A 57671-nucleotide genomic window follows, 5' to 3' on the forward strand; every position below is an offset into this window, starting at 1 on the left:
ATATCGTCGGGAATTGTGGTAAGCGCTGCGTAAAGCACCAATATCGCCATGGGAGTTAAGTGCCAGGCATTGGTGAGCGCGGTGGCAAACAGGGCAGTTGAGCTATCGGTTAGCCAGTAGGGGCCGGTAATGCCGAAAAAGCCTAACAGTTGATTAATCACCCCAAAGTCCGGTTCCCACATAAATAGCCGCCAGGTGATCCCGACAATTACCGGGGTCATTACAAAGGGCAGCAGAAATAACGCCATCCAACCGGCTTTAAAGCGAATGCGCTTGCCGCTTAATAAAAAGGCAACCAGTAAACCGACGATTAAGCAACCGAGAGTATTGGCGAGGGTAAAGAGTAGCGTCACCTTGACGGAGTTAATAAAGAGGGGATCTGTCCAGGCGCGCGTGTAGTTTTCCAGCCCGACAAACCATTGGTTACTGAAATCATAAAGAAATACGTCGTGTAAACTGAAGCGTGCGGCGATGCCAAGGGGAAACGCCACAATCAGCAACATAACGATTAAGCCGGGCAATACAAAATACCAGCCCCGGGTATAGCGATTAAGGAGATTGTTTTGCATAGCGCAAACCTCGTTAAAGCATCAATTCAAAAGCAGTGGCGGCTTAGCCGGGTGTAGGCCAAGCCGCCACCGCCAAAGAGGTTAGGGTACGAGGTCGCCTAGCGTTCGAGGTAGCCTGCGCGCTGGAAGGTACGGGTCATATTGTCTACCCAGCGATCCTGCGCTTGCTCTGGGGTTAGGTCGCCGCTGAGTACTTCGGTGGCGAAGTCAACGGTGCCCTGCCACATAACGGTGCCGTATTCAGGAATGCCCTGACGAACAAATACGTGTTCAAGGGTCTGCTCGTAGGCGGGCAAGAAGTCAGCATAATGAGGCTCTAGGCTGCGCAGTTCTTCGCTGTTGAAGTGGGCTACGCGTGAAAATTGCTTGGTGCGTTTGCCCCACTCGATTTCGTTATCCTGCAGCATCCATTTCAGAAATTTAAACGCTTCTTCGGAATTCTCAGTATCCATAACGAAGACCCCGCCGCCGCCTAAGAAGGGCACGCCTTGGGGGTAATCCTGCAGGTTGCCTTCAAAGGCGGGGAGCGGCTGATAGCCCACGTTACCGGCGGCTTCACCTTGAGGATCTTCAACCGTGGAAAGCCCCTGGGGCCACATAGTGGCCATGGCTAAACGGCCATCGCGGAAGTAGCTTAGCCCTTCAAGAAAATCCCAGTTCCGGGCAGCGCGAGGCGCCACGTCATTGGCAAGATCGACAAACAGGTTGGCGGCCTCGACTAAGATGGGGTGATCAAGGTCGGGTTGATAGTTTTCGTCCCAGCCTTCAAGGCCCGTGGAGTAGAGCATGACGATAAAACTACGTGCCACGCCGCTGCCCGCACCTAAGGCGTCGGTCCAGCCGTATAGATCCTCTTCGAGAGTTTCACCGGCCACCGTTTCACCCGCTTCACGCGTGAAAAATTCCCCCACTTCGTAAAGCTCTTGCCAGGTGCGCGGGACTTCAAGCTCGCGCCCGTACTCTTCCTCGAAAGCTGCCTGCTCGTCCGGGTGTGAGAAGAAATCTTCGCGGACAATTAACATCGGCGCTGCGGGGGTGGTGGGCAGGGCGATAATTTCACCAGGGCGAGCGCTGCTCTCCATATGCGATTCGCGAATTCGCTCAGGGTAAGCGTCGATATCAAAATCATATTTTTCGATGTAAGGCGTTAAGTCGACCACATGGTCTTTGAAACTGCCAAACCAGCCGGGGCTGTGGTAGCCCATGTCCCAACGCCCGGTGCCGCCAATGGCTTCGATCGACATACGGTCACGTAACTGATCGGGTGGCAGTATTTCACCAACCACTTTAACGCCGGTTTGGCGCTCATATTCGGGGGCGAAGTAGTTCACTACGGCATCGGCTTCTTCACCCGGGTGAAGCGCCCAGCGGATGGTAACGTCTTCCGCCATTGCTGTAGCGCTGGCCGTGGCTATGGCCAGGCCTAATCCGGTGGCGGTGAGCATGCGTGTTGTTGTCATGTGTCAATCTCCTAAAGCTCTTTATTGTTATGCCCTTTCTCTCGAAAGTAAGCATCGCCGCTACAAGGGTGAATCGCTAGAACCAATTGTGATTATTGGTGAGGAATTTTTTTCCAGACACTTTATTGATTCGAATTCCAATCTAATCGACGTCCAACATAAAGGATTTGCAGAATCGTGTCACCTAGCGTAATTAATAACTACAGGCTGAGCCGAGAATAAGTAACGCTAGTATTTTTTGATCGGCAACACTATAGCTGTAGATGAATATAAAAATCATTAAAAACATGTAGTTATGTTTTTTATGGGGCTAAGAGTTGAGGCGATAATGATCCTTTTAAACGTTGAGTGTTTAAGTTTAAATAGATAATTATTTGGACTAATGTCTAATGCTAAACATTGGATGCCGATACTTTTAGCCGCTTTACTGCTCTTATTAGACCAAAGAAGGATATAACAACGATGGCTAACATTACGCTGGAAAATGTACAAAAACGCTTCGGGGAAGAGCGAGTGATCCACGGTGTGGATATCGAAATTAACGATGGTGAATTTGTCATTCTGGTGGGGCCTTCCGGCTGCGGTAAGTCCACGTTGCTGCGCATGATTGCCGGACTTGAGTCGATCAGCGACGGTAATGTGAAGATTGGCGGGACGGTGGTGAACGATATGTCACCCAAAGCGCGCGACATCGCCATGGTGTTTCAGAGCTACGCGCTTTATCCGCACATGACGGTCGCTGACAATATGGGCTTCTCACTCAAGCTCTCCAAAGTGTCGAAAAGTGAGATAAATGACAAGGTGAATGCTGCCGCTGAGATTCTCAATTTAGAGCCCCTGCTAAAACGTTTTCCCCGTGAACTTTCCGGTGGCCAGCGCCAGCGGGTGGCGATGGGTCGAGCGATTGTGCGCGACCCGCAGGTGTTCCTGTTTGATGAACCGCTCTCCAATCTGGATGCCAAACTGCGTGTTTCCATGCGCACAGAAATTAAAGAGCTACATCAGCGGCTTAAAACCACTACCGTGTATGTTACCCACGACCAAATTGAAGCCATGACCATGGCTGACCGAATTGTTGTTTTACACCAAGGCTACGTTCAACAAATGGGCACGCCGCTGGAGCTTTACGACCATCCCGCCAATTTATTCGTGGCCAGTTTTATCGGCTCGCCGGGCATGAACTTGATTCATGGCCAAGTGGGCGACGATGGGCAGTTCCAGGTGCGGGGCGGTGGCCAATTGCCGTTGGGGGATATTGATATCTCCAACTCGGCGGGCGACGCGGTCTACGGTATTCGCCCTGAGGATATGACGCTGGCAGATCAAGGCGTTCCGGTAGAGGTGATCACGGTGGAGCCCACCGGCGCTGAGATTCATGTAGTCGCTAAGTTAGGCGATCAACATATCACCATTGTGTTTCGTGAACGCCATCAGGTTAAGCCCGGCGATACCATCCACCTGGCCATCAACGTGAATAAAAACCATCTGTTTGATGCGGCGAGTGGCGAACGCATTGCCTGGCACGCCTCCTCCCGGGCAGCCTAACCACAAGGCGGAAGGCTCCAATGAGTACGCAGACGTATTTAGGCTTGGATATTGGCACTTCAGCGGTAAAAGGCGTGCTGGTCGATACCCATCAGCTGTGTTTGGCCACTGCAAGTTCGGCTTACAGCGTTACCCACCCCCGCGCTGGCTGGGCGGAACAAGACCCTGAGCTGTGGTGGCAAGCCGTTGAGGAGGTGGTCGCGCAATTAATGCAGCAGGCTGGCGCTGCCATGGCCAAAGTAGCCGGGATAGGTCTATCCGGCCAAATGCATGGGCTGGTGGTTCAGAACCAACACGGTGAGGTTATTCGCCCGGCTATTTTGTGGAATGACAGCCGAGCCAGCCAGCAGTGTCAGCAACTTAAAGAGCTCCTACCTTCCCTGGCAACGATAACCAGTGTTGAGCCCATGCCGGCCTTTTGGGCTGCCAAACTGTTGTGGTTAAAAGCCCACGAGCCGGAAACGCTAGCCAATGCCCACCACTTCCTTTTGCCAAAGGATTACGTGCGTTGGCGGATGAGTGGGGAGCGTATCACCGATATGTGTGATGCGGCGGGCACCCAACTGCTTGATCAAGCCAGACGAGCGTGGAGCCCAGAAATATTGGCAGTGTGTGGGGTCGCAGAGCGCCAGTTGCCGCACTTGGCGGAGGGCAGTACCGCTTTGGCCATTCTCAAACCGAATATCGCGGCACGCTGGGATATTGAAAACCAGGTTCCGATTGCCGCCGGCGCGGGAGATGTAGCAGCAGGGGCGATAGGGTTGGGAGCCATTAACGAAGGGGATGCCTTCTTTACCCTGGGAACGTCGAGTCAGTTGTTTATCGCCACCTCTGGCTATCGCCCTGCGCCTGAGCATGCGTTACACGCCTTTGCACATGCGCTTCCGGAACGATGGTTTCAAATGGCGGCCATGCTCAATGGGGCAAGCGTTCTGGCCTGGGCAGCGAAGTTGATGGGAGTCTCAATTGACGAGGCGCTGACTGCCGCTAAGGAGCAACAGGGGAGTGCGTCGTCGCTACTGTTTTTGCCGTATTTAAACGGCGAGCGAACCCCGCATAACAACCCTGATGCCCGCGGTGTGCTGTTTGGCTTACACCCTTCCAGTGGCGTCGGCGAAGTGACTCAGGCGGTGTTGGAAGGGGTGGGCTTTTCGTTGCGGGAAGCGCGGGATGTCATTGAGCAGGCCGGTACGCCGATCACGCGGTTAACCGTGATTGGCGGGGGCAGCCGAAGTGATTATTGGCTGCAGCTGCTGGCGGATATTTTAGAGCGGCCTATTGCGCGCTGCGAAGACAGTGAGTCGGGCCCTGCCTTTGGCGCCGCGCGTCTAGCGCGCTTGGCGTTCACCCAGGAAAATCCCGAGGTGGTCTGTCAGACGCCGCGAATTGAAAAGGTGTTTCAGCCGAAACTGGGAAATCACCGGCATAGCCATAATTTCGAGTGTTACAAGCGGCTATACCGTGCTCTAGCACCTGAATTTGCCATAGCATCCAAACTTGATAATTAACCAGCCGCTAGCCAACGCCACCCGAATTAGGTGGCGTTTTAGATTAAGGGCTTTCAACAAGCCTTGGTCGCTTGATCTGATATATCAACCTGCACGCAACGCTTCAATATCCGCGTGAGTGGGGAGTGAGGCGTAAGCGCCTGGGCGGGTAACCGCATGGGCGCCGCAGCGGCAGGCGGTATCTACTGCCCGATGAAGAAAATCGGCATCGCTCTGCCAGTTTTCATTGATGCCGTGGGCTGAAAGTTCGGCCAGTAGCCCGCCAATAAAAGCGTCGCCGCCAGCGGTGGTATCGACTGCCTCCACTTTAGGTGGCGCAATGCGCTGGTCGATGCCGACGCCTTTGAGCAGGACGTCGTTGGGTCCATCGGTAATCAAGATAACTTTAACCCCAGCTGCCAGCCGTTCTGAAAGCCATGACTCTGCGGGGTGATCGGCGCGCAAATAGTCGAGCTCTTCCTGGGAGAGCTTGAGCAGCTCGGCGCCGTCCAGCAGCTGTGTGACTAAGCTGGCATCCGCTTCACCGCCGGGCCACAGGTTATGGCGTAAGTTGGCGTCTACGCTGACCAGGCAGCCTGCGCGCTTGGCCATGGTGGCCATCGCCAGGGTGACGTCGGCGATCTCAGGGTCAGTCAGGCTGTTACTGCACAAGTGCAGAATGGCCGGGTTCTCGAAGACACCATGGGGTAGATGCTCAAGGCGATAGAGCAGATCAGCGGCGGGTGGGCGATAAAAATCAAAGGTGCGTTCGCCAACGTCATCCCGGGAAACGAACGCCAGCGCCGTGCGTGACTGTTTTGTGAGCATAACGCCGCTGGTGTCGACGCCATGACTTTTAAGTTCACGCAGCAAAAAATGCCCAAAGGTATCGTCACCCACCATACCTAGAAACTGGCTAGGTACGCCCAAGCGGGCGCAGGCGACTGCCACGTTAGCGGGAGCGCCACCGGCGTAGGGCGTAAAGGTTTCCTGAGTATCAGTCGCGGCTCCCAAACGACTGGAGAGCATATCGACCAGCGCTTCCCCAAAGGCAATAACGGGTGTCATTTGTGGCTCCTTATTGTGATTAATGTATTTGTTTTAAAACAGGCAGTTTTGCACCGGGCTGTTTTTTACCTGACAGTGTTGCACTGGACAACTTTATGCCACGCAGTGGCCGCGTGCGGCTTCAAGCAGTTCGTACCACGCTTCCCGTGGGAGCGTTGCGGGGCCATTAAGCATATCGCTAATTCGCTCAGCTTTAACGCTGCCAATCACCGGGACTGGCGAGTTGGGCAGGCTGCGCAGCCATGCCAGCGCTAAAGCGCTGGGAGCGCACTCAAGCTTGGTTGCCCACTTATCCAAACAGTCGCTAACGGCGCCTTGCATTAATTGCCCGCTTGCCAGAGGTGACCACGCCATGGGAGCGTGGCCGTCGGCACATAGATCGTCAAAGCTACCGTCAAATAGCGGGGCTGTGTGAGCAATCGAGAGCTCAATCTGGTTGGCGGATAAGCGATGATGCATGGTGCCTTGCAAGCGCCGCCACTGGCTGGGCAGGTGGTTGGAAATGCCTGCAGCGCCAATTTTGCCTGCTTCAATGGCATCGTCCAGTGCGCGACCAGTGGCGTCAGCGTTCATGAGCAGATCGGGGCGGTGGATCAGGAAATGATCGAGGCGTTCGACGTTTAAACGCCCAAGCGATGCGTCGATGGCACTATTGAGATAAGCAGGGCTAGCGTTGTAGTGCTTTACCTTACCCGACCCGGGGGCTGGGTTATCGTTAGCGATGCTCGCTTTAGTGACGATATGAACCCGCCGAGCCAGGCCAGGGCGGGCTTTTAGCGCGGCGCCAAACAGCGTTTCACCCTGGTTGCCGCCGTAGATATCGGCATGGTCAAACCAGTTTAGGCCCTGTTCCAGGCGTGCTTCGATCCAATCGGCCAACTGTTTAGGGTCATGCATGTCAGACGCTTCGTGCAAACGCATCATGCCGAGTACAAACGGCACATCAAAGGTGTCGGCGGGCATGGCAGGTTCCCTGTTGATTTTATTAGAAATGCTGTTAGAAAACTTCTTCGTTATGCAGCGCTTCGGCGGCGCCTAGCAGCCCCGTCCAGGGCGCGGACACCACCCATACGGGAATATCGGCATTATAGGCGCCCATACGGCCTTTATTGACAAAAGCATCGCGCAGTTCGCTTTTTGGCAGCCACTCCAGCAAGCGTGGAAGAATACCGCCGCATAGATAAACCCCACCCCTGGCGCCCATGGTCAGCGTGGCATCGCCGCACACATCGCCGAGGATTTTTAGAAAGCGCAGTAGGGCAGCAGTGGCCAGGCTATCGCCCTCGTTGGCCGCTGTGGTCACATCTGCCGGGCTGGTAAGGCGAGGTTCAATTCCCTCAAGGCTGCAGTGCGCTTGGTAAAGCTCCAGTAAACCCTGGCCGCATAGGATGCGCTCTACGCTCACCCGTTTGTGACGCTGGAGAAATACCTCCAACAGCGCCCGCTCGGTGCTATCTGTGGGCGCGAAAGTGACGTGGCCGCCTTCGGTGGGCAGCGGAATCCAGGCGTGCTGCCCAGGAAATACCCCGGCAACGCCCAACCCGGTGCCAGGGCCGATCACCAAGCGCGTCGAGTGGGCTTGGGTCTGACCTGGCTGGATTTCCACTAAATCACTTTCAGCCACATGAGGTACGCCCAATGCCTGTGCGGTGAAGTCGTTGATGACTTTAAAAAGGGACAGATTCAGCGTCTGTCGAACGTCACTCTTTAAAAAGTCCCAGTGGTTGTTGGTCATTTTGACCCGCTCGTTATGTACGGGGCAGGCAAAAGCTAAGCACGCCTCTTGAGGCGCGTTGTCACCGGTGGCGCCCACGCGACTCAAGTAATCTTTAACGGCTTCTACAACGCCAGGGTAGTCGGCGCAGGGTAAGTTCAAAATATCACGCGGGGTTATTTCACCTGGCGACACCAACGCCAGACGTGCGTTGGTGCCGCCGATATCGCCGATTAAAGCCGGTCTCATCAGGCATCCTCTTGTGAGATTTGCCCCTGCTGGCGGGCGAGATCATCGGCTTCAAAACCACCAAATACGCCAGCGCCTTCTTCACCGCGCATGGCCAGGTGGCGAAAGCCTGAAAACAGCTCACGGCCCAGGCCGACGTGGTAGTGATCTAGGTTGCCAATTGCCAGTTCACGTTCTGCCCAGGTGGAAGGGGCAACTTTGGCCTCGAGCGTGCCGGCGTTGGCATCCAGACGCACGATGTCGCCATCGCGGAGTTTGGCCAGCGGGCCGCCGTCCAGGGCCTCCGGGCTCATGTGAATGGAGGCAGGCACCTTGCCCGACGCGCCCGACATGCGGCCGTCAGTCACTAGCGCTACTTTATAACCACGATCTTGTAACACGCCCAGGAACGGCGTCAGTTTGTGCAGTTCTGGCATGCCGTTGGCTTTGGGGCCTTGGAAACGGACGACCACGATCACGTCACGATCCAAATCGCCGGACTCGAAGGCCGCTTTCATTTCGTTCTGGTCTTCGAAAATCTTCACCGGTGCTTCGACAATGCGATGCTCCTCGGCCACCGCGGAGACTTTGATCACACCACGGCCCAGGTTGCCTTTCATAACGGTTAAGCCACCCGTCGGCGCAAAAGGCGTGGCGACGGGGCGCAGCACGTTCTCATCAAGGCTGTTTTCGGGGCCTTCGTGCCAGACGACTTTGCCATCTTCCAGGAAGGGCTCCTGGGTGTAGGCGGTCAGATCGGTGCCAAACACGGTGGGGATATCGCCGTGAATCAGGCCCGCGCCCAGCAGTTCGCGGAACAGGTAGCTCATGCCGCCAGCGGCCTGGAAGTGGTTAATATCCGCTTGGCCGTTGGGGTAGACCTGCATCAGGCTGGGAGTGACCGCGGAAAGCGCGGTGAAGTCGTCCCAGTTCAGGGTGATGCCCGCGGCGGCGGCCATGGCTATCAGGTGGAGCGTATGGTTGGTCGAACCGCCTGAAGCGAGAAGCCCAACGACGGCATTGACGATGGCGCGCTCGTCAATCTGCTTGTAGAACGGACGGTAGTTGCCACCCGGCTCGGTGTTACGAATCGCCTGCTCTGTCGCGTAGCGAGTCAATGCTTCGCGCATCTCGGTGCCAGGGTTGACGAAGGAGGTGCCCGGCAGGTGCAAGCCCATTACTTCCATCATTAACTGGTTGGAATTGGCGGTGCCGTAGAAGGTGCAGGTACCAGGGCTGTGATAAGACTCGGATTCCGCTTCTAGCAGCGCATCGCGGCCTACTTTGCCCTCGGCGTACAGTTGACGAACGCGGGCTTTTTCCTTGTTGGGCAGGCCGCTGGGCATGGGGCCTGCGGGGACGAACATCGCGGGCAGGTGGCCAAAGCGCGCGGCGCTAATAAACAACCCGGGGATAATCTTATCGCACACGCCCAGGTAGAGTGCAGCGTCGAACATGTTGTGGGAAAGTCCCACGGCGGCGGCCATGGCAATCACATCCCGTGAGAATAGCGACAACTCCATGCCCGGCTGGCCCTGGGTCACGCCATCGCACATGGCCGGTACACCACCGGCAAACTGGGCCGTTGACCCCATCGCGTTGGCAGCGGCTTTGATAGTGGCCGGGAAAGTTTCGAACGGCTGGTGGGCCGAGAGCATATCGTTGTAGGCCGAAATGATCCCCAGGTTGGCACTGTTCATCAGCTTGAGGGAATCTTTGTCCTGCGGGTTGCAGGCAGCAAAGCCGTGGGCCAGATTACCGCAGCTTAACTCAGCACGGTGCACACCGCGTTTATGCTGGTCAGCCATGCGCTGTTCGTAGAGGGCGCGACGCTCTGCAGAACGCTCACGAATACGCTGGGTAACCTCAGCAACGGTAGGGTTTAAAGTGGCGGGTGTTGAGCTCGGCATAGGAACCTCTGCATGATAGAGACGGTGAGTAAATATTGTAGTTATTTTACATTTTTTAGCGTCGATTTAAGAGACTTTACGGTAATAAAAACCACATTTGTAGTTTTATTACCCGAATGTAGGGTGCCGGTCGCCTCACGTAAAGCACGCGATGGTATACATGGAACCCAAAGAGGGTGGAATGATGGCCAGTGAAATAGCAAGTATAGCATCCAGGCTTTTGCTACCATTTTGAGCTTTAACTTTGAATGTTTGATGACCCTTACTGGGCTGGAGCCTGCATGCACGCCATTGTTGACCAGATTCAGTCAGTTGATCCCAGGGCTGGAGAAGCGACGCGACGCTACTTGGATACGTTGACCAAACCGCAAGGTAGTTTGGGGGCCCTGGAAGAATTGGCTATTCAGCTGAGCGCCATCACCGGTGAGCTTAAGCCCATTGTGATGCCGCCTGCGGTAATCGTGTTTGCTGCGGATCATGGCGTTGCCATTGAGGGAGTATCCGCCTTTCCCCAGGCAGTGACTGCCCAGATGGTGGCCAACTTCGACAACGGTGGGGCGGCAATTAATGTGTTTGCCCGGCAAATAGGTGCGCAGGTCGAGATAGTAGACGTAGGCGTAGCTTCGTCCTTAACAATGTCTGGCGTGACTTCTGCCAAAGTGCGCGCGGGAACCGCCAATATGGTGGTGGAAGATGCCATGCAGGCTGATCAGGCATTGGCCGCTATAGAGGTAGGTGTCGCCGCCGTTGAACGGGCAAAAAAGGCGGCAGCAAAGTGCCTTATTGTCGGCGAGATGGGCATTGCCAATACCACCGCCAGCAGTGCCATGCTGGCGGTGCTAACAGGTGAATCGGTAGCCAGCGTCGTTGGTGCGGGTACCGGGATTAACCCACAGCAGCAGGCACACAAAGTAGCCGTGATTGAGCGCGCCATCGCGGCGCGTAACGCTGACCCCCAGGCCCCTCTAGAGGTGCTGGCCAAGCTAGGCGGCCTGGAGATTGCCGCGATGACCGGCGCTTATTTGGCAGCCGCGGCCAATCAGATGCCTGCGATTGTGGATGGCTTTATTGCCACCGTGGCCGCGCTCACCGCCTGCCGAATATGCCCCGCTGTGCGCGGTTATCTGATTTTTGGCCACCGTTCCCAGGAGCCAGGGCATGACGTAGCGCTAACGGCTCTAGAGGCTAGGCCGCTTCTCGATATGGGCATGCGGCTAGGGGAGGGCAGTGGTGCCGCGCTGGCGTATCCATTGCTGCAGGCGGCGACAGCGATGGTGGCGGAGATGGCGACCTTTAACGATGCCGGTGTTAGCGATAAGGCAGCGCCATGATGGTCGGCGATCCGATCGCTGGGTTGGCGCTGGTTGTTCTGGCGATAGTGATTGACTTAATGATTGGCGATCCGCGCTCATTGCCGCATCCAGTGGTATTGATAGGACGTTTTATCAGCGCCTTTGAGCGGCTATGGAACCGTGGCACGGCGCAGCAGCGCAGAGTTAGTGGCTTCCTGCTAACCACTATTGTCGTCGGTGGCGTATGGGGGATTAGCTGGTTAGCGCTAGCGCTGCTAGAACGATTGCACCCAGGATTGGCGTTAATCGCCGAGCTTTGGCTGCTGTCTACTACGCTGGCGATTAAAGGTCTAGGCGATGCGGCCCGCGCCGTGGTTGAACCGCTGACAAAAGGCGATCTGCCCTCCGCACGCAAGGCGCTGGGAATGATAGTAGGGCGCGATACGCATAGCTTGGATGAAGCAGAAATCACCCGAGGTACGGTGGAAACTGTGGCGGAAAACACCGTTGACGGCATTACCGCACCGCTATTTTTCGCCCTGATCGGCGGGGCGCCGCTAGCGCTGGCGTATAAGGCGGTGAATACCCTGGATTCGATGGTAGGCTACAAAAACCAGCGCTATGCCGATTTTGGTTTCGCCTCCGCGAAGCTGGACGACCTAGCCAATTGGATTCCCGCACGCTTAACCGCACTGTGTTTGTGGCTCGCTGGTTTGCTATTGGATGTTTCAGGTGTTTTGAATCTGCGCTGGAAAGGCGCACTGAGCGGCACCTGCCGTGATGCGCCGCGACATCCAAGCCCCAATGCGGGCTGGCCGGAGGCCATGGTGGCAAGGCTACTCGGCGTTCAGTTGGGTGGCACCAATTACTATCAAGGCGTGGTGTCTCAGCGCGCTACCCTAGGTGAGCCCCTGGAAGTGCTGCAGGTAACGCATATCACGGCTGCGGTGCGTTTAATGCACGGCGCTTGGCTACTGTTTATGGTGCTGTCGGTGGTGGTGATAGCAGCACTCATGTTGACTAGAGGGCTGTTATGAATATGTCCCCATGGCCCGCGCACGGCGGCCAAGCTGAGGCGCTACTCGCGCACTTCGGCTTGCCCGCCGACCACCGCCTGGAAGACTTTAGCGCTAACCTTAACCCTCTGGGGCCTCCGGCCTGGGTAAGCGATTGGTTAGTGAAGCAGTTGGCAGGTCTTGAACGGTACCCTGCGCCAGATTACGGCGCTGCGCGTCAGGCCATTGCTGTCCATCACCAGCTTCAGCCCGAGCAGGTACTCCTAACCAATGGCGGCGCAGAGGCAATTTTCCTTGCCGCTGCGCTGCATGCCGGTAAACGGGCGGTGGTTCTTACTCCCAGCTTTGGCGAATATGCACGCGCTTGCCGCGCCCATCGGCTCGCGGTCACAGAGATCGCGCTGTCCGCGCCGCACTTTGCGCTGGACGTTGATTCGCTATTGACAGAGGTTGACGGCATTGATGTGCTGTTTCTATGCCGGCCCAATAACCCGACGGCGACGCTTATCGATGCCCCGGCAATGGAAGCACTGCTGGATGTCACCGCTTCAATTGGCTGTCGCGTTGTTGTCGATGAAGCGTTCGTGGATATGGTGGGCGATACCCAACTCGAGTCGTCACTACTGCAGGCGTCACTGGCACCTTTGCTGGCCCGCTATTCACATCTGATTCTGCTGCACTCGATGACCAAGTTTTATACTCTTCCGGGCTTGAGGCTGGGCTATATGCTGGCGGATGGGGCGACTATCAATTCAGCAGAATCCCACCAGCCGCCCTGGAGCGTTAATCACTTGGCGGCAGAGCTGGTGGCGCCGCTGCTGGCAGACCGTGAGTTTGCTCAGCGCACCCTCCAATGGATTGCCAATGAACGCCCGCGTATGCAGCAGGCGCTGACAAAGCTGGGCTTGGAAGTCGTTCCCAGCCACGCCTGTTTTTTCCTTATCCGCCCCGGTGCTGAACATGCAATGACCAGCGATGCGCTGTTTGAAGGGCTGCTACGCCGAGGCATGCTGGTGCGTCATACCCATAGCTTTATTGGATTAGACGGCGACTGGCTGCGCATCGCACTGCGCGATGGGCCCGCCAACCAGCGGCTATTAGAGGTGATATATGATTGTCTTCGTTAGCGGCGGCGCACGCTCCGGTAAAAGTGAGGCTGCCGAGCAGCTGGCGCTCAGCGCGGCTGGTACGGATAGCTGTTACTACCTTGCCACCGCCAACGTGTATGACGATGAGATGGCCGAGCGAGTGGCACGACACCAGCAGGCGAGGAACGCGCAAGGGCAAAGCGTCAATTGGATAACGATTGAGGCGCCGCTAGCGATTGATCAAGCGTTGGCAGGCGTGCCTGATGGCAGTGCGGTGCTGCTGGATTGCCTAACCCTATGGGCCAGCCAAGTGCTATACGCCAGTTCCCTTAGCGCAGAGGAGGGCTTGGAGCTGCTGCAACGGGCCGTGCAAAGCGCTAAAGCTCGCCATATTCAGTTGGTGATTGTCTCCAACGACATTAACGAATCGCTACCGCCTAGCGATAATGAGACCTGGCGCTACCTGACGTTTCTTCAGCGTGCTCACCGCTGGGTAGCGGCAGAGGCGGACTCAGTGCTAGAAGTGGTCGCGGGCTGTGCCATTGAATGGAAAAATGACGGAAAGCTTCTTTGAAAGAGAGCACTGTGAAAAACGTTCTATTCGGTTTTGTGCTGGCCCTTCAGTTTTTGACGCGCATCCCGATTCCCATTGCCGCCCCCTGGACACCCGACACTCGTCGCTGGGCGGTACGCGCTTATCCCTTGGTGGGTCTGTTGATCGGCAGTTTGCTGGTGATGCTGGCATTTGCGATGCACAACGCTCCCACACCGATCACCGCGCTGGCGATATTAAGCGTGTGGGTGGCGCTCTCGGGTGGGCTGCATTTGGATGGCGTTATGGATATCGCCGATGCGCTGGGCAGCAATCAGCCCCTGGCGCGCCGCTGGGAGATTATGAAAGACCCACAAATCGGCAGCTTTGGTATCTTGGCGCTGGTGTTTCTACTCGCCTGGAAGGGGGTATTGCTATGGGCATTGCTTACCTATCAAGCGCCGCTCTGGTGGCTGCTGGTGGTGCCCGCGCTAGGGCGCTGGGGGGGCGTTGCCTTGCTAGTGCTGACGCCCTGCGCCCAGCCGAAAGGCCTGGCGAGGAGCTGGCAACAGTCGCTTAGCGGCCAGGATGTGGCACTGGCGCTGGTACCGCTGGCGGTTATCGCGCTATTAGCCCCCTCGCTGGTGCTGTGGGGACTAACGGTCATGGTTTTTGTGGTACTAATGCGCTGGTTTATGTTGCGACTGTTTAATGGCATTAACGGCGATATGGTCGGTGCCACCATTGAAGGAGGAGAGCTTTGGCTACTGATCTTAATGTGGAGCTGGTGGCAGTTCGCCACGGTATCACCGATTGGAATTTAGAACGCCGTTATCAAGGCCAGCAAGATATTCCGCTGCTGTTTCCCGATGCAGAAACAGGGTTGCTGGCGCTGCGTGATGCGCTGTTTGATGAGCGTTTTGATGCTATTTACTCTAGTGATCTGCAACGCTGCCAGCAAACCTTGGAATGGGCCCAGGCCGCAAAAGAGGGGCTTCCAGTAATGCTGGAGCCACGCCTGCGGGAGCTCGATTTTGGTGAATACGAAGGCAAGGTTTACGACGAGCTAAAGGATTTACCCCATTACCGCGCCTGGATTGATAGCGTCGGCGAGTTGCAGATTCCCGGCGGCGAATCGGCGGCTCAATTGCGTGAGCGTCTAGACGCTTGGCTGGATAACGTGGCAATAAATGCCCAAGAGGGTGGCCACAAAAAAATTCTAGTCGTTACCCACGGTGGCGTGATTCGTGAGCTGCGCCGCCGCTTTGAAACAATTCATTTTTGGGATGGCACGGTAGCTCAGGCCCAAGGCAGGCGCTGGCAACTGATTTATAAGCAAAACGAACAAGGCAAAGAGGAATGGCAATGCAGCTCTTCATCGGCGGTGCCTGCGCTGGAAAGCGCGACGCCGTAACGGCTCGCTTTCCCGACGCTTTATGGCATCGGCTAACGCCGGGTCAGCAACTGGCGGCGTGCCAGCAAACGCTGATTGCTGATAGACCGCTGGTGATAAGCGGTGTGCTTGCCTGGCTAGAAGCCGCGTTAGTAAACGCGGAAAACGACCCTTTGCGCCAGCAGTGGCAGGGCGATATGACACAGCTCTGCCAGCGTGCCAAACAGTTAAATGCGGCGTTAGTTATCATCACTACCGAAGTCGGCCGCGGCATTGTGCCCATGCAGCCCGAACAGCGCCGCCTGCGTGATTTAAACGGCTGGTTTAGTCAAGACGCCACCGCCCAGGCTGATCAGGTGTGGTATGTGCGGCATGGACTGGTGATGGGTGTTAAATATTTAGCAGCGAAATAAATGGATAAATAATGATCTAGGTAGTCAATCTATATCTATAGGTAGGCTGCAGGTAAACACTGCTAAGAGACAAAGCTACTGGAAAACATATTTCAAAAGCTGGGTGGTGAGACGGCGCCAACATCCGCCAACGGGAAAAATTCTTGTGTGATTTTATAGCTCCATTGATTTTAGCTGACGATGTTTTCAATGATTATCTGGTAACTAGCTGAGAACGGTTAAGTAAACAATGACATGGAAGTATGCTGTACTTATTGCTTGAATTCAGTAGTATCAGGAGGCACTAATAGGAAAGCCTGTTGGCGAGATCAGTGGCTTGGTTAGCCTGGGTAAGTCATTCTTCGCTCTTGATGGTTGGCACATTATCGTGCCTGTATAGGATCGGCTAAAGCATAGCTTTACCAATTATGACTGAAAGCTATACGCCAGAATTTTCCGTTGCAATATCCTTGGATAGAGGGGCGGTACGCTGCGAATTTAGTAATTATAAACTTGAGCCCTGCTAGAGGTGATAGGGCCTGGAGCGGGATTGAAAATGATTATTAAGTTGGATAGAATTAAATGATGATTCACTAAACTAATGATAGTAAGTATGCATAAGGAATTGCCCAATGTCGATGCATGAGTTTGAAGATCTTGTTGAAATGTCGATCAACTGTCTTGACCAGGCTGGTGAGCACAGCAGCCTTGATTTGCGCGCATTATTCTGGAATCTCTATCAATTTCAGGAAGCTTGGGACACTGGTTTTACTCACTTAAGGGTGATTGATACCTTGCTTAAGCATAAGTTTGTGTATCAATTTGAAATTTCTCACCATCCTGAATATTCAGATCATAAAGCGTTTTTTGATAGCATCCAAGATTTTACATTCGTGAGTCTATATCCGGAAGGTAAACGGGATAGTCAGAAAAATCCTACCGCAGGATATATCAAACCTCCCTATTTATTTTGTGATGCAGGCTCACTGCTCTGGCAGCGGTTTGTCGACTTAGGTGTGCTTATCGGTAACGATGCATTGCCGCCAGCAAAGATCAATATTGTAGATATGGTAAAAGAAGTGATGATTGCCGCCGCAGCTCAAAATGACCGTGAATTGGTCAGTATCTGGTACACAGCGTTGGGCGTGCATCTCTGGTCAACATCCTCAGAAGAAGAGCAAGAAGACGTTAAGAAAAATCCATCACTTGAGGTGATTAGAGCTATTGCACAAGAAAAGAAGGCGTTAGAGATCGACCCCGGCTACGGCTTCTTCGCACAACCGACACCTGACTTGATAGAAGAAGACCCCTTCTTGACCGGCTGGTTTCAAATAAGTGAATAGTGAATGGTTTTTAGCATTTGAACGGAGTATGGCATTGATTCTTTTCAATACTTTACCATGATGCCTTTGACATCGGAATGAGTTTTTCCTTAATGCCTTTACTGATGTTGGTGTTTGGTTATAGAGCTTTTAAAAAAGCCTATGGCGGCCTAGTGGAGGTTTATGATGAGGGTGATACCCTGATTTTCTACAAAAAGGCAAGCACGAACGTGTAAGGCTGGAAGATATTGCCAGCATTAGTTACGTGCACTTGAACAACCCAGAACGAGTTACTATACATGTAACGCATTCGGGGCCGCTAGGCAAAGAGCTGTTTTTTTGCCCTCGAAACAGATGGTTTCCATTTAAGAAAAGCTCGTTTGTTGTAGAGCATATTAAGCGGGTTGACCAGGCGCGATCAAAGCTCAGTCATCCTAAGATTAGTGGGGTATGATGGGCAAAGAAAGAGCTAAACTTTCTCTAACGCTGATTTGGGCGTTTACCAATACTTAAGGAATGAATGTTGTGGCAGACTATACAGACAAGGATCTGCAGTCCTGCGTAGATGCCGGTATTTTAACTGGCCAACAGTATTGGGACGTAAAAGCACATGTGCGCCGCCGCAATGAGTCTGTCACCATACGGCGAGAAGTTGAGTATTTTCGGTTAATTTCCGGCTTTAATGACGTTTTTGTAGTGGTGGGCTGCGCTCTGGTACTAGCCGCCATTGGTAGTCTGTTTAGCCATGTTACGAGTATAAATGCGAGTTTGGGTGTCGCTATCGGGGGCTGGGTTCTTGCGGAGTATTTTGTTCGCCAGCGACGTATGGCTTTACCCGCTTTTGCCCTGGCAATTACATTTTGTGGCGCTTGTTTGGTATTCCTCATCCAATCGTTGGGCGTGGAAAAACTGGCCTTAGTGAGTTTACTTGCCGCTGCTATTCAAGCACTTTTTTGGTGGCGTTTTCGTGTGCCTGTCACGATAGCTGTATCAGTGGGTTGCATTGTATTTACTGTGCAATTACTCATAGCAGGCCAGGTACACGGTGTTCTAGTTACTATTCCATTTTTACAATTGACGTTGGGATTTGCTGTTTTTGCCTTTGCCATGTGGTGGGATCTTAATGACCTGGAGCGTCAGGGCTATCGCGCTGATGTCGCTTTTTGGCTACATATTTTGGCTGCTCCCTTAATAGTTTCAGGGGTATTCTCTTTTGTGCTTATGTACGGCTACGACTCTCTTGCGTTCAGGCATGCGGTAGGTGTGACATTGATCTATGCAGTTCTCGCTCTAATTTCATTATGGGTCGACAGACGCGCTTTGATGTTGTCAGCGATGAGCGTGCTTGTATTCACTTATAATAAGGTGTTAAACGAGTTCGGCGTGATAAGTCTAGGTTTTGCAATTGCTGGATTGGTAGTGGGTGTTGGCTTACTGGTGCTTTCGGTATACTGGTCGCGTTGTCGCATAGCAGCTTTGAAGTTATTACCCGCGCGCCTACATAGGTGGGTGGGCGCCCAAAAAAGCTGACGGGGGTGCTACGCTTAATCAGGTAGTACCGTTAAAGCCATTTGCTGGTTGCGAATTGAATCATTTCAACATCGTTATTTGCCTTGTTGTTAAACGATCTATTGGGTGGGCTTGATTGACCGGGTTCGCTCCCGCACTTTTGGCGCCCCCAACAAAATTGACCGCCCCCCAACAAGTTGCTAGCTTACGCCCACTCTCAGGTGCTGGCGGTGTAAAAAGCCGCTAGTGAAACGGGAAGTTGGTGATTTACGTGATTCCAACGCTGCCCCCGCAACGGTGATCGAGATAACAACGGCTATGACGCCACTGTGCTTATGCACGGGAAGGTGGTCGTTCGGAAAGAATGGTTCTTTGCTAGAGACATCTTTCGCTCGTCAGCCCGGAGACCGGCCCGAGAGTAACGGTTCACACCTGAACCGATACATGCCGAGGCGCGGTGGGTGCTCTCAGGGCGATTACGGTGGCACAACGCAATCATGCAGTGCGACCGTGATTTCCTTGTTTTGTCCTGCGCTCGGTCAATAAAACGACGTTGTGCGGGTGAGCACGACGAGCAAGGGATCCTCCATGAACCACCGTTTCCACACCACCGCCAAACGGGCGGCGTTTAGTATGGCTGCTTTACCGCTAGCCTTTCACATCCAGACCGAGGCCCAATACGCCGAAGCGACGACCGAATTAGCCACGCTTGATCCTGTCGTAGTGACCGCTGTGTTAGCGCCGCGCACTGCCAACGATAGCCTTTCATCGGTTAGCGTGCTGGACGAAGCCACTTTTCGCCGCCAAGACCCCACCAGCTTGAGCGATCTTCTGCGCGGCCAGCCGGGTGTTGATATCACCAGCAACGGCAGCTTTGGTAAAAACAGCAGCGTTTACCTGCGTGGTACGCCCAGCGATGCCTCCGTGCTGATGATCGACGGTATTCGCCTGCGATCTGCCACGGCGGGCGGCGCCGCATTTCAGTATCTAGACCCACGCATGTTTGATCGCGCGGAAATCGTACGCGGCCCACGCGGTAGCCTTTACGGTGCGGATGCGGTCGGTGGTGTCATTCAGCTGTTTACCCCTGATGGCGACGAAGAGGGCCCGCGCCCCAGAATCTCAGTGGGCGGTGGTTCCTTTAATACCCAGCGGTTAAGCGCAGGCGTTTCTGGCCGTGAGGGGGGCACACGCTACAGCTTTGCCGCTAGCCATTTCAATACCGATGGCCAGCCCGTTCGTCGCGGCGGTGACGACAAAGGCTACGACAATACGTCGGCGCTGGCCCGCGTTGCACATACCTTTGAGAGTGGCGCTGAAGTCGGCATGCTGGCGCTGCGCGCGCGCGGTAACAACGAATATGACGGTGGAGAGAATGACTTCGTCCAGCAGGTGACTGGCATCTACGGCGAGGGGCCGGTAACCGATACCTGGCAGAGTCGCCTGACCCTTAGCGAAGCCCGCGACGAGCTGGACACGCTAGATAACTTTGGTGACTCGATCATTGATACCCGCACCCAAACAGCCCGCTGGCAGAACAACCTTCAGTTTGGCGCCCATGAATTGATCGCTGGCGCTGAAATCAGCGAAGACCGCGTTTCAAGCACCAACGATTTTGATGTCACCAGCCGCGATAACACCGCTGTGTTTACCCAGGGGCTGCTCGACTTCTCACCGTTTGCCATTCAAGCCAGCCTGCGTTACGACGACAACGAAGCCTATGGCGATGAAGTCACCGGCAGCTTGGCGCTAGGCTACGAGCTGGATAACGATCACACACTGCGTGCCAGTGTAGGCACTGCGTTCAAAGCGCCGAGCTTCAATGACCTCTATTGGCCGGAGTCGGGTAACCCCGATCTCAATCCGGAAACCTCTGAAACTGTGGAAGTGGGTGTTCGCGGCCAATACAGCCAGTGGTTCTGGGATTTGGCCGCCTTTCAAAACGATTACGATGATCTGATTGCCTGGGCACCAACGTCGAGTGGTTTATGGGCACCGCAAAACGTTAACCGTGCGCGTATACGGGGTGCCGAGCTAGCCAGCGGGGTCGAGGTCAACGATTGGACACTCCAGGCTGCCTTTACCTATCTGGATCCGGAAGATCGAGATACCGGAAATCGATTAGCTCGCCGTGCCAGTCAAAGTGTGCGCCTGGATGCAGACCGCGAGCTTGGCGATTGGTCGTTTGGGGGCTCGTTAGTCGCGCAGGGTTACCGCTACGATAACGTTGTCAATACCCAGCGTTTAGGTGGCTATGGGTTGGTTAACCTGCGTGCGGGATGGCGCTTTGCGCCACTCTGGAGCGCTCGTGTTACGCTAGAAAATGCCTTTGATAAAGAGTATTCGACGTCACGTGACTATATTAATGCTGGTCGAGCAGGGTTCTTGAGTGTTCACTTTGGCCAATAGAGCAAGGGGTGTTGCGCGTGGGGCCTTGGGCCTCGCGCTGTTGCTAATGTCGGCAGCGTCGTTGGGTCACGATCACTCGCGCTGCGTTGTGGATGATCGTGACCGTGAAGTGTGTCTTCATAACGCTGCCCAGCGCATCGCCACGCTCTCGCCCGGCGCCACTGAACTGACCTATGCGGCGGGCGCAGGGGATCAAGTGGTCGCCGTCGTCTCTTTTAGCGATTACCCGCCGGAAGCCCAACAAGTGGTCTCGGTGGGCAGCCATACCCGAATTGATCTAGAAACGCTGGTGAGGTTGGCGCCGGATTTAGTCATTGGTTGGTTGACCGGCAACCCCGCCGAACAGCTTGACACCCTTGAAGCCCTGGGCATGCCTGTGTTCTATATCGAACCCCGCGATGTAGCAGGCGTGGCCAGTGCCATTGAGCGCTTGGCGCGATTGGCAGGCACTGAGGTGGTCGGGCAGACGGTGGCCGATAATTTCCGCGACACCATGGCCGCGCTTGCGTCGCGCTACCGAGATCGCGACCCGGTAACCACGTTCTACCAAGTGTGGGATGAGCCGCTAATGAGCATTAACGACCAGCACCTGATCGGTCAGGTGATCGAGATTTGCGGTGGTCAAAATGTGTTTGGCGGGCTGTCGCGGCGGGTGCCGCGTATCGATGATGAGGCCGTGTTAGCCGCGAATCCAGAAGCGATTGTTGCCGGGGGTATGGGTGAAGAGAATCGCCACTGGTTGACCCACTGGGAGCAGTACTCCAACCTGACGGCGGTGGCCGAAGATAATCTCTTTTTTGTGCCGCCTTCGCTGATTCAACGGCCCACGCCGCGGCTGATGGAGGGCACTCAGATCCTCTGTGAGAAGCTCGATATTGCGCGCCAAAAACGTAGGCGCAGTTAATGCTAGCGCGCCTGGGTCTGCCGCTTAGCCTGCTATTACTAGCGGCGTTGGCGTCGCTGATTATCGCCCTTGGGGTTGGCAGTGCGCAGATTTCTCCGGCGCAAATTTGGGACGTTGCACTTGGTCATATAGGGCAGGGTGGAGATGACGCTCTGGCGCGCACCATGGTGATGGAGTTGCGCCTACCTAGGGCACTCTCGGCGTTTGCTGTCGGCGGTTTGTTGGCGGTCGCGGGCGCCTTGATGCAGGTACTACTGCGCAATCCTCTCGCTGACCCTTATGTGCTGGGGCTTTCCGGCGGTGCCTCGATTGGCGCGCTGGCGGCCATGCTGGGTGGTCTCGGCGGGCTGGCGATTTCAGGTTCGGCCTTTGGCGGTGCGCTTTTTTCTACTTTTTTAGTGTTTGGCTTGGCCCACGGCAGCGGAAGTTGGACGCCTTCGCGATTACTGCTTACCGGCGTAGTGGTCGCGGCGGGGTGGGGCGCGGTGATTACGCTAATGCTGGCGTTGAGCCCCACCGAACGCTTGCCGGGCATGCTCTACTGGCTGATGGGCGATCTCTCCTACGCGCGAACACCTTGGCCGCCGCTTCTACTATTATTGGCTACCTGCGTGGTACTGATTCCGCTGGGGCGTAGCCTGAATGTGCTGGCCCGTGGCCCGCAGCAAGCCGCCGCGCTGGGCGTAGCGGTTAGGCCGCTGGAGTGGGGTATTTACGTTGCCGCCAGCCTGCTCACCGCTGCGGCCGTGACCACCGCAGGCAGCATTGGTTTTGTCGGCTTGGTAGTACCACATATGCTGCGCCTGCTGTTAGGCAACGACCAGCGGTTGATACTGCCCGCCTGTGCGCTGTCGGGCGGTACGCTGTTAGTGCTGGCCGATACGCTAGCGCGCACCATGATTGCCCCGGAACAACTCCCCGTTGGAGTCATTACCGCGCTACTGGGCGTGCCCACCTTCCTGTTTCTGCTCTACAGGAGCCGCTGATGAGCGTACTCACTACCCACGATCTCATCATCGATGTGCCCGAACGCGCAGGAGGTACGCCGTTAAACCTAGTCATTGAACCTGGGCAGGTTTGGGGAGTGTTAGGCCCCAACGGAGCGGGTAAAACCACGCTGCTGCATACCTTGGCAGGGCTGCATGCCCCACGTTCAGGCAGCGTTCAACTCAACGACACAACGCTCGATCAGCTGCGTCGCCGCCACATCGCCCAGCGTTTAGGGGTGGTATTTCAAGATCGCCAGGATGGATTTCCGGCGACCGTGCTGGAAACGGCACTGATTGGTCGCCATCCCTACCTATCCCCATGGCAGATGGAGGGCGCCGATGACTACGCCCGCGCCGAAGCTGCTCTGGAACGCCTGGATTTGGCGCACCTGCGCGACCGCTTGGTTAGCACGCTTTCTGGCGGTGAGCGCCAGCGGGTGGCAATAGCTACTGTACTGACCCAGGCGCCCAACCTATGGTTGGCCGACGAGCCCACCAACCATCTTGATCTTCACCACCAGAGCGCTGTAATGGCGCTGATGGCGGAGCAGGCTGCCAAGGGACAAGCCGTGGTGATGTGTCTACACGACTTAAATCTGGCGGCCCGCTGGTGCGACCATATTTTACTGATCTATCCCAATGGCGAGGCGTGCTGGGGCCCGCGAGATAGCATGCTGGTGCCCAGTGCGTTGGAAAGCCTCTACCGCCAGCGACTGGCGGTGGTAGAAGTGGATGGTGCACCGGTGTTTGTGCCGATAAAAGAATGAAACCTACTGCTCCAGCTCATCCCGCCAGGAGTGGCGCGGTGCAAAGCCGACCAAGCGCCGCGCTTTTTCGTTGCTGTAAAAGGTCTCAAATTCGCCCATTTCGCGCTTGATCGGCACCCCGGCGTAGAAGCGTTCGATGACTTCGGTGTTGGTCAGGCCCACCGAGAGATCGTCATTGGCGACGTTGAACACCTGGTAGCCCAGGCCGTCTGTCTTCAGGCAGCAATCGACCATCTGGCCAAGATCGCGGGCGTCGATGTAGGCGAAGATATTGCGCCGACGCAGGGCCGGGTTGTCCATGTAGGCTGGAAAGTTCTGACGGTATTCGTGGGGTTCGATAACGTTGTTAATACGTAGGCCGTAGATGTCGATACCCGAGCGTGCCTGAAAAGAGCGCGCCGTTACCTCGTTGACCACCTTGCTCATGGCGTAGCTGTCTTGTGGAACGGTGGGGTGTTCTTCATCGATGGGGAGGTAGTCAGGCTTCTTTTCGCCATCGGCGAAACAGACCCCGTAAGTGGTCTCGCTGGAGGCAAAGATAACCTTGGGAATGCCCAGTTTGGTGGCGGCATCCAGCACGTTATAAGTGCTCAACGTATTGATACGGTAGGTCTCGTTGTCTGGTCGGTGCAGGATGGCTGGAATGGCCGCGAAGTGGACAATGGCATCGTAACGCGGCACGCCAGTGCCTGGCTCCAGTTCGTCGAACCCAGCGTAAGCCTGGCAAGCATTGAATACTTGGCCTGCATCGGTCAGGTCGGTTTTCAGGGTAGTGATGCCGGGCACGTCGGACGTCACCCAATCCAGATTGGTGACGCGATGACCTTGATCGCGAAGATAAGCGGTCGCATGACGACCAGCTTTGCCACTGCCGCCGGTGAATAAAATTCGCATAGAGATATCCCACCAATTAATAGAATGAATCACTCCACCTTAGCAAAGAAAGGTTGGTTCCGTTGGGTTCTAAGAATGGTTTCAGCCAGATGCTCGGCCAACGCCAATTCCAAGCGAGCTTGGCAAGTAGCCTCAAATCAATATGATGTAGTTGAAGAGACAACATTTTATGTTCTTCGAAATAGCCTTAATCAGCCCTATTAACTAGGAGGCATCACTATGCCTATCGTGACTATCCAGCAGTCGCCGCGTTCAGTCGAAATGAAGCGTGAACTGACCCATAAAATCACCGAAGCGTTTGTGCAAGCTTATGAAGTTTCACCTGATGCGGTGCAAATTTTCTTTGCTGAAACCAGCCATGAGAATTGGGCAAAAGGGGGCGAGCTAGCGATTGATTGGAAAAAGCCGTAGGGGGCTGTCACTTCTTCAGGTTGCTGCGGTGACAACTGGTTTGGTCGGTGCTAACTGGCGTCGCTGTGGATACTCTCTGGGCGTATTTCTCATTAACAGTGGATAAAAGCTTCTCCTAAAATAATGTTTGTGTTCTACACTAAACTTGATTTGGTGCTTTGTTGATCTGTTCTATCAACATCTGACCCTAACAGCCTGACCCTAATCGCCTAACCCTAATAACAATGCATCTACAAAATCGGGAGGTCGTTATGATCCATCATGTTTGGGGGCTTCTCCATCATCCTGAAAAAGAGTGGCATTTGATCCGTGGTGAGCATGAATCTATCAGCCATCTCTATGCCCACCATGTCCTGTTACTCGCTGCTATTCCTGTCGTCTGTGCGCTGATAGGCACTACCCAGGTCGGCTGGACGTATGGTGGCTCTGAAACCTATAAAGTCTCACTTCCCAACGGTATTGCATTAGGCGTGGCTTTTTATGCGTTGATGCTAATGGCTGTGGGGGTTGTGGGCAATATGATCCATTGGTTGGCCCGTCGTATAGAAAACCGCCCCAGCCGCCGTGATTGCCTTATTTTTGCGGGTTACATTGCGACACCGATGTTCCTGTGTGGCGTTTTTGCCCTCTATCCGGCTTTTTGGTTCTGTATGCTGGGTATGGTGATCGGGCTGCTCTACAGCGCCTATCTACTCTATAAGGGAACCCCCAGCTTTTTAGGCATCAGCCATGAGCGTGGGTTTATCCTGTCAACAACGACGCTGGGTATCGGGGTTTTAGTGCTGGAAGCACTGCTCGTAGTGATTGTACTGCTGTGGAGCATGGGCACGGATCACAGCGTGGTGTGGCATCTTTTCCGTTAAAGGCTTTTCCTAGGGTGCTTGAAGCAGTCGCTTGCTAAATCGCACTACGAAAACGCATGACCTGCTTGCCATCAACAGGGTCATCAATCACATGGGTATACACCCCAAAGGTTTGTTGTAGCCTGCTGGTGGTGAGGACGTCTTCTGGGGGGCCGCTGTCGATCAGGTGGCCGCGATCCATCACGCCGATGCGGTCACACTCCATGGCTTGGTTAAGATCGTGAAGCGAGATAATCACCGTAATCGGCAACTGCCTAACCAGCTCAAGAATCGACAGTTGATGGCGGATATCCAGATGATTGGTGGGTTCATCCAGAAGCAGGATTTTTGGCTGCTGGGCCAACGCCCGGGCAATATGCACCCGTTGGCGCTCGCCGCCAGAGAGTGTGTGCCAAAGCCGGTCGGAAATATGCGCCATATCCACATCGAATAGCGCTTTAGCGACAATGGCGTCATCTTCGCTTGACCAAGGGCGTAAGGCGGTAAGGAAGGGCGTACGTCCCAGTGACACCACCTGGCCCACGGTAATGCGGTCGGTGGTGTCCGCCTGTTGCTCAACCAGGGCAATAGACTGGGCAATCGCCCGCTGCTTGAGAGTATGTAAGGGCTGGCTATCCATCAGCACACGGCCCGCTTTGGGTTTGTTCAACCCCGCCAACAGGCGCAGCAGGGAGGTCTTGCCCGAGCCGTTCGGCCCCACCAGGCCAAAGGTTTGGCCTGGCTCGACGGTGAGATTAACGTCAACAAGCAGTGGCGTGCCATGCACCGCCCAAGTGAGCTGTTCAGCCGATAAACGCATTAAGACCTCTTGCCACGAATAAGGATAAGCGCAAAGGCGGGCGCGCCGATCAGCGAGGTAATTACCCCGATCGGTAGCACTTGGCCGGGGATCAAAGTGCGCGACAGAATATCGGAGCCAATCAAAAAAACCGCGCCCGCAAGCGCTGTGGCGGGCACCAAACGCGTGTGTTGACTGCCTACGATAAAGCGCATCGCATGGGGAATCACCAAGCCCACAAAGCCAATCGCCCCCACAATAGACACCATCACTGCGGTCACCAGGGCCATGGCGATAATCAGCATGCCGCGTACCGGGCGCACCGCAATCCCCATGGAGGCGGCGCTGTCGGCACCGAAGGTAAAGGCATCCAGTGAACGCCGGTGCCATAGGCAAACCAGTAGCCCGAACAGTGCGGCAGGCACCGCCAAGGTCACATCGGCCCAGCGCACCCCGGAGAGATTGCCCATCAGCCAAAACATAATGCCCCGTGCCTGCTCGGCGCTTGCCGACTTGGTGATGATAAAAGCTGTCAGCGCATTGAACAGCTGCGAACCGGCAATGCCTGCCAGAATAATCGCCCCTGCAGCCTGAACGCCGCGCCCGCCGCCTACACCGCTATTGGCCGCATGGGCGAGCATCACTACGATGCCAAAGGCGAGGAGGGCGCCCACAAAAGCGCCCAGGGAAAGCGAAAGCGCTCCCGCGCCTAATCCGGCCACTGCTACGGCGACCGCGCCGGTAGAAGCCCCAGCAGATATGCCCATTAAGTAGGGGTCGGCCAAAGGGTTGCGAAGCAGCGCCTGAAGTACGACCCCCGCTAGCGCCAGGCTGGTGCCGCAGCAGGCGGCCACAACGGCACGACTAAGCCGGTAGTTCCAGATAATCCCTGCATCGATCCGGTCAACCGCGTAATCCGCACCCAGTAGCTGATTGGCGAGTACTTTGAGAATGGTATCAACGGGAATCGGCGTTTCGCCAATGGCGGTACCCGCGATCAGCGCCACCACGAGCACCAGCGGCGTGATCCATAGCCAACGCAGCCCAAAGCCCGACGTTGATAGCCGCGTTAACGCTATGTTCATTGGTCAAATGCCATCGTCGATAGCGCCTCGGCCAGTGTTTCAAGGCCATAAATAGTGCGCATAGTCGCGCTCATGGCATGGGCATCCATCTCCACAATGCGGTTGTTTTTAACCGCGCTCATTTCGCTAGTGACCGGGTCACTGCGCAGAAACTCACGCTTGGCTTCGATGTTGTCGGCAGGAAAGCGGCGGCGATCCATGTGGGCGATAACAAGTACATCGGGATCAGCTCTTGCGATGCTCTCCCAGCCCACCGTGGGCCACTCCTCATCGGACTCAATCACATTGTGAATGCCGAGTTTGTCCATCATATAGCCCGGCGCGCCCAACTGGCCTGCAACAAAGGGACTAACCCCTAGGTCTGTCGATGAAAACCAGAATGCCGCCGACAGGTCTTCCGGTAGATCAAGGCTGCTCGCCAGCTCAATAGCGCGCGCCTCGCGGTCGATAAGATCGGCTACAAGGGCCTCGCCAGCGTCTTGCACATCATAAATCTGGGCAAGCTCGGTAATGCCTTTATAGATTGAATCCGTTGAAAAGGCCGCCGTGCGGGTGCCATCGCCACCGGTAGAGTTATCCTTGGTGTCGCAGTCGGCGGGCATAATATAGGTGTTAATACCCAACTCATGAAACTGTTCACGGGTGGCGACGCTGCCGGTGGGGCCAACGTGCCACTCGTACTGCACGGCCACCAGGTCAGGCCGCTTATTGACCACGGCTTCAAAGCTTGGGTCGTCGTTGGCGATCCGCTCGATCGGTGTATTGGCTTCAGCAAACTGGGGTAGAACCGGATTGAACCACACTGAAGTGCCGTTCACTCTGTCAGCGAGCCCTAGTGAGTAAAGTATCTCTGTGGCTGATTGGCCCACCGTCACCGTTTGCTCCGGAGGCGACGCCACGCTGATCTCTACGCCGCAGTTGGTGAGCGTAAGCGGGTAGTCGGTGGAGGCGTAAGCCGCCTGGGTAAGGCCAACAGCGCTCGCGGCGATGGCCGTGGTCAATCTCAACATCATGTACACTCCCGTGCATGATGAGCTCAGCATTCGGACAGCAAATACTGACCGAGCCACTTTGCTCGATGTTAGTTATATGTCGGCAGTTCTCCTGACTGACGGGTCATGGCTAGCTCGCCTTCCCAGACAATGTGTCCAGTGGCATTTAAGAGCATCGCTCGCCGCCTACAGTTGCGGGGGCAGTTCCGTTTCGCGGCAAGCCGCGGCGGATTCTCTATTAAGTTCCGTGGGGAACACCGACATCGGCCATTCTAGGTGGCAGGTGAATAGCGAACAACAGAAAGCCTAAGGATCTTATGAGACCCCCCGCAATAAATGTAATGTTATAACATTGTATTTTTAGTGCGTGTAAAAATCCAGCAGCATTCTTAGCGTGAACTGACAAACGGCCTCGCAAAGTTAACGGCTTGCAACAGATTGGCCTCTCCGCCATGCCTTCCTCTATACTAAACACCTTTTATATTTCCACTTCTTTATGAATGGTTTTATTATCACTTGGCTAGTTACCATGAATCATATTCAAGTGCCACATTCCCTGGATCAGTTGGCTAATAGTGGTCGGTTAGTGGGCTTGGCAAGATCACGCGGTGGTTAGAGTTAGGCACAGGGCCACTAAATAAGGCCCGAAACATCGAAGATTTAGTCGCGATTCATTACTCACCAGGACTGGGAAAGAGTCCTTCGCTAATAAAGTGTTCGGTTTGGCTTCGGTATCGACTTGGATCACCTTCTACTACGTTCCCTTGCGCATTTTCAACAATGGGGGTGCTGAAGTCCTCGCTGCGATCAACGCCGCAATCACCGCATCTTGCACGCCACCATACTAGCGCTTCGCCTTGTCCAGAAAAGCCCACAATGAAGTAATGTCGATATTTTGGTTCAGGGTACTTCTGGTACCACTCATCAACGCGGTCGCTGAAGTCTTCTGGAAGCGGCAGGTCAATTTGATAAAAGGTTTGGGTTCTGTATGAAAACCAGCGGGCTTGTACCGAATCGGGAGCCGCCTTTGGCGAAGCCAATACCACTATTGCCCCTCCAGGTGGATTATGGCCAAAGCCGCCCCTGAGAATGCCTCCTGGAGCCCCCCAGCTATTGTCAAAGGTGAGCATTTCTACCCTGACAGGCCATCCTATGGGGCCTCCAGCGACTGAAATGCCAAAATTATATTTACTGGGTTCGCCGGAACACGCTGTGGTTAGGGTTAGGCACAGGGCTACTAGCAAGGCTCGAAGCATCGAAGATTTAGCTGCCATTAATCACCAGGTCTGGGAAAGAGTCCTTCGCTAATAAATTGTTCGGTTTGGCTCCGGTATCGACTAGGATCGCCTTCCACTACGTTCCCTTGCACATTTTCAACGATAGGGGTGCTGAAGTCCTCACTGCGATCAAAGCCACAGTCCATGCATCTTGCCCTCCACCAAACAAGTGCTTCACCTTGTCCGGAAAAGCCCGCAATGAAGTAATGCCCATATTTAGGTTCGGGGTACTTCTGGTACCACTCATCAACACGGTCGCTTAAGTCTTCTGGAAGCGACAGGTCAATTTGATAAAAGGTTTGGGTTCTGTATGAAAACCAGCGGGCTTGTACAGAGTCGGGAATCGCTTTTGGCGAAGGTAATACCACTAGTGCCCCTCCCGGAGGATTATGGTCAAAGCCCCCCTGAGATTGCCTGCGGGAGCACTCCAACTGTTGTCAAAGGTTAACGTTTCTACTCTAACCGGCCATCCCATGGGTCCGCCTGCCACTGAAATAACAAAATTATGTTTACGTGGTTCGCCGGAGCACGCAGTGGCTAAGGGTAGGCAAAGGGCTACTAGCAAGGCTCGAAACATCGAAGATTTAGCCGTCATTCATTACTCACCAGGCCTGGGAAAGAGCCCTTCGTTAATAAATTGTTCGGTTTGGCTTCGGTATTGGCTCGCGTCACCTCCCACTACGTTCGCTTGCGCTTTTTCAACGATGGGGGTGCTGAAATCCTCACTGCGATCTTGATCGCATTGCAAGCAGAATGCTTCCCACCATACAAGTGCTTCACCTTTCCCTGAAAAACCTACAATAAGCGTGTGTAGATAGTGAGGTTGTGGAAATTCCTCATACCACTCTTCAACACGATCACTAAAATCTTCTGGAAGCGAAAGATCAATTTGGTGAAAAGTTTTGGTTCTGTAAGAATACCAGCGGGCTTGTACCGAGTTGGGAGCTGGCTTTGGCGATAATATTACCATTGCTCCCCCAGGTGGGCTGTGGTCGAACCCTCCTCTAAGGATGCCTCCCGGAGCACTCCAGTTATTGTCAAATGTAAGTTCTTCAACTCTGACTGGCCAACCTGTGGGGCCGCCTGCCACTGAAATGCCAAAATCATATTCACGAGATTCGCCGGAACACGCGGTGGTCATGGTTAGGCACAGAACCATTAATAAGGCTCGAAATGTCGAAGGTTTAGTCACCATGACTCACCTGACCCCTTGGCTGTGCTGCACGCTGGGAATTGCTTAGAAAAAAGCGCCGTATCCGATTCGGCTCTGGCCTATGGGCAATAGACTCAAAACTGGTAATAGGCCCAACGCGGTAAGAAGTATGAATATAATCATAAAGATAATCACGTGCATTCATTAAGTCGCCACCAGTGGTCTGCCACTGATCAAGGGCATCTTGCAACGGGGCGGGTATGGGATAATCATCCATAGAGTCTAAAGGCACGCCCGCATTAACTGCGTAATCGTACATTTTATGCAAAGCGTAGTAAGACAGCTCCTTGCGGGTAGGGCGGCGCTCCACGGCGATAACATCGCTTCCTTCTACTCGTGGCTGAATATTTCGTGAGTCTGCGGCGTTAAGTTCCGTAATCTTCTGCTGGGCAGACTGAATTGTTCGAGGGTTAAGACCATGCCCCTGATACCGCCTTACCTCAAACCGTTCATAGTTATGAAAGTCCACTTCAGGGTTCTCATAACCCCCACCCACATCGGAATGAACCCCCGGCAAGGCTTCTTCTATAAAGTTGCCGGGCATGCCGTTACTCCCGCTTATCTTTGACAGCGGAAAGTTTGTGCGGATTTCATGAAAGGCGGTTAGGTGAACAACCTGCTCGGCGCTATGGGCTCCTATATTCAAGTTGAAATCAAAGTTCTGATCATTACCAGGAAAGTAAAAACTGCCCACCGTATCAAACAAGCCGACAAACCCGACGCTAGCGTTAACGCCTTGAGGAAAAGCAGCCACCTCCCTGTGCTCTATTCTCGGTTGCGGCCACCATTTAAGCTCAGGTACCACTATGCTCTCCGGCCAAGCATTGACCAGATTGACGAAGTGCCTAGCCAGTGCAGCACCGCGGCTGAATCCAAATACATCAACTATAACTGTATCGTAGGTCTCACTTAATAGTATTCTGCGCAATCTATTTAATACAGATTCAATACGAGCATGCCCACCCGTGGCCCCCAAACCTAATGCCAGCCCCCAACTATCTTCCGGCGCAACAAAGCCGTCATCGGTCTCTTCACCATCAACTGTGCCGGGGCCCTCAACATATATCCTTTGCTCGGTTCCTCCAGAGCCTAAGTCACGGTAAAAGTCGTACAATCGAGCCACATTGGTAATATCACGATTCGTAAGCCGTTGGTCGTTCTGCATATGGTTGCCCGTGCCGTCGAAGAACACCCCTAGCCGTAGGGTTCTGGGTGATTTTTCCTCATCATTTGTCGCTTGGGCCTGCGACGAGTCACCCGTCCCAGCCTGTCCTTCCTGCCCATTGTGCAGTGCGCTTGTACCCGGCTGTCGGGTAGTACGGAGAAGCACCGCTTGGTTGAGTTGAGTATTATAGTTGGCTGATTGGTGAGCGTTAGCACTGCTGGAATTAGCGTGCAATGCCGTCGCAACACCAACTCCAGCCCCTTGCAGAGAGCGAGAGGGCGTCGCTATCTGATCATCGCCGATGATCACGCTGCCACTGCCTATAGTGACGCCACCACAATCGACTGAACCGCCGGTGAGGGCGGCGGGCCTGCCGTTAATAAGTACGGTGGTTGAGCCACTGGCGATAGAGCGCGGGTGAGGAGGATGGTTCGGCTTGGCGTGGGGTTCCAGAGGGTCACCCACCCGTCCTACGGGTTTGCTGTCAACAAAAACATCCGGCGAGCCAGCGGTGACTGGTGAGGGCGGAAAGTTCTCGTGATCCGTGCCCATATCACCCACGACTACAATTTTCTTACTCACTCCCTGTCTCCCTTCTTTCCTTTAAGAGTGCATATCATCTTTACTAACGGTTAATTAGCATTAGCTTAATGGAGCGCGGCGCAATATGAAAGTGTACAGGCAAGTATAATGAGCCTTTAAACCAGTACGGCTCATGGCAGCGGAACAGATTGGCCTCCCCGCCATGCCTTCCTCTATACTGAACGCCTTTTCTGTTCCCACTTCTTTATGAATGGTTTTATTATCACTTGGGCAGTTAGCATGAATCATATTCAAGTCCCTTGCTCCCCTGATCAGTTGGCCAATATTGATCGGTTAGCGGGCTTGGCCAGCACGGGAGGTGCCGGTGAGTGAGTTTCCCTTTGCGGCGGTGGTTGGCCAAGAAGCGCTGAAAACCGCGCTGCTCCTTAACGCCATTAATCCGCGCATCGGCGGGGTGCTGATAAGCGGGCCAAGAGGCAGCGCTAAATCCACCTTAGCTCGGGCGCTGGCCGCCATTCTGCCCAGCGATGGAGAAGGGCAGCGTGCCCCTTTTGTTACTCTGCCTCTGGGCGCCAGCGAAGACAGGTTGGTGGGCAGTCTGGATCTGCAAAAGGTATTGGCCGATGGCGAAGCCACTTTTCATGCCGGGCTGCTGGCTAAAGCCCACGGCGGAGTGCTGTATGTAGATGAAGTCAATCTGCTGCCGGATACCCTGGTTGATTTGCTGCTGGACGTCGCCGCCAGCGGCACCAATATCGTTGAGCGCGACGGCATTAGCCACTCGCATCCGGCGCGCTTTAGCCTGATCGGCACCATGAACCCGGATGAAGGTGAACTGCGCCCTCAACTGCTTGACCGCTTCGGCCTCTGCCTTGAGCAGGCGGGCGCCATAAGCATTGACGAGCGCATTGCCATTGTGCAGCAACGGGAAGCCTTTGACCGCGACCCCGCTGGCACCCTCGAACGGGTTGAGCATGAACAAATTGCCCTGACCGAGCGTATTGCCAACGCGCAGCGCTTGCTCAAGGAGATCACCACCGGCCCCTGGGTATACCGCACCATTGCCACCCGCAGTGAAGCCGCCGGTGTTGAAGGCTTGCGCGCCGACGTTACCTGGCACCGCGCCGCCCAGGCCCATGCCGCCTGGCGGGGCGTGGGGAGCGTTGAACAGCAGGATATCGATACCGTTGAGCCCTGGGTGCTGGCGCATCGGCGTACCCAGCCGCCAGAGCAGAGCCCGCCGTCATCGCCGCCTAATCAAACGCCTCCGAAAGGCGAGGGCGGTTTACCGTCAGCTAATAACGCGCCCAGCGGCGGTTCGTCTCATCAGCACGGTGAACAGGGCCAGTGGGGCGCTATGCCTCCCATGGCTCAAGCGTCGATTAGCCAGCCAGCGGTGAACTTGCCCGATAGCGAAGATCTTTTTCAGCGGGCAAAGCACACCGATACCGCCGCTAGCGCGGGCAAAGGCGGTGCATTGGGCCAGGGGCGCTCCCAGCTGGCGACTTCACGGCTGGACGGGTTTGCGACCATTATCGCCAATCGCGGTCAGTGGCCCTGGCGGCAGTTAAAAATGCGCAAGGCCCGGGCGGGGCAGGCGACGGCGCATCTGGTGCTGCTGGATACCTCCGGCTCGACCCTGGGCCAGCGCCTGTTAGGTCAGGCGAAAGGGCTGGTTGAGTCGCTGGTGACTCAAGCCTACGCTGCGCGGGAGCAGGTAGCGGTGCTGGGGTTTGGTAATGGCGGAGTGGTACCGATACTCTCCCGCCGTCGTGCGCCCAAAAACGCTCGGGGGACTCTCGACAGTGCCAAAGGCGGCGGCGGAACACCCCTGCGGGAAGCGATAATCGAAGCCAAGCGGCTGATTCGTCAGTGGCAGCGCCGCGAGCCCGGCCTGCAGGTGCGCACCTACCTGATTACCGATGGCCGCACCCGCGAATCCGTTGACGACCTCGCCCCGCTGGGCGAGTGTGTGTTAATCGATACCGAACAGTCCAAGGTCAAACGCGGCCAGGGGGCGCGCATTGCCCAGCAGTTGGGCGCGCGCTACTGGCCGGCTGATTTTGGAAAGCCTTCTTTTATAAAGCCATTTTTGAACCCTATTTGACCGACTAACCGGGGAAGCCCCATGAGCGACGCTAGCCATCTAAACCGTATGCAGCGCAAGAAAGAGGTGGTCGATGAGCGGATCAGCCGCGCCACCGAAGAGCGCGGCGTATTGATTCTGCTCAAAGGCAACGGCAAGGGCAAAAGCAGCTCCGCCTTTGGCACCATGGCGCGCTCGTTGGGGCACGGCCAGCAGTGTGCGGTGATTCAGTTTATTAAAGGCCGTCGCGAAACCGGCGAGTACCTGTTCTTCCGCGATCATCCCAAACTGGATTGGCACATTATGGGCCACGGCTTTACCTGGGAAACCCAAGACCGGGAGCGGGATATCGAAGCCGCCCAGGCCGCCTGGCTAGTCGCCAAAGGGTTGCTGGAGAACCCCGCTTATCACCTGATCGTGTTGGATGAGATGAGCTATATGTTCAAGTACGGCTATCTCGACCCCGAACCTGTGGTAGAAGCGCTGAAGCGCCGCCCAGCCCATCAAAATGTGATTATTACCGGGCGCACCATGGCCACGCCGCTGCAGGAGATCGCCGATACTATCAGCGTTGTCCAGGATGAACGCCACGCGTTTCGCGGCGGCGTCAAAGCGCAGCTGGGGATCGAATACTGATGAACACACCAACCACGACTTGCCCCGCGCTTTTCCTGTCCGCCACCGCCTCGGGGCAGGGCAAAACCACCGTTACGGCGGGGCTGGCGCGGCTGCTGCGTAATCAGGGTAAGGTGGTGCGGGTATTTAAAACCGGCCCAGATTATCTAGACCCGCAAATACTCGCCCAGGCCTCCGGCCAGCCGGTGGATCAGCTGGATCTATGGATGGCCGGCGAAGCCTACTGCCGCCAGCGCTTTTATGAAGCCGCCTGTGAAGCGGACTTGATTTTAGTGGAAGGCGCCATGGGGCTGTTCGACGGTGAACCCTCCAGTGCCGATTTGGCGGCGCTGTTTGGCATTCCCCTGGCTATCGTCATGGATGTGAAAGGCATGGCTCAAACCGCCGCGGCGCTGGTTTCGGGGCTGGCCAGCTTTCGTGACGATATCCATATCGCCGGGCTGATTGCCAACGCCTGCGGCTCGGCGCGCCATCGTGAACTGATCGAAGACGCGCTGCCGCCATCGATTCCTTTACTGGCCGCCGTGCCCCGCGACCCCGCGCTGTCGCTTCCCGAGCGCCACCTGGGGTTGGTGCAGGCGGCAGAGATTCGTGAGGATCTGGAAACACGCTTTGAGGCGGGCGCCAAATCGCTGGAAGCGGCAGGGCTGCTGGAAGCGCTCTCAGCATTGCCACCGGTGACCTTTAGCGCGCCTCAACAGCAGCTCGCCGCCGTTCAGCCAGTGCTTAAAGGCCACACCATTGGCGTGGCCCGCGACGCCGCCTTTAGCTTTATCTATCAGGCCAATTTAGATCTGCTGGAGCAGATGGGCGCCACGCTGCGCTTCTTCTCGCCGCTAACGGATAGCCAACTGCCCGAGTGCGACGCCCTGTGGCTGCCGGGTGGCTACCCGGAGCTACACGCCCAAACCCTTGCCGACAATAGCGCCATGCGAACGGCCATTCAGGCGTTCTTTAACGCCGATAAACCTATCCTGGCCGAGTGCGGCGGCCTGCTGTACTGCCTGGAAAGCTTAACTGGCTACGATGATGTCACTCATACCCTGCTGGGCCTGCTGCCAGGGCAGGGTGCCATGCGCGGTCGCCGCGGTTGCCAGGGGATGCAAACCGCCGAGCTGCCGGAAGGGCCGGTGCGCGGCCATGCTCACCACCGCTCCATGGCGGAAGGCACGCCGGAACCGATTGCCCACGGCCGTCGCCAGCGTCACCCTGCACCGGGGGAGGCGATTTACCGACATAAGCGCCTAACGGCCACCTATTTACACCTATTTTTCCCCAACAACCCTGACGCCGTGGCGCGCTTGTTTTTATCAGCTCCGTTTTTATCAAGCCCTACGCCCGCCGAGCAGCAATTCGAGAGTGAGGAGTTCATCCATGCAACTCAATAAGATTCCAGCCACGGTCGTGACCGGTTTTCTGGGCAGCGGTAAAACCACGCTGCTAGCCAATATTCTGCGCCAGGTGACCGGCAAGCGGATCGCCGTGATCGTGAATGAGTTCGGCGAGCAGGATATCGACTCCAGCCTGCTGCGTAGCTGCGCGCTGGGTTGCGAGCCGGGCAGCGAAGGCGAACAGCTAGACGGTGAAGATGGCAGCATCTATGAGCTGGCCAACGGCTGTATCTGCTGCACGGTGGAGGAGGAGTTTCTGCCAGTGATGAAAAAGCTGGTCGCCCGTCGTAACGATATCGACCATATCCTCATCGAAACCAGCGGCCTGGCGCTGCCCAAGCCGCTGGTGCAGGCATTTAACTGGCCCGACGTGCGCCAGCACTGCACCGTGGATGCGATTATTACCGTGATCGATGGCCCCGCCGTGGCCGCCGGCCGCTATGCCAGCGATGTGGATAAAGTCGAAGCCCAGCGCCGAGCCGACGAAAGCCTTGACCACGACCCCAGCCTGCGCGAACTGCTCGACGATCAGCTTAGTGCGGCGGATCTGGTGCTGGTCAGCAAGGCGGATTTACTCAGCCCGGAAGAGCGCGCGCGTGTGGAAGCGGTGATTCAGGCGCGGGTAAGTGCCTCGGTGAAAACGCTGTTTATCGATCAAACCTTGACCGGCGATGCCGCCCAGCTCGAAGCGCTGATGGGCATTGGCGCGGCCAGCGAAGAGAACATTGATAGCATCACCAATCACCACGATAAGCACCACGCCGAAGGCGCTCACCACGACCACGCCCACGACAACTTTGATTCCTGCGTAATCACCCTGGGCGAAGTGGATGGTGATGCCTTGGCCAGCAAGCTGCAGCAGCTGCTGATAGAACACGAGATCTATCGTGCCAAGGGCTTTGCGGCGATCCCCGGCAAGCCGATGCGCCGGGTCATTCAGGCGGTGGGTGAGCGCCTGGAAGGTTACTTCGACCGGCTGTGGGCCCAGGACGAAACCCGCCAAACCCAGCTGGTGATTATTGGTAAAGACCTGGATATCCCGGCGCTGCGTGAAGCGCTGGCTGATATAGAGGTTCAAACGGCTTCTCAAACGGCTACCTAATGCACTTATTCGCCGCTAAGCCGGGGGGCTTTGTCGATGATGAAGGCATCATCGATCTACAGCAGAGCCCCGCCGAGGTCGTGATCATGTCCGCCGCCGACAGCAATCTTTCGGCGTTGGCTCAGGCGGTTGATCGCCTGGGTGAGGCGTACCACTCGGTACGGCTGGCCAACTGGATGAATCTGGTTAAGCCCGCCGCCTACGATCTTTACGAAGATCGGGTGCTGGAAAAAGCCCAGCTGGTGATTGTCTCGCTGCTGGGCGGCAAGGCCTACTGGCCCTATGGCCATGAGCGCCTGCTCGCCTGGGCAGCGGCCAAACCCGGGCGCCAACTGATTCTGGTGCCGGGCTGCGACGCCCCGGATGATGCCCTGCTGGAAGACTCCACCATTGCCTTTGATGGCGCCTACCGGGTGTGGCGCTATCTACGCGAGGGCGGTACTGATAACGCCGAGCAGCTGCTGCGCTTTGTCGCCAGCCAATATATGGCCAGTGAGAGCATAAATAGTCAGTTCGGCGACTGGCAGGAGCCCAAGGTCATTCCGCCAGCGGTGATTTATGCGCCGCAAGAGCAGCAGGCGTCAAGCCTCAGCGAGTGGCGTGATCGGCAGGTGCCAGGTCGTCCAGTGTGCCTGTTGCTGTTTTATCGCAGCCACCTGCAGGGGGCCAATACCGCCGTGCCTGACGGTATGATCGCAGCGCTTAAAGATCAGGGGCTGGAGCCGTTGGCGGTGGCGGTGGCGTCCTTAAAAGAGGTGCCCTGCATTGATTTTATTAATCATCTGATTGAGCAGACCGGCGCCATGCTGGTGATTAATACCACCAGCTTTGCGGTCAATCGTAATGCCGATGGCTTGGATGCCCTGGGCGATACGCTTTTAGACAGCCTGTTTGTCGGGCGGCCTGTGGTGCTCCAGGCGATCCTTGCCAGCAGCACCACAGAAGATTGGCAGGGCATGGCCGCCGGGCTGCATAGCCGCGATGTGGCCATGCAGGTGGTGCTGCCGGAAATGGATGGGCGCATTATCACCCGGGCGGTGGGATTTAAAGCCGAAGCCCACTACAACCAGCGCTGCCAATTGGCGGTCACCCACCACGTGGTGCTCCCGGAACGGGCCGCCTTTGTGGCCGAGCTTGCGCGGCGCATCTGTTCCCTGCGGCTTACCCCCAATAGCCAAAAGCGCATCGCGCTGATCATGGCCAATTATCCCAATCGCGATGGCCGGATCGGCAACGGGGTAGGGCTGGATACGCCTGCCTCTACGCTGCAAATTTTAAACGCACTAAAAGAGGCCGGTTATCCCCTCAGCGAGCTGCCGGAAAATGGCGATGAGTTAATTCGCCTGCTCCAAGGCGCGGTAACCAACGACCACGCCAGCCTTGATCAGCGCGCCTGCTGGCAGAGCATCAGCGTTGACGACTACCTGGCCTGGTTTAACACTCTGCCCGCTGAACTGCAGAACATTGTGTGGACACGCTGGGGCGCCCCTCAGGATGACCCCAAATGCCGTCAAGGGCGGCTAATGATCGCGGGAATCCGCTTAGGCGACACCTTTGTGGGAATCCAGCCTGAACGTGATTTTATCGACGATCCCACCCAGTCCTACCACGATATGCAGTTAGCGCCGCCCCATAGCTACTTGGCGTTTTACTTTTGGCTGCGGGAGCACTATCAGGTCGATGCGGTTATCCATGTGGGCAAGCACGGCAACTTAGAGTGGCTGCCGGGTAAAAGTACTGCGCTAAGCGCCGACTGCTGGCCGGATATCGCCCTGGGGCCGCTGCCGCACTTTTATCCGTTTATCGTTAATGACCCCGGCGAGGGTGCCCAGGCGAAGCGGCGCAGTCAGGCGGTGATTATCGACCATCTGATGCCGCCTCTGGCGCGAGCTGAACTCTACGGCGCCATGGCCGAGCTTGAAGCGCTTACCGACGAGTACTACCAAGCGCTGGATATGGATCCCCGCCGGGAAGCGCTGATCCGCGGGCAGATTTTGGCCCACCTGCGGGACACCGGGATTGACCAGGAACTCGCTCACGCCAGCGATGACGCTGAACTTCTCAACGAGCTGGATACCTTTCTTTGCGATATCAAAGAGTCCCAGATTCGCCATGGCCTGCACGTGCTCGGTACGCTGCCGCCGGAAGAGAAGCGGGCGGGCACCCTGGTGGCGCTACTGCGGCTGCCCAGGGGCGAAGCAGTGGCCCAGCGCGGCCTGCTGCACAATTTAGCCTGCGACCTGGGGCTGGCTGATCAACATGATGGCAAGTCTTTTGACCCGCTGGCCGCTGCCAATGAGCCCTGGCAGGGGCCTAAGCCCGCCATCTTGATCGAACAACTCGACACCCCCTGGCGCACCGGCGCGGATACCCGTGAGCGGCTGGAAATGCTCGCCGAACGCTGGGTAAGCGACTACGTATTAGCCCCATTAACCCCAGGCTGCCTGGATGAGCTGGCCCTGGATTACCCCGATACGGCGGAGCAGTTGCGCTACGCCCGCGAGCACTTATGGGTCGCCATGCAGCGCGGTGTTAAGATGGAGCTTCAGTCGCTGCTGGATGGCCTTGAGGGCATTTTTGTACCCGCCGGGCCCAGCGGCGCACCCAGCCGGGGGCGGTTGGATACGCTGCCCACTGGGCGCAATTTTTTCAGCGTCGATAACCGCTCGATTCCATCGCCCGCCGCCTGGACACTGGGCGAAAAATCCGCCCAGGCGTTTGTCGAACGCTACCTGCAGGATAACGGCGACTACCCACGGCGGTTGGGCCTATCGATTTGGGGCACCGCCACCATGCGCACCGGCGGTGATGATATCGCTCAGGCCTTTGCGCTGATGGGCGTGCGCCCTAAATGGTCGTTAGGCTCCCAGCGGGTAACGGACTTCGAGGTCATTCCCTCGATGCTGCTCAATCGCCCACGGGTGGACGTCACGCTGCGGGTCTCCGGGTTTTTCCGCGATGCGTTTCCCAATGTGATTCGCCTGTTCGACGCCGCTGTGCAGGCGGTGGCTGCCTATGAGGAACCGGGCAACAGCAATACCATCCGCGAGGCGGTGTTAGCCCGCCAGCAAACGCTGGAAGCCCAGGGGCTAAGCCCGGAAATGGCCGCCCAGGAAGCGAGCTACCGTATCTTTGGCAGCAAGCCCGGCGAGTATGGCGCGGGCCTCAACCGGCTGATTGAAAACCGTTCCTGGGACAGCGCCGACGACTTAGCCGAAGCCTATCTCGATGCCGGAGCCTATGCCTACGGGCAGTTTAAAGAGTCGGGTACCGCCGCACGGGGTGCCTTTGAACAGCAGCTCCAAGGCCTGGATGCGGTGATGCAAAACCAGGATAACCGCGAGCACGATATTCTCGACTCCAACAGCTACTACGCCTTTCAGGGCGGGATGGCCAACGCCAGCCGAGCGCTAAGCGGTCAGGCGCCGGTGATCTACCACGCCGACCACGCCAATCCCACCGCGCCCAAGATTCGCACCTTGAAGGAAGAGCTGGCCCGGGTGATCCGCTCGCGGGTGTTAAACCCCAAGTGGATCAACGCCATGCGCGAACACGGCTATAAGGGCGCTTTTGAAATGGCCGCCACGGTGGACTACCTGTTTGCCTACGACGCCACCACCGACCTGGTAGCCGATTACCAGTACGCCCAGGTCAGCGAAGCCCTGGTGCTCGACCCGGCCAATCAGCAGTTCCTTCGCGAGCACAACCCGGCCGCGCTAGAAGAGATGGCCGAACGGCTGCTTGAAGCCGCCCAGCGGGGCATGTGGCAAGCCCCTGGCGAACACGGCGATGCGCTAAAAGACCTGCTGCTCGAAATGGATGAAGCCAAAGAGACCGGCGGTTATGTTGCCCAGCCCGCGCATTAAAGGCTGGTGCCCCGGCGCATGGCGACCCATGGCCACCGGCGATGGCCTGTTGGTGCGGGTGAGACCGCCCATGGGAGAGCTATCGCAGGCTCAACTGCTGGCGCTATGCGAAGCTGCCGAGACCTTCGGCAGTGGTTTGATCGAACTCACCAGCCGCGCTAATTTCCAGCTACGCGGCGTGAGCGACACCAGTTGGCCGCCGTTAATGGACTTTCTGGTTGAGCATCAGCTGGTCAGCGCCGACCCGGAAGCAGAACGCCAGCCGCAGCTGATGCTGGCCCCGCACTGGCAAGCAGGGGATGACTCGCCTACCATTGCCAACCTGTTGCAAACGCGGGGCAGCGAATTAGCCGTTATGCCTGGCAAGGTAGGTATCGCTATCGATGCGGGAAAAGCACCAGTGCTCAGCGACAGCGCTGCCGACTTCCGCGTTGAACGCTCGCTAGAAGGCGGCCTGCTGGTGCGTTGCGATGGCTATGCGCTAGGCACGGCAGTTAGCGATGCGGAAGCCGCCGTCGAGCAGTTAATACGGCTAACCCACTGGTTTGTGGAAAGCGGCGGCTGGGACACCGGACGTATGCGTCGCCATACAGCGCCATTGCCGGAGTGGGCACCTGCTGATACGGCCCCAGCAGCCTCCGGCGCCAAGCTGGCGCTGGGCAGCCATCCCGCGGGCCAGGTGGTGGGTCTACCTTTTGGGCGCGCCACCGCCTCAACCCTGCGTGAACTGCTGCGTGAGCTGGTAGCGCCCACCAGCGTCACCGCCGTTCAGGTCACGCCCTGGCGGCGCTTGCTGGTTAAACAGAAACGAGTGCAGGGCGATACTGCGCCAGCGGTGGATGGCTTAATCCGGCATAATAGCGACCCGCGGCTATCAGTAGATGCCTGCCCCGGCGCGCCTTATTGCGAGCAGGCGAGTGTCGCCACTCAGCCGCTCGCGGAGCGGTTAAGCGGCCTGAAGAACAGCAGCGTCCATATATCCGGCTGCGCCAAAGGCTGTGCCCGCCAACAGCCTGCGGCATTATGCCTAGTCGGTCGCGATGGGCGCTTTGACGTGATTATCAATGGCCGCGCCGATAGCGCTCCGAAGGCCACTGGCCTGAGTGAATCTGAAGTCATAAGTTATTTGGAGAATTTGGGTGCCCTATAAGTACGAAACAAGCGGCCCGGCGATTTACCGGCAGTCATTTGCCATTATCCGCAGCGAGGCCGAGCTTGCCAGCTTTTCAGCGGAGGAAGAGACGGTCGCAGTGCGTATGATTCACGCCGCCGGGCTGGTTGAGCTGGCCGCGCATATTCACTTTCAAAATGACGTGGTCAATAAAGCCCGTGCCGCGCTAGAGCAGGGCGCCCCGATTCTTTGCGATGCACGAATGGTCTCGGAAGGCATTACCCGCAAACGGCTGCCAGCGGATAACCAAGTCATCTGCACCCTTAACGATGAGCGCACCCCCACGCTCGCCCAGGAAATGGCCAATACCCGCTCGGCGGCGGCGCTGGAACTGTGGCGCCCACACCTCGAAGGCGCCGTGGTCGCGATTGGCAACGCGCCCACCGCGCTTTTCCATCTGCTCAATATGCTCGAAGACCCGGCTTGCCCACGCCCCGCAGCGATTATCGGCTGCCCGGTAGGCTTTGTGGGCGCAGCGGAATCCAAGGAAGCGCTGCTGGCTAACACGGAACTCCCCAGCTGTATCGTGCGCGGCCGCCTGGGTGGCAGTGCAGTGACGGTAGCGGCCATTAACGCCATGGCGGATCGTATCGAATGACCCAAGGGACGATTTATGGGGTTGGCTTAGGGCCAGGCTGCCAGGACTTAATGAGCGTGCGCGCCGACCGCTTGATTCGCGGCGCCAGCCACGTGGCCTATTTTCGTAAGAAGGGGCGCTGCGGCCATGCCCGCACCATCGTGGAGGGCTTGATTGCACCAGATGCAACCGAGTTACCCATGGAATACCCGGTCACCACGGAAATCCCTTTCGACGACCCCCGCTACAATGAACTGTTGTCAGCCTTTTACGAGCGCAGCGTGGCCCAACTGGTCGAGATGGCCGAGGCCGGTTGCGATGTGGTGGTGCTGTGCGAAGGCGACCCGTTTTTCTACGGCTCCTTTATGCACCTCTACACGCGGCTACTGAACCGGGTGCCGGTCTCGGTGGTGCCGGGTATCACCGGCATGTCGGCGGCGTGGACGGCCACCGGCCAGCCGATTACCTGGGGCGATGACATCATGACCGTGCTGATGGCCACGCTACCGGAAGAAGCGTTGGCGGAGCGTATCGCCCACACCGACGCGCTGGTAGTGATGAAGATTGGCCGCAACCTGGCCAAACTGCGCCGGGCGCTGGTACACGCTGGCCGTGAAGAGCAAGCTTGGCTAATCGAGTACGCCGCCATGACCCAGCAGCGCGTATTGCCACTTAGCGATGTGGGCGAGAGCGTGCCGTACTTCTCGATTGTGCTGATCCACGGCAACGGGCGGCGCCCATGAGCGGCTGGCTGAAAATCGTCGGCCTGGGGCCGGGCTCAGAAGCGATGATTACCCCGGAAGTCACGGCCGCGCTGCAGGATGCCACCGATGTGGTGGGCTACGTGCCCTACGTCAATCGGGTCGCGCCTAGAGCTGGGTTAATTCGCCACGGTTCGGATAATCGCGAAGAGATTCGCCGGGCAGAACACGCGCTACAGTTGGCGCTTGAAGGCCACAGAGTAGTAGTGGTGTCTTCTGGCGACCCCGGCGTCTTTGCCATGGCGGCGGCGGTGTTTGAAGCTTTGGAAGCCGGTGATGCCCAGTGGCGCTCGCTGGATATCCAGGTGCTGCCGGGCATCTCCGCCATGCTGGCCGCCAGCGCAAGCGTCGGTGCACCGCTAGGGCATGACTTCTGCTGCATCAATTTATCCGACAACCTCAAGCCCTGGGCGCTGATTGAAAAACGCCTGCGCCTAGCCGCCGAGGCCGACTTCGCCATGGCATTTTACAATCCCCGCTCCAAAGCGCGCCCAGAGGGCTTTGCGCGCACCTTGGAGGTACTACGGGAAGCCTGTGGGCCGGATCGGCTGATCATCTTCGCCCGCGCGGTTTCCACCCCGGAGGAGTCGATTCGCGTCACTACGCTAGGCGAGGCAACGCCGGAAATGGCCGATATGCGCACGCTGGTAATCGTGGGTTCCCAGCAGACGCGGTTAATCGAGCGGGATGGCGCGCCGCTGGTGTATACGCCGCGTTCTGCTGATTAAGCGTCGTGATGATTAATAGTAGCCGCCAAGCCAGCTCATCACGTCTTCGATACTATGAGCTTCAAGGCGCGATGGTTGCTGAGGTCGCTCGATCATCACCACGGGCAGGCCGAGCCCACGGGCAGCAATGAGTTTGGAAGCTGCGCCTTCGCCGCCGGAATTTTTACATACGATGCGCTCAATACACTGGGTTTCCAGCAGGGCCAGCTCACCCTCCAGGGTAAACGGGCCTCTATCGATCACGGCGGTATAATCAGCAAGCGAAGGCGGGCGGGTAGGCTGATCAACCAGGCGAAGAACGTAATGGTGCTGGGGCTGGGCGGCAAAGGCAGCCAGGTGCATGCGGCCAATGGCAAGCAGCACCCGCTGGGGCGGATAAGCCAAGGCGCTAACCGCCTCATCGATACTTGCCACGCTCTGCCACTGATCGCCATCGACAGGTCGCCAGGCCGGCCGGGTTAGGGCAATGGTTTTAACCCCGCACTGGGCTGCAGCGGTAACGACGTTAGCGCTCATCTGCGCAGCAAAAGGGTGGGTGGCATCGACAATATGGGTAATGCGCTCCTGGGCTAAAAAAGCCACAAGCCCACTCACGCCGCCAAAACCGCCAATGCGGGTCGGCAGTGGCTGAGGTTTTGGCGAGTTCACCCGCCCGGCGTAGCTGAAAATAGCGGGAAGGCCACGCTGCGCGATAGCGTCGGCCAGGGCGCTGGCTTCAGAGGTTCCCCCAAGAATTAGGATTTTGATCATGGCAGAGGTTAACAACGCTCCCTGGTTGACGCTATTAGGCTGGGGAGAGAGTGGCATAGCGGGGCTAAACCCGGCAAGCCGTGAGGCGCTGGAAAATGCCCAGGTGGTATTTGGTGCGCGCCGCCACTTACGCCTGCTGCCACCGCTAAGCGCTGACCTGCATGAATGGCCGGTACCCTTTGCCGACGGCATTCCCATGCTGCTAGATCAGCGCGGCCGCCGGGTCGTTATGCTGGTTTCCGGCGACCCCTTCTGGTTTGGGGCGGGCACTTCAATATCACGCCACCTGACAGCAGACGAGTGGCTGGCGCTGCCATCGCCCTCCACCTTTAGCCTGGCGGCTTCCCGCTTGGGCTGGCCACTGGAGCGCTGCACCTGCCTGGGCCTGCATGCCAAACCGCTAACGCGCATTCGTCCCTATCTGCATTCCGGTAGGCGTTTATTGGTGCTGGTGAGAGACGGCGAGGCAGTGGCCGAGTTAGCAGCGCTGGTGAACAGCTTCGGTTTTGGCGACTCCCAGCTAACGCTGCTGGAATCCCTAGGCGGTGCCAACGAGAGCATTCGCCACTGTCGTATTGATGCCGCCTTACCCAATGATATTGCCCACCCGGTCGCGGTAGCGCTGGACGTCGCAGGCGCTGGCCCCGCCTTGCCGCTTACCCCCGGCCTGCCGGATAGCTTTTTTGAGCATGACGGCCAAATTACCAAGCAGGCCGTTCGGGCGATCACGCTATCCGCGTTAGCCCCCATGCCCGGTGAGCGGCTATGGGATATCGGCACCGGGTCTGGCTCCATCGCCATTGAGTGGCTGCTCGCCCATGGGGATAATCAGGCCATCGGCTTTGAGCGCCACCCTGAACGGGCAGCCAGGGCGCGAGCCAACGCAGCGAACCTGGGCGTTGACTGGCTGGAGGTCAAAGAGGGCAACGCGGTTGAAATGCTCAACGAAGTACCGCTACCGGATGCGGTGTTTATCGGCGGCGGGTTATCGCAAGCGCTGTTAGACGCGCTATGGCAGCGCCTACCCAAAGGCGTGCGCATCGTCGCCAATGCGGTCACCCTGGAATCCGAAGCGCTGCTGGCCTACTGGCATCAGCAGGCAGGCGGCGAGCTGCTGCGCCTTGAACTGGCTAACGCCGCCCCCATCGGCACTCGTCGGGGCTGGAAAGCCAGCTACCCGATTGTTCAGTGGCGGGGCGTTAGATGAAGGGGCAGAAGCTAAAAGTAGCGGGGTTTGGCTTTCGCAGTGAAGCGCCGTCGGCGTCTCTTGCTCAAGCGCTGGATCAACTGATCGAGCAGTATGGCGCCATCGACCAACTGGCGGCGGCACACTCCATGCTGCCGTTGGTTAAGCAACTGGGCCGACTGCGCAGCCTTGAAGTTATCGCCGTGGCGGATGCCGAGCTTTCTTCTATTGCAACGCTCACCCAATCGGCACACAGCATGCGGGAGCGTGGTACGGGCAGCGTGGCCGAAGCCGTGGCGCTACTGGCGGCAGGCCCAGGGGCAACGCTGCTTGGCCCACGGCTAATATCAGCGGATCGCCAAGCCACCGCCGCGCTGGCAGAAGGCGCTGACTAAAGGAATGACGCAATGACAGTACACTTTATCGGCGCAGGCCCCGGCGCGCCGGATCTGCTTACCCTACGCGGGCGCGATTTAATCGCCGCCTGCCCGGTGTGCCTCTATGCAGGCTCACTAGTGCCGGAGCAGATTCTGGAACACTGCCCGCCAGGGGCCAGGGTAATTAACACTGCGCCGCTCTCGCTAGACGAGATACTTAACGAAATTCAAACCGCCCACACGCAAGGCTTGGACGTCGCCAGACTGCACTCCGGGGATCTCTCGGTATGGTCAGCCATGGGAGAGCAGCTGCGCCGCCTGCGCGAGCTGGATATCCCCTATAGCATCACCCCCGGCGTGCCATCCTTTGCCGCCGCGGCGGCGACCCTAGGTCAGGAGCTAACGCTACCCGGCGTGGCCCAGTCGGTGGTGCTTACCCGCACGCCGGGGCGGGCCAGCGCCATGCCCAGCGACGAGACCCTGGCCAACTTCGCCCGCACCGGGGCAACGCTGGCGATTCATCTCTCCATCCACAATCTCGCCCAGGTAGTGGCAAGCCTAACGCCTTACTACGGCGAGCAGTGCCCGGTAGCGATTGTATGGAGGGCAAGCTGGCCCGATGAGCGGGTAGTGCGTGGGCGGCTCGCCAGCATAGAAGGGCTGATCGATGACACTATGCAACGCACCGCGCTGATCCTGGTGGGGCCAGTGTTAGAAAGCGAAGACTTCGATGAGAGCAGCCTCTACGCGGTGGGCTACGACCGCCGCTTTCGCCCCCAGTCGGCGGACTCGCCCTTTGCCACACCCACTGATAAGAGCGAATCATGATCACGCTGTCGCTGATTGGTATCGGCACCGGCAACCTTGATCACGTGACCCTGGCAGCAGTGCGCGCCCTAAACAGCGCCGACGTTATCCTGCTGCCCCGCAAAGGCGACGCCAAATCAGACCTGCTCGACCTGCGTCGCTTACTCTGCGAACGGCTGTTAGACGCACCGGTGACCACCAACATCGTCGAGTTCGATCTGCCTAGTCGTGATGATGGCCGGGATGGCCGCAATGATTACCTGGGCGCAGTAGACGACTGGCACGCTGCGATTGCCAGCGTATGGGCACAGCTAATCGATCAACACCTGCCCAACGGCGGGCGGGTCGGTATGCTGGTGTGGGGCGACCCCTCGCTTTTTGATAGCAGCCTGCGCATTACCCAGCGGCTAAGCGCAGCGGGTAGGGCAGTTAAGGTAGAAGTCGTGCCAGGCATCACCAGCCTGCAGGTACTCACCGCCGAACATAAAATCCCCCTTAATGCCCTCGCCGAGCCGGTACAAATCACCACCGGCCGCCGCCTACGCGAACGCGGCTGGCCAAGCGACGCCGCCACCGTAGCGGTCATGCTCGACAGCGGCGGCGCCTTCACCACGCTACCGCCTGAAGATACTTACATTTGGTGGGGCGCCTACCTGGGCATGGAGAAACAGTGCCTAATCAAAGGCTGGCTAGATGAGGTCAGCGACGAGATCATCCAACGCCGCGCCGAACTGCGCGGACAGCACGGCTGGATAATGGATATTTATTTGCTCGCCAAACCAGAAAAATAAACCCAGGTATGAATATGGAAGGTTTTTCCATAAAATAGCGCTACCTACTCCTAGCCAGCAGAAAAGGAAAAACCATGAGTTTTTACGTCTACCTATCCGGCGAGATCCACACCGACTGGCGCGAAGAAATTCAGCGCGGCGCTGACGCAGCGGGCCTGGATATTGTATTTACCGCTCCCGTCACCGACCACGACGCCAGTGACGCCGCAGGCGACCACCTTGGCGAGCAGAGCAGCCAGTTCTGGCGCGACCACCAATCCTCCAAGGTCAACGCCATCCGCACCCGCACCATGATCGAACAAGCTGATCTGGTCGTCGTACGCTTCGGCGACAAATACAAACAGTGGAACGCCGCCTTCGACGCAGGCTACTGCGCCGCCCTCGCCACGCCCTACATCACCCTGCACAGCGAAGATATTACCCACCCGCTCAAAGAAGTTGATGCTGGGGCACAAGCCTGGTGCACAACTACTGATCAAGTGGTTGAAACGCTGCGTTACGTTCTCAAAGCCTAAGCACGCAGCGCCTCCCACAACTACCTTAGCCGCTGCACTGGTGTTGTGGGAGGGCGCTTCAGCGCGCGATGATGTTGCCTCGAAAACACTAAACCATCTATACCTTGATAGTACGTACAATATAACTACAATGTAATTTATGAGTCATCTTACCTTTGACTGGGATCCACATAAGGATGCCGCTAATCGCCAAAAGCATGGCGTCTCTTTCCAATAGGCAAAAACTGCCTTCACGGACGAGTTCGGCCGACTTATATCGGATCCTGATCATTCTGACGAGGAGGATAGATTCATTCTCCTTGGAACGAGCATCCACTCTCGTTTACTGGTGGTATGCCACTGCGTTAGAGACGGCGAAACAATTCGAATTATCTCTGCGCGTAAGGCGGATAAACGCGAGCGAAAAACATACGAAGGGTATAGGCATGCGTGACCATTACGATTTCTCAGAGTCAGTCAAAAACCCATACGCCAAAAAGCTTAAAAAGCAGGTCACGATCCGCCTGGATGAAGATACCATCGCGTATTTCAAGAACTTGGCGGAAGAAAAAGATCTTCCCTATCAGAGCTTGATTAATCTCTATCTGCGCGACTGCGCGCAGTCACATAAAGACCTCAAGCTTGAGTGGCAATAAACGGTGCACCACTACCGATCAGTTGGTTGAAATACTCCGTTACGTTCTCAAAGCCTAAGCCCCAGTGCCTCCCACAGCCCCGCCACTGCACTAGTGTTGTGGGAGGGAGCTTTAGCTCGCGAAAACTCAGCCACATAATCAATCTCGCCATCTCGTAGCGCGGCATAACGCTTGGCGAAGAACGAGCCAAAAGGCGCTCGCGAAGGCAGCGCCAGCTGCCCAAACCTCCTTCAGCTCAATTTTTCTGCAAAGTCTCGTGACCTAAACCTATTTTATGAATAGAGTGTGATCAGATCTGCAAAAGCGAGTGAGTACGTGAATTTTGGATATATTGCCAAATTACTGTTAATTTTATTATATGTTATAGGGTTAGAGCCATTTCAGCTCGCGAGAAAATGTTGAATAATGCAGCGCGTTTATTCAATATCAAAACGCATATTTTAATCACTGTTAGCTCTAGTAAAAAACTATCTATCCCGCAAATTTAAACTGAAAAACTGTGTGGTACTAATGGATCAATTAGAAAAATTGTTAGAGTACGGTGTGTTAGGATTCTATGATAGAGTTGAAGTTACGGAAATTTTCGCTCATCTTCCTGATAAAACTATTTGTAATATTTTTACTATAATTGTTGCTGAAAATAGACTTGATGAAAAAATAGCAAGCCCAAAGCTCATAAATAATAAACGATTAGTTGTTAGTAAGTTAAAAGGCTGGAGCTTTGGTATTTTGAGTTATACGAAAAATATCAATGATATTTTACTCAATATAAAGGAGCTTAAGGAGGAAGGAAGCTGGTCTGCATCAGGTAACATGCAGACATTAGAAGATCAGTTTCAATATCAACCACCGAAGTTTGTACCGCCAGATTCCTTTGAAGAAGTTCCTCTTAATAAAGTGCTTAAAAATAACTTTTGGAATGGTTCTCATGTTGTAGAGTTGCAAAACTCTACTAAGAACAAAGTCATTCCTTTTTTAGAGTCACCAGAACTACTTCAAGAACTGTCCGAAAAGATTCAGCAGTACATTCCCATTGCTTTAGCTAGTCTTTCCGATCGGCTTGGTAATTTTTTAATACAAATTCCTGTGACTGTAATTCAAGCTCAATTTCAGCATTCAAAGAGCGAAAATGATTTGAGACTAAAAATCGCATTTCATCCAAAGGCTAAGAATCGTAAGTTAAGAGTTAACTGTGAAATGGAGTACGATAAAATTATTAATGGGTATGGTTCTTACGAAATCAAAGGTACAGATCTTGTTATACCCATGGATAGTGATTATGGGCCACACAAAGGAGTTGTTTGGGATGATGAGCATAATTTAATATTAGCAGCAACTCGACCAAGTTCTTTTGTCTCAACATTCTCAGTTGAAATTGGAATTATTGAAAATGAACCCCGAGTTTTTAAGATAAAAAATAAGGATATTGAAGAAGATATACGTATAAGTGTTCGACACACTCAAAGAAATGATGTCGGAGATAAAAGTTCTAATCATGATGGGTGGGTGCAGAAAAGATTATATAGAGATGAAAAAATACGACTCACTAAACAAAAAAAGTTTATCCAATATAAACCTAAAGCAGGTGATGTGGAAAGTGAGCATCAAAAAGCTATATCTGACATTAAGTCATTAATTGTTCAGTATGGTGAAAAAGGGGCTTGGCTTTGGGATCCATACCTAAACGCAAATGATATCTTGAAAACTCTTTTTTATTGCCCTTACTTTGGTTCAGATCTAAGAGCATTAACAAATTTAAGTGCATTTAATGATAAGTGTGAACCAAAAGAAAAGGCTAAAGGAAAAAATGCACTGCTTGTTGAACAGAAAAAAATATTCCAAAATTTAGATTCTAACTTGTACGGAATAAAATTTGAGTTTAGAGCGCGAATTGGAAGTTCAGGTTGGAATTTTCATGATAGATTTTTAATATTTCCTGATACTCGAGAAGGTGTGCTTGCATGGTCATTAGGTACATCTGTGAACAGCCTTGGGAAACAACATCATATACTTCAGAAGATTGATGATGGCCAGCTTATAGCTGACTCATTTATAGAGTTGTGGGAACAATTAGACCATCAAGATAATTTAATATGGAAGCACCAATGAGCTATTATGAAGATAATATAAGGAAGCTTATTAAACTGTCAGTAAGCTCCAATTGTAATGATATTGTAGCTATAGGTACAGATTTGTTAGGAGTTGAAGATATTAGCAATGAAGTTCTAAATGATTTCTACAGGAATTTAGAGGCAGAATACGAATGCTTTTACGTCTTAAAGTGTCAAAATATTAGCTTCCTTGAAGAAGATGATTTAAAAAAAGAAAAAATAATTAACTTAATAAATTGGGTCATAGAAACTCTAGAAAATTGGAAATATGAAGACTTATATAGCTTCAATAAATTGGCAATACTATTTAATGTAACGAGCTTTTTGGATGAAAATGGATGCTTATGGAAAGCTCTGCTTTCAAATAATATAAACATAAGTGGTCAGATATTAGCCTACTCCAAACAGGAGCTGTCTCGCCTAAGATGTGAATTTAATGTTGAGGAAGGTGTAGACGTTCCTATACATGAAAGAGAGAGTTTGGAAAGATTTTTATTAGCTATATCCAATAAAAATTTTGAAGATATTTCTGAAATGTGGCGTCTATTTAACAATAGGCCGTTGTTAAGTTATAAGTATGTGCAGATGCTTTGCGTTCTCGATTATTTTAAACCCTCGTTTTTGGTGTCTGCTTTTGAGGGGAATGAATCTGTACCAATTCTAATGCATGTTATGCTTTATGTAAGAGTTGAAACAGCTTTCTTTATAGGTTCTGAAACTAAAAATGATTACTTAGAGTTTTCAAGTGTATATTCAACGATAAGTACGCAGCGAGATGACAATCAATTTACTAAGGATGAAAATAAATACTTAACAAAAATTTTTAATAAAGTTGGAGATGACGGTGAGAAGTTTGTCGCGTGGATGAATGTTTTTAACAAGTATGTTGTTCGTTATCCAAAAATACAAGTTGCACTTGGAAGAATGTTAGCTAATACATCGAGTAGAGAGAATGTTAAAGCCTACATAAAATCTATTTCTATAAGTAAGTGTACTGATAATGATAGCCGTAAAATTGTTACAGAGTGCCTAAAAGAAATTGTTATATGCTCCGACTCCATTAGGAGAAAGGACTTGTGGTGCATGGCATATGAAGCTTGGTCAGATTGGAATTTCGGTGGTAATAGTAAAAATAATCATATTTTTAGTCTTATATGCTCTGAATTAGACTTTGCTATAATTGGATACATTAAAGAATGTTTAACAGAGGATGAAAGACTAAAAATGGAGAATAGTATTTTAAGTAACTTACGCTTATTTGAAAGTAAATGGCACGATTCATCTTCTAATGCTACTACATACTGGTATCATAATCTTTCTTATTACCAAGTTATTGTGCATGCTGGTAGAGTCGATGAAGATATTGATAAATGGTTACTTACTGGCAAGTCATATATTCCAAGTGAGTTTCACGAAAACGATTATATTGCGATGTTAGTTATGTGAAATAGCTTGCCACTTTTCGTAGTTAAAGCTAACAAGTGGCAGTAACAAACTTGGCAACCTGTCACTCAAATTGCTGTCCAAGGGGCTGGTGTCGCCTCCGGTGTTGTACTCAGATAGTGGTGCATTAATGACGTCTTATGCACTTAAAGCGAGGTTGACAAAATTGGGTATATTGATGTCTTAAAACTGAACGAGAGTGAGTGATGACAACTTTTACTCGGAAGTGTTGTTCCGCACCATCAAATATTACCCAGCGTGGCCCACTAAAGGGTTTGCATCGTACGAGACTGGATGCAGACGTTCGAGCGGGCTTACAACAAGTAACACCTGGATAATAGTATTCGGTACTTGACGCCCGCTGACCGGTATCAAATTGTTGATCGAGAACACCACGAGCACCGCAAAGCGGTTTATGAACTTGCTAAGTGCCAACATTCTCAGCGCTGGTTTGGCAACCCCCGAAACTGGAAGGTAACCAGTTTTGTATCGCTCAATCCAGGGTAAGCTGCAGGATTTTGAGCGTAACTAAGTGGTTGTGCAAAAATAAACCAACACCGATGAATTATAACCCATTGATTTTTAATGGATGAAATGCACGGAAACTTATATGGAGCCACTTAACAGGCTGAATAGAGAGAGCCATTTGGGCAACTGGCTTGAAAATAGCAGAGATCGGTTGGCCCATAAACCGGCTACCTTTCAGAAGATCAACCTATTTGCTTACTAAAAGACAACACGTTCAGTCGTGAAATACAGTGATGCTGCAAGCCCAATATCATTATCAAAGCACTGCCATTATTATATAAATCCAGATTATTCAAAGCGATCCATCGATATTATGACGAGAAAAACACTAAGTCTGAAGACGAAAAAACAGGCAGATGCCAAGCCCGCCGACGAGGTGGAAGATCAATTCCCTGATGATCCCGAAAAACGTTTTTTAAATGGCGTGGCTATTCATCCTTCCCCGCGCATTTATTTAGCGCCTGGTTCTCAGCAGCGGACGGTGCGGGCGATGGATTTGATTACGCCCATTGGGATGGGGCAACGTGGGTTGATTGTGGCGCCGCCGGGCTCTGGCAAAACGACGATGTTAAAACATATCTGTCAGGCCGTGGCAGAAGCGCATCCTGATATAAAGTTGTATGCCTTGTTGATTGATGAGCGCCCTGAAGAAGTGACCGATTTTAAGCGCAGTGTGTCGGCAGAGGTGCATGCATCGTCTTCAGACGAAAGCTATACACACCATGTCAATATGGCCGATAAGCTGCTTGAGACGGCGCGTAAGCAAGCAGGCGAGGGGCACAATGTGATGATTGTGATCGATTCGCTTACCAGACTCTCGCGCGTTCATAATGCCGAGCAGCGGGGCAACGGTCGCACTATGTCGGGTGGGCTGGATTCCCGCGCGATGGAAATACCCCGAAAACTGTTTGGTGCCGCGAGAAAAATCGAAAACGGCGGGTCGCTCACCATTCTGGCCACCGTGCTGGTGGATACGGGAAGCCGTATGGATCAGGTAATTTTCGAGGAATTCAAGGGCACGGGCAATATGGAACTGGTTTTATCCCGGGATGTGGCCAATCAACGGATTTTCCCGGCGATCGATATTGCCAAAAGCAGTACCCGTCGAGAAGAGCTTTTGATCGATGCAAAAGATATTGAAAAAGTCAGGACATTGCGTAGAGGTTTGACAGCGCTTAAACCAGTAGAAGGCGCGCAGAAGTTGCTTGAGTTATTGGATAAATATCCCACTAATGCCGAGCTATTAGATGCGTTTTTACCCGCCTAGTGAGATGTCTGTAATAAAGAAGCTCACCTTCGGTTTTTAAGAAACCAGGGAGGTGAGCTTTTTTGGTAAGGTTTAACGATTACTTTGTTTATTAAAGTTCAAGTTTGACTCGGGTACTGCTTTTCGAACCGGAAAGCCTGCAATCTCTTTGCGCTCAATAGTGTTTTTTAATCGCCTTTCAATGGCGCAAAGATTTTTAAAGTCACTCATGTCGACTAAAGAAATGGCTTCACCTGAGGCACCCGCGCGGCCGGTTCGGCCAATGCGGTGGACGTACTCTTCGGGCTTAAAAGGTAAATCGTAATTCACCACACGACTCAGTTCACCAATATCCAAACCACGCGCGGCAACCCCCGTAGCGACCAGGTACTTTAATTCGCCAGATTTGAACTGAGCCAGAATTTTTTCGCGCATCGCCTGGCTTCTATCGCCATGAATGGAGTCCGCTGTGATGCCGCGTTTTTCCAGTTGAGCAACAAGCTTGGCTGCATTGTGTTTTTTCTCGGTAAAAATAAGCGCCTGATCCCACTCTTGCTCGTTAATTAAGTGACTCAACAGGGCAGACTTGGTGTCTTTGTCGACGGTGATTAGCCACTGTTTGATATTAGCGGCGGCGCGGATGTTGGGCGAAATGGATATTTCAGACGCCAGATCGGTCATCTTGCTATCTGAAAAATCGTAGGCCAACGCCCGAACGTCGTCTGTCATGGTGGCCGAAAACAGCAGGTTTTGACGGTCTTCAGGCAGGCGATCTATGATTTTCTTGATATCGTCGACAAAGCCCATGTCGACCATTCTGTCCGCTTCGTCCAATACCAGGACTTTAAGTTCATCAAAGTGCAGCGCACGCTGATGTGCCAAATCAAGCAACCTGCCCGGGGTGGCAACCAGAATATCCACCCCTTTGATCAGGCGCTCTTTTTGAGCTTCGGTATCCACACCGCCATACATCGCCATAGAGGTTAGGTGCGTGTGTTTAGCGTATTGAGCCACATTGGCTTCGACCTGAACCGCTAACTCACGGGTCGGCACGAGAATCAGCGCGCGTATGCGTTTACCGCGTAACGTTCCTGCGTTACTGAACCGTTCTAGTAGAGGCAGCACAAAGGCAGCTGTTTTGCCTGTGCCTGTTTGTGCGGTGGCGATTAAGTCGTTACCCGAAAGAATGGCAGGAATCGCTTGTTCCTGGATGGGCGTTGGCGTTTTGTAACCTAGTTCGGTAATCGCTTGAACGAGAGGGGTGGATAATCCTAGTTTTGCAAATGGCATAAGGCGCCCTGACAGATCGTCGTAAGGTGTGTCGAAAATAAAAGATGGGGCAGTATAAAGTAAAAGCAGTCGGCCGCTGAAGCTAAGGTTGGTTGAGGCGTTAGAAGCCCATCCTAAAACGGCCTATTGATTCAATCTAGCCTGTTGCTCTGCCTGATCCAGAAGCACCGCGCCGCTACCTGATTCAGCCAGCTTGTCATCGGGGTTGTAGAGCGGGCAACTGGTCATGCTCAGGCAACCACAGCCTATGCAGCCAGCCAGGTTATTGCGCAGCTTCTGCAGGTAGGCAATACGCCTATCTAGCATCTGTTGCCATTCTTTCGCAAAAAACCACTTTACCTCAAGTTCAGTTGAGGTTTTATCCTGCCATTTCACCTAACGCAAGGAGACGCTTATGTACTTGGAACACGTTAATCTGGTGGTTGCTGATATGGATGCCATGCTTGATTTTTACCGCGCAGTCTTCCCGCACTGGCGGATACGCGATGAAGGCCATGGCGAATGGTATGGCAAGCCACGCAAATGGATTCACTTTGGCGACGATGGTCACTACCTGGCGTTAAGCGATCATGGCGAAGGGGAAAACCGTGATCTGAAAGGCTACACCGTTGGACTGGCCCATTTTGCTTACGTGACCGATAACCTTGATGCCGTTGTGGCCAGGTTAAATAACGCCGGTTTTGCCATTGCCAAACCTGGCGCTAAAGAGCCATTTCGCAAAAATGTCTATTTTGTCGATCCGGCCGGGTTTGAAGTGGAGTTTGTCGAGTACTTGAGTGACATCCCGTCCGAGCGGAATTTAAACCGCGATGCTCAGTAGCATGCAGTGCAGGTAGAAGCACAATAACCATGAGTGCAG

At 54.8% G+C, this 57671-nt stretch carries 53 protein-coding genes, 1 pseudogene and 2 riboswitches (1 of these 56 running past the window's edge); of the genes and pseudogenes, 37 read left to right on the forward strand and 17 right to left on the reverse strand.

The window, feature by feature from the left end:
• Both J7J49_RS17595 and J7J49_RS17600 read right to left on the reverse strand, forming a co-directional pair.
• Positions 1-569, reverse strand: partial view of a carbohydrate ABC transporter permease gene (locus J7J49_RS17595; RefSeq protein ID WP_064233306.1) — the 5' portion only. 325 nt of this gene lie to the left of the window's left edge; 569 of the gene's 894 nt are visible here — the first part of the coding sequence; its start codon is at positions 567-569; the stop codon falls past the left edge of the window.
• Positions 570-667: 98 nt separating this feature from the next.
• Positions 668-2029: an ABC transporter substrate-binding protein gene (locus J7J49_RS17600; protein WP_215094467.1), complete on the reverse strand. Its 1362-nt coding sequence runs from the start codon at positions 2027-2029 to the stop codon at positions 668-670.
• Between the two features lie 462 nt (positions 2030-2491).
• Between J7J49_RS17600 and J7J49_RS17605 the strand changes: the two genes are divergently transcribed.
• Both J7J49_RS17605 and xylB read left to right on the forward strand, forming a co-directional pair.
• The gene (locus J7J49_RS17605) at positions 2492-3574 is read left to right on the forward strand and encodes an ABC transporter ATP-binding protein (RefSeq protein ID WP_215094469.1); all 1083 of its coding nucleotides are present in this window, start codon (positions 2492-2494) and stop codon (positions 3572-3574) included.
• 20 nt (positions 3575-3594) lie between these two features.
• Complete coding sequence (gene xylB, locus J7J49_RS17610; RefSeq protein WP_215094471.1) at positions 3595-5082, forward strand: xylulokinase; 1488 nt, start codon at positions 3595-3597, stop codon at positions 5080-5082.
• 84 nt (positions 5083-5166) lie between these two features.
• On the opposite strand, the gene J7J49_RS17615 is transcribed toward xylB, so the two are convergent.
• From J7J49_RS17615 to edd, 4 genes are all read right to left on the reverse strand, one after another.
• Positions 5167-6129, reverse strand: coding sequence for a carbohydrate kinase family protein (locus J7J49_RS17615; protein WP_064233309.1), 963 nt, complete (start codon positions 6127-6129; stop codon positions 5167-5169).
• A 93-nt stretch (positions 6130-6222) separates the two neighbouring features.
• On the reverse strand, positions 6223-7092 hold the full coding sequence (locus J7J49_RS17620) for an aldo/keto reductase (RefSeq protein ID WP_215094473.1): 870 nt from the start codon (positions 7090-7092) through the stop codon (positions 6223-6225).
• Between the two features lie 34 nt (positions 7093-7126).
• Entirely contained in the window at positions 7127-8092 is a 966-nt protein-coding gene (gene glk, locus J7J49_RS17625) for a glucokinase (protein WP_215094475.1), read from the reverse strand.
• On the reverse strand, positions 8092-9981 hold the full coding sequence (gene edd, locus J7J49_RS17630) for a phosphogluconate dehydratase (RefSeq protein WP_215094477.1): 1890 nt from the start codon (positions 9979-9981) through the stop codon (positions 8092-8094). Before edd ends, glk begins: the two co-directional genes overlap by 1 nt.
• A gap of 281 nt (positions 9982-10262) precedes the next feature.
• Between edd and cobT the strand changes: the two genes are divergently transcribed.
• From cobT to J7J49_RS17695, 13 genes are all read left to right on the forward strand, one after another.
• Positions 10263-11312, forward strand: coding sequence for a nicotinate-nucleotide--dimethylbenzimidazole phosphoribosyltransferase (gene cobT, locus J7J49_RS17635; protein ID WP_215094479.1), 1050 nt, complete (start codon positions 10263-10265; stop codon positions 11310-11312).
• A complete protein-coding gene (cbiB, locus tag J7J49_RS17640; RefSeq protein WP_215094592.1) occupies positions 11312-12310 on the forward strand; it encodes an adenosylcobinamide-phosphate synthase CbiB in 999 nt (332 codons plus the stop codon). The genes cobT and cbiB overlap by 1 nt, the downstream gene beginning before the upstream one ends.
• The gene (cobD, locus tag J7J49_RS17645; protein ID WP_215094481.1) at positions 12307-13416 is read left to right on the forward strand and encodes a threonine-phosphate decarboxylase CobD; all 1110 of its coding nucleotides are present in this window, start codon (positions 12307-12309) and stop codon (positions 13414-13416) included. The genes cbiB and cobD overlap by 4 nt, the downstream gene beginning before the upstream one ends.
• A complete protein-coding gene (locus J7J49_RS17650; protein ID WP_215094483.1) occupies positions 13400-13951 on the forward strand; it encodes a bifunctional adenosylcobinamide kinase/adenosylcobinamide-phosphate guanylyltransferase in 552 nt (183 codons plus the stop codon). The genes cobD and J7J49_RS17650 overlap by 17 nt, the downstream gene beginning before the upstream one ends.
• A gap of 11 nt (positions 13952-13962) precedes the next feature.
• Positions 13963-14733 carry an adenosylcobinamide-GDP ribazoletransferase gene (cobS, locus tag J7J49_RS17655; RefSeq protein WP_215094485.1) on the forward strand — a complete coding sequence of 257 codons (771 nt, stop codon included), beginning with the start codon at positions 13963-13965 and terminating at the stop codon, positions 14731-14733.
• A complete protein-coding gene (locus J7J49_RS17660) occupies positions 14670-15323 on the forward strand; it encodes a histidine phosphatase family protein (protein WP_215094487.1) in 654 nt (217 codons plus the stop codon). Before cobS ends, J7J49_RS17660 begins: the two co-directional genes overlap by 64 nt.
• Positions 15275-15715 carry a bifunctional adenosylcobinamide kinase/adenosylcobinamide-phosphate guanylyltransferase gene (locus J7J49_RS17665; protein ID WP_215094489.1) on the forward strand — a complete coding sequence of 147 codons (441 nt, stop codon included), beginning with the start codon at positions 15275-15277 and terminating at the stop codon, positions 15713-15715. The genes J7J49_RS17660 and J7J49_RS17665 overlap by 49 nt, the downstream gene beginning before the upstream one ends.
• Positions 15716-16326: 611 nt before the next feature.
• Positions 16327-17037, forward strand: coding sequence for a hypothetical protein (locus J7J49_RS17670; protein WP_215094491.1), 711 nt, complete (start codon positions 16327-16329; stop codon positions 17035-17037).
• A gap of 504 nt (positions 17038-17541) precedes the next feature.
• Positions 17542-18546, forward strand: coding sequence for a hypothetical protein (locus tag J7J49_RS17675; RefSeq protein ID WP_215094493.1), 1005 nt, complete (start codon positions 17542-17544; stop codon positions 18544-18546).
• 181 nt (positions 18547-18727) lie between these two features.
• Positions 18728-18955: riboswitch (cobalamin riboswitch) on the forward strand.
• Between the two features lie 158 nt (positions 18956-19113).
• Positions 19114-20934 (forward strand): TonB-dependent receptor domain-containing protein, encoded by a 1821-nt coding sequence (locus tag J7J49_RS17680; RefSeq protein ID WP_215094495.1) that lies wholly within the window; start codon positions 19114-19116, stop codon positions 20932-20934.
• 46 nt (positions 20935-20980) lie between these two features.
• On the forward strand, positions 20981-21838 hold the full coding sequence (locus tag J7J49_RS17685) for a cobalamin-binding protein (RefSeq protein WP_251048379.1): 858 nt from the start codon (positions 20981-20983) through the stop codon (positions 21836-21838).
• A complete protein-coding gene (locus tag J7J49_RS17690; protein WP_215094499.1) occupies positions 21838-22824 on the forward strand; it encodes a FecCD family ABC transporter permease in 987 nt (328 codons plus the stop codon). Before J7J49_RS17685 ends, J7J49_RS17690 begins: the two co-directional genes overlap by 1 nt.
• A complete protein-coding gene (locus J7J49_RS17695; RefSeq protein ID WP_215094501.1) occupies positions 22824-23594 on the forward strand; it encodes an ABC transporter ATP-binding protein in 771 nt (256 codons plus the stop codon). The genes J7J49_RS17690 and J7J49_RS17695 overlap by 1 nt, the downstream gene beginning before the upstream one ends.
• A gap of 3 nt (positions 23595-23597) precedes the next feature.
• On the opposite strand, the gene J7J49_RS17700 is transcribed toward J7J49_RS17695, so the two are convergent.
• Entirely contained in the window at positions 23598-24488 is an 891-nt protein-coding gene (locus tag J7J49_RS17700; protein ID WP_215094503.1) for an NAD-dependent epimerase/dehydratase family protein, read from the reverse strand.
• A gap of 219 nt (positions 24489-24707) precedes the next feature.
• On the opposite strand from J7J49_RS17700, the gene J7J49_RS17705 reads away from it, so the two are divergent.
• Both J7J49_RS17705 and J7J49_RS17710 read left to right on the forward strand, forming a co-directional pair.
• Positions 24708-24899 (forward strand): tautomerase family protein, encoded by a 192-nt coding sequence (locus tag J7J49_RS17705; protein WP_215094505.1) that lies wholly within the window; start codon positions 24708-24710, stop codon positions 24897-24899.
• 251 nt (positions 24900-25150) lie between these two features.
• Positions 25151-25762 carry a Yip1 family protein gene (locus J7J49_RS17710; RefSeq protein ID WP_215094507.1) on the forward strand — a complete coding sequence of 204 codons (612 nt, stop codon included), beginning with the start codon at positions 25151-25153 and terminating at the stop codon, positions 25760-25762.
• A 34-nt stretch (positions 25763-25796) separates the two neighbouring features.
• On the opposite strand, the gene J7J49_RS17715 is transcribed toward J7J49_RS17710, so the two are convergent.
• The 7 genes from J7J49_RS17715 to J7J49_RS17745 all read right to left on the reverse strand — a co-directional run bounded on the left by J7J49_RS17715 (position 25797) and on the right by J7J49_RS17745 (position 32854).
• Positions 25797-26561 (reverse strand): ABC transporter ATP-binding protein, encoded by a 765-nt coding sequence (locus J7J49_RS17715; protein ID WP_215094509.1) that lies wholly within the window; start codon positions 26559-26561, stop codon positions 25797-25799.
• The gene (locus J7J49_RS17720) at positions 26561-27625 is read right to left on the reverse strand and encodes a FecCD family ABC transporter permease (RefSeq protein ID WP_215094511.1); all 1065 of its coding nucleotides are present in this window, start codon (positions 27623-27625) and stop codon (positions 26561-26563) included. The genes J7J49_RS17715 and J7J49_RS17720 overlap by 1 nt, the downstream gene beginning before the upstream one ends.
• Entirely contained in the window at positions 27622-28638 is a 1017-nt protein-coding gene (locus J7J49_RS17725; RefSeq protein WP_215094513.1) for an ABC transporter substrate-binding protein, read from the reverse strand. The genes J7J49_RS17720 and J7J49_RS17725 overlap by 4 nt, the downstream gene beginning before the upstream one ends.
• A gap of 64 nt (positions 28639-28702) precedes the next feature.
• Positions 28703-28894: riboswitch (cobalamin riboswitch) on the reverse strand.
• Between the two features lie 397 nt (positions 28895-29291).
• Positions 29292-29891, reverse strand: coding sequence for a DUF2931 family protein (locus J7J49_RS22865; protein ID WP_215094515.1), 600 nt, complete (start codon positions 29889-29891; stop codon positions 29292-29294).
• Positions 29891-30262: a DUF2931 family protein gene (locus tag J7J49_RS17735; protein ID WP_353048393.1), complete on the reverse strand. Its 372-nt coding sequence runs from the start codon at positions 30260-30262 to the stop codon at positions 29891-29893. Before J7J49_RS17735 ends, J7J49_RS22865 begins: the two co-directional genes overlap by 1 nt.
• Before the next feature lie 230 nt (positions 30263-30492).
• Complete coding sequence (locus J7J49_RS17740) at positions 30493-31089, reverse strand: DUF2931 family protein (RefSeq protein ID WP_215094517.1); 597 nt, start codon at positions 31087-31089, stop codon at positions 30493-30495.
• On the reverse strand, positions 31079-32854 hold the full coding sequence (locus tag J7J49_RS17745) for a type VI secretion system PAAR protein (protein ID WP_353048394.1): 1776 nt from the start codon (positions 32852-32854) through the stop codon (positions 31079-31081). Before J7J49_RS17745 ends, J7J49_RS17740 begins: the two co-directional genes overlap by 11 nt.
• Positions 32855-33179: 325 nt before the next feature.
• Between J7J49_RS17745 and J7J49_RS17755 the strand changes: the two genes are divergently transcribed.
• Genes J7J49_RS17755 through cobJ form a run of 9 tightly spaced genes read left to right on the forward strand, consistent with a single transcriptional unit; the run spans position 33180 to position 45133 of the window.
• Positions 33180-34922, forward strand: coding sequence for an ATP-binding protein (locus J7J49_RS17755; protein WP_215094519.1), 1743 nt, complete (start codon positions 33180-33182; stop codon positions 34920-34922).
• A 21-nt stretch (positions 34923-34943) separates the two neighbouring features.
• Entirely contained in the window at positions 34944-35537 is a 594-nt protein-coding gene (gene cobO / locus J7J49_RS17760; protein WP_215094520.1) for a cob(I)yrinic acid a,c-diamide adenosyltransferase, read from the forward strand.
• Positions 35537-36925 carry a cobyrinic acid a,c-diamide synthase CobB gene (locus J7J49_RS17765; protein ID WP_215094521.1) on the forward strand — a complete coding sequence of 463 codons (1389 nt, stop codon included), beginning with the start codon at positions 35537-35539 and terminating at the stop codon, positions 36923-36925. Before cobO ends, J7J49_RS17765 begins: the two co-directional genes overlap by 1 nt.
• Complete coding sequence (gene cobW, locus J7J49_RS17770) at positions 36912-38030, forward strand: cobalamin biosynthesis protein CobW (RefSeq protein WP_215094522.1); 1119 nt, start codon at positions 36912-36914, stop codon at positions 38028-38030. The genes J7J49_RS17765 and cobW overlap by 14 nt, the downstream gene beginning before the upstream one ends.
• Positions 38030-41896, forward strand: coding sequence for a cobaltochelatase subunit CobN (gene cobN / locus J7J49_RS17775; protein WP_215094523.1), 3867 nt, complete (start codon positions 38030-38032; stop codon positions 41894-41896). The genes cobW and cobN overlap by 1 nt, the downstream gene beginning before the upstream one ends.
• Positions 41874-43046 (forward strand): ferredoxin-like domain-containing protein, encoded by a 1173-nt coding sequence (locus tag J7J49_RS17780; RefSeq protein ID WP_215094524.1) that lies wholly within the window; start codon positions 41874-41876, stop codon positions 43044-43046. The genes cobN and J7J49_RS17780 overlap by 23 nt, the downstream gene beginning before the upstream one ends.
• On the forward strand, positions 43036-43665 hold the full coding sequence (locus J7J49_RS17785; protein ID WP_215094525.1) for a precorrin-8X methylmutase: 630 nt from the start codon (positions 43036-43038) through the stop codon (positions 43663-43665). The genes J7J49_RS17780 and J7J49_RS17785 overlap by 11 nt, the downstream gene beginning before the upstream one ends.
• Positions 43662-44387: a precorrin-2 C(20)-methyltransferase gene (locus J7J49_RS17790; protein ID WP_215094526.1), complete on the forward strand. Its 726-nt coding sequence runs from the start codon at positions 43662-43664 to the stop codon at positions 44385-44387. Before J7J49_RS17785 ends, J7J49_RS17790 begins: the two co-directional genes overlap by 4 nt.
• Positions 44384-45133: a precorrin-3B C(17)-methyltransferase gene (gene cobJ / locus J7J49_RS17795; protein ID WP_215094529.1), complete on the forward strand. Its 750-nt coding sequence runs from the start codon at positions 44384-44386 to the stop codon at positions 45131-45133. The genes J7J49_RS17790 and cobJ overlap by 4 nt, the downstream gene beginning before the upstream one ends.
• Positions 45134-45145: 12 nt before the next feature.
• On the opposite strand, the gene J7J49_RS17800 is transcribed toward cobJ, so the two are convergent.
• Positions 45146-45883: a cobalt-precorrin-6A reductase gene (locus J7J49_RS17800; protein WP_215094531.1), complete on the reverse strand. Its 738-nt coding sequence runs from the start codon at positions 45881-45883 to the stop codon at positions 45146-45148.
• On the opposite strand from J7J49_RS17800, the gene cbiE reads away from it, so the two are divergent.
• From cbiE to rho, 10 genes and pseudogenes are all read left to right on the forward strand, one after another.
• Positions 45882-47090, forward strand: coding sequence for a precorrin-6y C5,15-methyltransferase (decarboxylating) subunit CbiE (gene cbiE / locus J7J49_RS17805; RefSeq protein ID WP_215094533.1), 1209 nt, complete (start codon positions 45882-45884; stop codon positions 47088-47090). The two genes, J7J49_RS17800 and cbiE, sit on opposite strands and share 2 nt — an antisense overlap.
• On the forward strand, positions 47087-47464 hold the full coding sequence (locus J7J49_RS17810) for a cobalamin biosynthesis protein (RefSeq protein WP_215094535.1): 378 nt from the start codon (positions 47087-47089) through the stop codon (positions 47462-47464). Before cbiE ends, J7J49_RS17810 begins: the two co-directional genes overlap by 4 nt.
• 12 nt (positions 47465-47476) lie before the next feature.
• Positions 47477-48274 carry a precorrin-4 C(11)-methyltransferase gene (gene cobM / locus J7J49_RS17815; RefSeq protein WP_215094537.1) on the forward strand — a complete coding sequence of 266 codons (798 nt, stop codon included), beginning with the start codon at positions 47477-47479 and terminating at the stop codon, positions 48272-48274.
• Entirely contained in the window at positions 48271-49044 is a 774-nt protein-coding gene (gene cobF / locus J7J49_RS17820; RefSeq protein WP_215094539.1) for a precorrin-6A synthase (deacetylating), read from the forward strand. Before cobM ends, cobF begins: the two co-directional genes overlap by 4 nt.
• A gap of 74 nt (positions 49045-49118) precedes the next feature.
• Complete coding sequence (locus J7J49_RS17825; RefSeq protein WP_215094542.1) at positions 49119-49559, forward strand: YtoQ family protein; 441 nt, start codon at positions 49119-49121, stop codon at positions 49557-49559.
• 229 nt (positions 49560-49788) lie between these two features.
• Positions 49789-49992, forward strand: a pseudogene (locus J7J49_RS22575) (BrnT family toxin); the annotation flags it as partial.
• Positions 49985-50194: a BrnA antitoxin family protein gene (locus J7J49_RS17835; RefSeq protein WP_030069104.1), complete on the forward strand. Its 210-nt coding sequence runs from the start codon at positions 49985-49987 to the stop codon at positions 50192-50194. The pseudogene J7J49_RS22575 and the gene J7J49_RS17835, both read left to right, overlap by 8 nt.
• A gap of 510 nt (positions 50195-50704) precedes the next feature.
• A complete protein-coding gene (locus J7J49_RS17840; protein ID WP_215094544.1) occupies positions 50705-52303 on the forward strand; it encodes a VPA1262 family N-terminal domain-containing protein in 1599 nt (532 codons plus the stop codon).
• Positions 52300-53751 carry a hypothetical protein gene (locus J7J49_RS17845; RefSeq protein WP_215094546.1) on the forward strand — a complete coding sequence of 484 codons (1452 nt, stop codon included), beginning with the start codon at positions 52300-52302 and terminating at the stop codon, positions 53749-53751. The genes J7J49_RS17840 and J7J49_RS17845 overlap by 4 nt, the downstream gene beginning before the upstream one ends.
• Before the next feature lie 838 nt (positions 53752-54589).
• Positions 54590-55543, forward strand: coding sequence for a transcription termination factor Rho (gene rho, locus J7J49_RS17850; protein ID WP_215094596.1), 954 nt, complete (start codon positions 54590-54592; stop codon positions 55541-55543).
• A gap of 72 nt (positions 55544-55615) precedes the next feature.
• Here rho and J7J49_RS17855 read toward each other — a convergent pair whose 3' ends face one another.
• Both J7J49_RS17855 and J7J49_RS17860 read right to left on the reverse strand, forming a co-directional pair.
• Positions 55616-56812, reverse strand: coding sequence for a DEAD/DEAH box helicase (locus J7J49_RS17855; RefSeq protein ID WP_215094548.1), 1197 nt, complete (start codon positions 56810-56812; stop codon positions 55616-55618).
• 123 nt (positions 56813-56935) lie between these two features.
• Complete coding sequence (locus tag J7J49_RS17860) at positions 56936-57118, reverse strand: MerR family transcriptional regulator (RefSeq protein ID WP_502793518.1); 183 nt, start codon at positions 57116-57118, stop codon at positions 56936-56938.
• An 88-nt stretch (positions 57119-57206) separates the two neighbouring features.
• Between J7J49_RS17860 and J7J49_RS17865 the strand changes: the two genes are divergently transcribed.
• The gene (locus J7J49_RS17865; protein ID WP_215094550.1) at positions 57207-57632 is read left to right on the forward strand and encodes a VOC family protein; all 426 of its coding nucleotides are present in this window, start codon (positions 57207-57209) and stop codon (positions 57630-57632) included.
• Positions 57633-57671 lie beyond the last annotated feature (39 nt).

The sequence above is a fragment of the Halomonas sp. ISL-56 genome (assembly GCF_018612805.1).
GTDB lineage: Bacteria > Pseudomonadota > Gammaproteobacteria > Pseudomonadales > Halomonadaceae > Vreelandella.

Excerpts from the sequence above, each read along its gene's own strand:
- J7J49_RS17600 (WP_215094467.1), bottom strand. The coding sequence starts at position 2,029 with ATGACAACAACACGCATGCTCACCGCCACCGGATTAGGCCTGGCCATA.
- J7J49_RS17605 (WP_215094469.1), top strand. The coding sequence starts at position 2,492 with ATGGCTAACATTACGCTGGAAAATGTACAAAAACGCTTCGGGGAAGAG.
- xylB (WP_215094471.1), top strand. The coding sequence starts at position 3,595 with ATGAGTACGCAGACGTATTTAGGCTTGGATATTGGCACTTCAGCGGTA.
- J7J49_RS17615 (WP_064233309.1), bottom strand. The coding sequence starts at position 6,129 with ATGACACCCGTTATTGCCTTTGGGGAAGCGCTGGTCGATATGCTCTCC.
- J7J49_RS17620 (WP_215094473.1), bottom strand. The coding sequence starts at position 7,092 with ATGCCCGCCGACACCTTTGATGTGCCGTTTGTACTCGGCATGATGCGT.
- glk (WP_215094475.1), bottom strand. The coding sequence starts at position 8,092 with ATGAGACCGGCTTTAATCGGCGATATCGGCGGCACCAACGCACGTCTG.
- edd (WP_215094477.1), bottom strand. The coding sequence starts at position 9,981 with ATGCCGAGCTCAACACCCGCCACTTTAAACCCTACCGTTGCTGAGGTT.
- cobT (WP_215094479.1), top strand. The coding sequence starts at position 10,263 with ATGCACGCCATTGTTGACCAGATTCAGTCAGTTGATCCCAGGGCTGGA.
- cbiB (WP_215094592.1), top strand. The coding sequence starts at position 11,312 with ATGGTCGGCGATCCGATCGCTGGGTTGGCGCTGGTTGTTCTGGCGATA.
- cobD (WP_215094481.1), top strand. The coding sequence starts at position 12,307 with ATGAATATGTCCCCATGGCCCGCGCACGGCGGCCAAGCTGAGGCGCTA.
- J7J49_RS17650 (WP_215094483.1), top strand. The coding sequence starts at position 13,400 with ATGATTGTCTTCGTTAGCGGCGGCGCACGCTCCGGTAAAAGTGAGGCT.
- J7J49_RS17665 (WP_215094489.1), top strand. The coding sequence starts at position 15,275 with ATGCAGCTCTTCATCGGCGGTGCCTGCGCTGGAAAGCGCGACGCCGTA.
- J7J49_RS17670 (WP_215094491.1), top strand. The coding sequence starts at position 16,327 with ATGTCGATGCATGAGTTTGAAGATCTTGTTGAAATGTCGATCAACTGT.
- J7J49_RS17680 (WP_215094495.1), top strand. The coding sequence starts at position 19,114 with ATGAACCACCGTTTCCACACCACCGCCAAACGGGCGGCGTTTAGTATG.
- J7J49_RS17685 (WP_251048379.1), top strand. The coding sequence starts at position 20,981 with ATGTCGGCAGCGTCGTTGGGTCACGATCACTCGCGCTGCGTTGTGGAT.
- J7J49_RS17690 (WP_215094499.1), top strand. The coding sequence starts at position 21,838 with ATGCTAGCGCGCCTGGGTCTGCCGCTTAGCCTGCTATTACTAGCGGCG.
- J7J49_RS17695 (WP_215094501.1), top strand. The coding sequence starts at position 22,824 with ATGAGCGTACTCACTACCCACGATCTCATCATCGATGTGCCCGAACGC.
- J7J49_RS17700 (WP_215094503.1), bottom strand. The coding sequence starts at position 24,488 with ATGCGAATTTTATTCACCGGCGGCAGTGGCAAAGCTGGTCGTCATGCG.
- J7J49_RS17705 (WP_215094505.1), top strand. The coding sequence starts at position 24,708 with ATGCCTATCGTGACTATCCAGCAGTCGCCGCGTTCAGTCGAAATGAAG.
- J7J49_RS17710 (WP_215094507.1), top strand. The coding sequence starts at position 25,151 with ATGATCCATCATGTTTGGGGGCTTCTCCATCATCCTGAAAAAGAGTGG.
- J7J49_RS17715 (WP_215094509.1), bottom strand. The coding sequence starts at position 26,561 with ATGCGTTTATCGGCTGAACAGCTCACTTGGGCGGTGCATGGCACGCCA.
- J7J49_RS17720 (WP_215094511.1), bottom strand. The coding sequence starts at position 27,625 with ATGAACATAGCGTTAACGCGGCTATCAACGTCGGGCTTTGGGCTGCGT.
- J7J49_RS17725 (WP_215094513.1), bottom strand. The coding sequence starts at position 28,638 with ATGATGTTGAGATTGACCACGGCCATCGCCGCGAGCGCTGTTGGCCTT.
- J7J49_RS22865 (WP_215094515.1), bottom strand. The coding sequence starts at position 29,891 with ATGGCAGCTAAATCTTCGATGCTTCGAGCCTTGCTAGTAGCCCTGTGC.
- J7J49_RS17740 (WP_215094517.1), bottom strand. The coding sequence starts at position 31,089 with ATGGTGACTAAACCTTCGACATTTCGAGCCTTATTAATGGTTCTGTGC.
- cobO (WP_215094520.1), top strand. The coding sequence starts at position 34,944 with ATGAGCGACGCTAGCCATCTAAACCGTATGCAGCGCAAGAAAGAGGTG.
- J7J49_RS17765 (WP_215094521.1), top strand. The coding sequence starts at position 35,537 with ATGAACACACCAACCACGACTTGCCCCGCGCTTTTCCTGTCCGCCACC.
- cobW (WP_215094522.1), top strand. The coding sequence starts at position 36,912 with ATGCAACTCAATAAGATTCCAGCCACGGTCGTGACCGGTTTTCTGGGC.
- cobN (WP_215094523.1), top strand. The coding sequence starts at position 38,030 with ATGCACTTATTCGCCGCTAAGCCGGGGGGCTTTGTCGATGATGAAGGC.
- J7J49_RS17780 (WP_215094524.1), top strand. The coding sequence starts at position 41,874 with ATGTTGCCCAGCCCGCGCATTAAAGGCTGGTGCCCCGGCGCATGGCGA.
- J7J49_RS17790 (WP_215094526.1), top strand. The coding sequence starts at position 43,662 with ATGACCCAAGGGACGATTTATGGGGTTGGCTTAGGGCCAGGCTGCCAG.
- cobJ (WP_215094529.1), top strand. The coding sequence starts at position 44,384 with ATGAGCGGCTGGCTGAAAATCGTCGGCCTGGGGCCGGGCTCAGAAGCG.
- cbiE (WP_215094533.1), top strand. The coding sequence starts at position 45,882 with ATGGCAGAGGTTAACAACGCTCCCTGGTTGACGCTATTAGGCTGGGGA.
- J7J49_RS17800 (WP_215094531.1), bottom strand. The coding sequence starts at position 45,883 with ATGATCAAAATCCTAATTCTTGGGGGAACCTCTGAAGCCAGCGCCCTG.
- J7J49_RS17810 (WP_215094535.1), top strand. The coding sequence starts at position 47,087 with ATGAAGGGGCAGAAGCTAAAAGTAGCGGGGTTTGGCTTTCGCAGTGAA.
- cobM (WP_215094537.1), top strand. The coding sequence starts at position 47,477 with ATGACAGTACACTTTATCGGCGCAGGCCCCGGCGCGCCGGATCTGCTT.
- cobF (WP_215094539.1), top strand. The coding sequence starts at position 48,271 with ATGATCACGCTGTCGCTGATTGGTATCGGCACCGGCAACCTTGATCAC.
- J7J49_RS17825 (WP_215094542.1), top strand. The coding sequence starts at position 49,119 with ATGAGTTTTTACGTCTACCTATCCGGCGAGATCCACACCGACTGGCGC.
- J7J49_RS17835 (WP_030069104.1), top strand. The coding sequence starts at position 49,985 with ATGCGTGACCATTACGATTTCTCAGAGTCAGTCAAAAACCCATACGCC.
- J7J49_RS17840 (WP_215094544.1), top strand. The coding sequence starts at position 50,705 with ATGGATCAATTAGAAAAATTGTTAGAGTACGGTGTGTTAGGATTCTAT.
- J7J49_RS17845 (WP_215094546.1), top strand. The coding sequence starts at position 52,300 with ATGAGCTATTATGAAGATAATATAAGGAAGCTTATTAAACTGTCAGTA.
- rho (WP_215094596.1), top strand. The coding sequence starts at position 54,590 with ATGACGAGAAAAACACTAAGTCTGAAGACGAAAAAACAGGCAGATGCC.
- J7J49_RS17855 (WP_215094548.1), bottom strand. The coding sequence starts at position 56,812 with ATGCCATTTGCAAAACTAGGATTATCCACCCCTCTCGTTCAAGCGATT.
- J7J49_RS17860 (WP_502793518.1), bottom strand. The coding sequence starts at position 57,118 with ATGCTAGATAGGCGTATTGCCTACCTGCAGAAGCTGCGCAATAACCTG.
- J7J49_RS17865 (WP_215094550.1), top strand. The coding sequence starts at position 57,207 with ATGTACTTGGAACACGTTAATCTGGTGGTTGCTGATATGGATGCCATG.